Origin of the sequence: Brucella sp. 22210 (genome assembly GCF_052045675.1) — a bacterium.
Classification (GTDB): Bacteria; Pseudomonadota; Alphaproteobacteria; order Rhizobiales; family Rhizobiaceae; genus Brucella.
In genome coordinates, this window is the sequence record NZ_JBQEPD010000023.1 from 1 (window position 1) to 52,500 (window position 52,500).

The following is a 52,500-nucleotide window of genomic DNA, read 5'->3' on the forward strand; positions in this document are numbered from 1 at the left end:
TTGTCGCAGTAAAACGTGTCGTCGATTACAATGTTAAGATCCGCGTTAAGGGCGACGGATCAGGCGTTGAGCTTTCGAATGTGAAGATGTCGATGAACCCGTTCGACGAGATTGCGGTTGAAGAGGCGATCCGCCTGAAGGAAGCTGGCAAGGTCACGGAGATTGTGGCTGTATCGGTCGGCCCGGCACAGGCGCAGGAAACACTGCGCACGGCACTTGCCATGGGTGCGGATCGCGCCATTCTGGTGAAGACCGACGAGACGGTCGAGCCGCTCGGCGTCGCCAAGGTCTTGAAGGGCGTGGTCGATGCGGAAAAGCCAGACCTCGTCTTCCTCGGCAAGCAGGCCATTGACGACGATGCCAACCAGACCGGCCAGATGCTGTCGGCGCTTCTCAACTGGAGCCAGGCAACCTTTGCCTCGAAAGTGGAACTGGGCGACGGTTCGGCCAAGGTCACGCGCGAAGTGGATGGCGGTCTGCAGACCATCGATGTGAAGCTTCCGGCGATTGTCACGGTTGATCTTCGTTTGAACCAGCCGCGCTATGCATCGCTGCCAAATATCATGAAGGCAAAGAAGAAGCCGCTGGACGAGAAGTCGCCTGCCGATTTCGGTGCCGATATCACAGCGCGCCTGAAGGTCCTGAAGACCGAAGAACCGGGTGGCCGCAAGGCTGGCGTCAAGGTTGGCTCGGTTGGCGAGCTGGTCGAGAAGCTTAAAGCTGATGGCATCATCTAAGAAATCGGAAGGGACACGATAAATGGCTATTCTTCTTTTTGCCGAACATGACAATGCAACCCTTTCGGACCAGACGGCAAAGGCGCTGACGGCAGCCGCCCAGATCGGCGGCGATGTCGATATTCTGGTTGCAGGCAAGGGCGCAAAGGCGGCAGCCGATGCTGCTGCCAAGCTGAAAGGCGTGCGCAAGGTTCTGCTGGCTGAAAGCGATGCGCTGGAAAACCGTCTGGCTGAGCCAACGGCAGCGCTCATCGTGGCACTCGCCGCCAATTACGACACGATCATCGCTCCGGCGACGACCTCGGCCAAGAACATCCTGCCGCGCGTTGCAGCACTTCTCGATGTGATGCAGTTGTCGGAAATCATGGAAGTCGTATCGGCAGACACGTTCAAGCGTCCGATCTATGCAGGCAATGCGATCCAGACTGTCCAGTCCACCGACGCCAAGAAGGTGATCACGGTGCGCACGGCCTCTTTCCAGGCCACCGGCGATGGCGGTTCGGCTGCGGTTGAAAGTGCAACTGTGCCTGCCGATCCAGCATTGTCTAGCTTTGTTGGCAATGCGCTGTCGGCTTCGGACCGTCCGGAACTGACCTCGGCCAAGATCATCATCTCGGGCGGTCGTGCACTTGGTTCGGCTGAGAAGTTCCAGGAAGTGATCCTGCCGGTTGCTGACAAGCTCGGTGCGGCGGTTGGTGCCAGCCGTGCGGCAGTCGATGCGGGCTATGCGCCAAACGACTGGCAGGTTGGCCAGACGGGCAAGGTTGTTGCACCGGAGCTTTACATCGCTGTCGGCATTTCCGGCGCGATCCAGCATCTGGCAGGCATGAAGGACAGCCGCGTCATCGTCGCCATCAACAAGGACGAAGAAGCGCCGATCTTCCAGGTTGCCGATTACGGCCTCGTCGGCGATCTCTTCACCGTGCTGCCGGAAATGGAAAAGGTGGTCTGATCTTTCCGACGGCGCGACAAAATGAAAAACCCCGCATAAGCGGGGTTTTTGTTGCTTAGTCTGCAAGCACCAGCAGATCGTGCGCCGCGAAATGTACGGTCACCTTGTCACCGCGCTGTGGCGGCGGCTGTGTCGGATCGTTGAACGTGTCGAAGGACAGTCGGTTTTTGCCCAACGCCACGCGCGTGCGGATGACGGAGCCGAGGAAATGCACATCCTCGATGGTCGCATCCAGCGAAGTGTCGTGGCTCTTGCGCGCTTCGAGGCTGACGGCTTCAGGGCGTAGCGCCAGCGTCACCGGTTTGCCCTTTGGATGATGGCCGAGCGTGTCGCGCACGGTGATCATGCGGCCGTCGAGGTCGATGCCGTTTTTCTCCGGTTCGCTGACCGAAGCTTCCAGCATGTTGAGCGTGCCCACGAAGGACGCCACAAAACGCGAGGCCGGACGGTTGTAAATGTCGAAAGGCGAGCCGATCTGGTCGGCGCGGCCTTCATGCATGACCACAATGCGATCGGAGATCGACAGCGCTTCTTCCTGATCGTGCGTCACGAAAACCGTCGTAATGCCGAGCTTTTGCTGGATGGTGCGGATTTCTTCGCGCAGGCTGATGCGGATCTTGGCATCAAGCGCCGAGAGCGGTTCATCGAGCAGCAGCACCTGCGGCTTGGTGGCAAGCGCGCGGGCAAGCGCCACACGCTGCTGCTGGCCGCCGGACATCTGATAGGGATAGCGGTCCGCCAGATGGTCGAGGCGGATGAGGCCGAGCATTTCCTTCACCGTGGCGTCGATTTCCGCCTTCGGCTTGCCAGCAACGCGCAGGCCGAACGAAACGTTCTGCGCAACCGTCATGTTGGGAAACAGCGCATAGGCCTGAAACACCATGCCAATATTGCGCTGGTTCGGCTTGAGGTCGACCACGTCGGTGCCGTTAATCTCGATGGAGCCGTTATCCGGATCTTCGAAACCGGCGATCATCCGCAGCACGGTGGTCTTGCCGCAACCCGATGGCCCAAGGAAGGAGACGAATTCGCCCTTTTCCACGGCGAGGTTGAAATCGTGGACGACGGTATTGGCGCCGAAGCTCTTTTTCAGGTTCTTGATATTGAGAAAAGCCATGAACGTTACCCGGCGGTTGTCTTGAATTTATTGAGGCGCGAAACGAGCTGCAACATGATGATCGCCAGCCACGTAATGCCAAACGAAATGATCGCCAGCGCAGACGGTTCATAAGCGCGGTTGGCGCCGACCAGCTGGAGATAGGGTCCGAAAGCCGGACGGTTCAGCAACGAAGCCAGCGTGAACTCGCCGATGACGATGGCGAAAGTGATGAAGGCGCCGCTCATCACGCCCGAAATCACATTCGGGAAGATGACCTTGAACATGATGGTGGGCCAGCTTGCACCAAGGCTTTGGGCGGCTTCCGTCAGCGTATTCACGTCGATGGTGCGCATGGCGGTATCAACGGCGCGATACATGTAAGGCAGCGACAATGTCATATAGCCGAACATCAAAAGCACGTCGGTTGCGCGCGTCGATGCGGTGAACGGCAACCACGACGACGAGTTATAGATGCGCAGATAACCGAACACGATGACGATGGCCGGAATGACCAGCGGCATCAGCGTGATGAATTCCATCACCGGGCGCAATTGCGGCAGGCGCAGGCGCACCCAATAGGCGGTTGGCACAACCAACAGCACACCGAAAATGATGGTCAGAATGCCCAGCAGGATCGAGTAGCCGAAGGTTGCCTGGAAATTCGGGTCTGTGAAGACGACGCGATAGGCGTCGAAGGAATATTCGCCGCGCCGCATGCGCAACGAGAATTCGAACGTGCCGATGAGCGGCACGAGGAAGTAGACCGCGCCAATGAAAAAGGCGATCCACGCTCCGATTTTCTGAGCTGTCGAGCCTTTCATCGCTGCCACCTTTCGGCGCGGATACGCAGCCAGATATAGATCAGGTTGGATATGCCGGTGATGACGATCATGCCGAGCGCCAGCGCATAACCGAGATTCTGGTTATGCAGAACGTCGCCGCGGATCTGCGCATAAAGCAGGATCGGCACGATGTTGAGCGAAGAGCCGGTCAGCGCATAGGCGGTTGCAATAGCGCCGAAGGCATTGGCGAAAAGCAACAGCGTCGTGCCGAGCAGGCTAGGCCACAGGATCGGGAAGGCCACCATGCGCCAGTATTGCGCATTGGTTGCACCGAGGATCGAGGAAGCTTCGCGCCATTCCTTCTTCAGACCGTCGAGCGCGGGCGTCAGGATGAGCACCATCAGCGGAATCTGGAAGAAGAGATAGGTCAGCGTCAGGCCGAAGAAGCTGAGGAGGTTAAAGCCGGTCGAATAGAGATTGAAGCCGAACCACTCGCGCAACAGGATTGTCACGAAGCCAGTGCGCCCGAGCGTCGCCAGAAAGGCGAAGGCGAGCGGCACGCCCGCAAAGTTGGACGCCACGCCGGAGAAGGTCAGAACGGTCGGGCGCAGCCATGACGGCAGATTGCCCAACACCACAGCCCAGGCCAGAAAGAAGCCGATAATTGCGCCACCGATGGCCGATGCAAGGCTCACCTTGATCGAAATCCAGTAGGCGCTCATGATCTGCGGCTGGAACAGGTCGTTGATGTTCTGGAGCGTGAAATTGCCCGCCGGGTCCTGAAACGCGCCGATGATGAGATACATCGTCGGCCAGATCAGGAAGAGAATGGCGAAGAGGAAAAACGGCGCCACGCCAAGCCATGTCAACGGTAGTCGGCGTTTGCGAACGCTACCGACCGGACTGGCTGGGGCTGCTGTATCGGCTACTAAACTCATGCGCTCTTTCTTCGGCTGCCTGTTTTCGCACGCGCTGCATGCGAAAACAGGCAAGATACACGACATATCCGTCGAGTAGAGGCCAACAAAACGGGAAAATCGGAATTGGACCAACCGGGAAACGCCCGGCTGGTCCAACACCTTTTTCACAGGTCCATCGTCAGAAACGAACGAAGTCGCTTACTTGACGTTGGCGCCGACGACGCTGTCCCATTCCTTGGTGATCGTTGCCTGTGCGGCGTCAATCTGTTCCAGGGTCGGGAAGATTGCCTTTTCATAGGCGGTTGCGTCCGGCAGCTTGTCGAGCAGATCCTTCGGGATCTTGCCAGCTTTGCTCATCGCATTGAAGCGGATCGGGTGGCAGTAGCCCTTCAGATAGCCGATCTGGCCTTCATCCGAATAGATGTGTTCCATCCAGAGCTTGGCCGCGTTCGGATGCGGTGCGTAGGCGCTGATGGCCTGCACATAGACGCCGGCAATCACGCCCGACTTCGGGATGATGGTTTCAACTTCCGGGTTGCCCTTCAGCGTGTCGCGATCGGCAAGCGCGTTGTAGTCCCAACGGATGATGATCGGGGTCGAGCCCTGCGCCAGCGAAGCAGCCTTGCCGATAACCGGCACGAAGTTGCCCTTTGCGTTCAGGTCCTTGAAGAACTCGAGGCCCTTCTTGCCAGCGGCTTCGCCCGGCTCTGCGCCAGCAGCAATACCGGCAGCGTGAACGCCGAGAATGGCCTGTGCCGAAACGCGCGGATCGCCAGCCAGCGAAACGGCATTGGCATAATCGCTCTTCAGAAGGTCAGCCCAATCCTGCGGAGCGTCCTTGATGATGTCCTTGTTCACTTCGAAGGCCAGAACGCCGTAATAGTCGCCGTACCAGTAGCCTTCGGCATCCTTGGCGCTATCCGGAATTTCGTCCCAGGTCGAAACCTTGTAAGGCTGGATCAGGCCGTCTTTCTTGGCCGAGGTGCCGAAAGCAAAGCCGACGTCGATGACGTCCGGAGCCTGCGGGCCCTTATTGTCCTTGTTGGCCTTGATGGCTTCAATTTCATCGCCCGAACCGGCATCCGGGTTCAGCTCGTTGACCTTGAGGCCATACTTGTCCTTGAAGCTCTTGATGATTTCGCCATAGCCGCACCAGTCGTGCGGGAGTGCGATGGTGGTCAGTTCGCCTTCTGCCTTGGCTGCAGCGATCAGTTCGGCTGACGGCTCGGCAGCGGCGATGGAAACTCCGGCAACGGCGATAGCGGTCGAAAGCGACAGCAGACGCGCTGTATAGCTAAGCATTGTTTGACTCCCCTAATATAGGTCGACGAAAGCCCCCGGCCAATTCCGGAGCCCGCCTACCCGTTACCCGCCCGACATGACGGTTGGATGACAGTTTGCTGCTTGTCACAAATTGCCAACAGCAGAAAGTGAAACACGTTTTCAGTAGCTTAGCAATTCATCCCTGTGGGGAAGGGGCATTTTTATGACAAGAAATGTGACAGAAGTTTCGCGGTTGTCACATTTTGAACGGAAGCTGTTCCCGCTACGACAAGGATTTGCCTGCTCGCGGCGTGGTTGTGTTTTCGGGCCCTTCAAACGAAAAAACCCGAAAGGCTTATGAACCTTTCGGGTTTCGTATGAAAGCTTGGGAGGATGCTTTCAGGGTGTCTTTTCCGGCTCGCGGAGCTGGCTAGTGCCCGCCGCCACCACCGGCCACCTGCTTTGGCTTGCGCAACAGGATGGCGCAGACAGCCAGCGAACAGAACATCATCGTCAGGATGAAGAACACGTCGATGAAGGACAGGAGCGTCGCCTGCTGCCGGACCATGCCCGACAATTTGGAAATCGCGATGGTTGCGCCGTCGAGACCGGCGGCATTGTATTTAGCTGTCAGGTTGGCGAGCATCTGCTCGGCTTCCGCATTGCCCCAGCGCACATGTTCGGCAAGCCGGTCATAATGCATGTCGCCGCGGCGCGTCAGAATGGTGTTGATGACCGCAAGGCCGACAGCGCCGCCGAGGTTACGCGTCAGGTTGAAGAGGCCGGAGGCGTTCTTCAGTAAGGCGGGTGGCAGCGTGCCGAGCGCCAGATTGTTGATCGGCACCATGCAGAGCATCAGCGAACAGCCGCGCAGGATCTGCGGGATCAGCAGTTCATGGAAATCCCAGTCGGCGGTCAGGCCAGTGACGGTCCATGTACCGGCGGCAAAGCCGAGGAAGCCGATCATCATCATCAGGCGCGGGTCCATGCGATTGGACAGGAAGCCTGCAACCGGCGCGGTCATGAACATGGCAAGACCGCTGACGAACAGCGCTTCGCCGATCTGCAACGCATCATAGCCACGCACGCTGGCGAGATAGAGCGGATAGAGATAGGTCAGCCCGTAAAGTCCCACGCCCATGACGAAGGAAAACAGCGAGCCGAACGCGAAATTGACGTTCTTGAAGGCACGCAAATCCACGATGGGTTCTTCGGATGTGAAGGCGCGATAGAAGAAGAGAATGCCGCCGACGGTCATGACAATGGTCAGGATGAAAATCGCCTGATCCTGCAACCAGTCGTTACGCGGGCCTTCTTCCAGCACATATTCCATAGAGCCGAGGAAGGCTGCCATACCGATAAGACCCCACCAGTCGAACTTGCTGAGAAGCGAGCTGTCGCCTTCGTCGAAGTCGATCAGGTTCCAGGCGGCGATGGTGACCAGAATGCCAGGGCCGACATTGACCAGAAACAGCCAGTGCCAGGAAAAGGCGTGGCTGAGATAGCCGCCGACCGTCGGGCCGATGGTCGGTGCAAGCGTGGCCACAAGGCCGATCATCGGCGAGACGATGGAGCGCTTGGAGGGTGGGAAGATGGTGAAGGCTGCCGCGAACACGCTGGGGATCATGCCGCCGCCGATGAAGCCCTGAATGGCACGATAGACGATCATCTGATCGATATTCGTCGCAGTGGCGCAGAGCATGCTGGCCAGCGTGAAGCCCGCCGCCGAAAGCGTAAACAGCACGCGTGTCGACAAGAGCCGCCCGAGGAAGCCGGACAGCGGGATCATGATGACTTCCGCGATCAGATAGGACGTCTGCACCCACGAAATTTCGTCGGAGCTGGCGCTCAGGCCCGCCTGAATTTCGGACAGCGATGCCGAGACGATCTGGATGTCGAGAATCGCCATGAACATGCCGAAGACCATGGCCAGAAAGGCGATAGCCTTTTTGGGGTCGATGCGGTCATCTGCCGGGGCTATTGGCCCCATTGTCGTGTCTGCGGCCATGATGGCGCACTCTCCAGGACAAAGCATTTCCAGCAAAAGTGCGAAGCGGTTTTGCGTTGGACAATGCAGTGCGAAACAAGACTGCATTTCCAGCAAAAGTGCGTAGCGGTTTTGCGTTGGATAATGCGTAAAAATAACTAGAGCGGTTCCGGCGATTCCGTAAAGCCGGAACCACTCTGGAAGAAAAGACGGCGCGGAACACAAAAGCCGCGCCGCTGCTTATCCTTGCGACAATCGTATCGTCGAATTTTTAGTTCGACTTGTCTTCAGGGGCGGTACGCGTATCGATGTCCACGACAACGCTCAGACCGGCGCGGATTTTACCGGAATCCAGCGCATCCTGCGGAATGGCGATACGGACCGGTACGCGCTGCACCACCTTGGTGAAGTTGCCGGTGGCGTTTTCCGGCGGCAAAAGCGAGAACACCGCGCCCGAAGCAGGAGCGACCGAAACGACCTTGCCGTCAAACTTGGTGCCGTCGATGGCGTCGACATAGATATGCGCTGTCTCGCCGGTCTTGATGTTGGCGAGCTGCGTTTCCTTGTAATTGGCGTCGATATAGAGCTGACCGACCGGCACAAGTGCTGCGATCTTCTGACCGGCGGATACGAGGTCGCCCTTCTTGCCGGAGAGATTGCCGACCACGCCGTCGAACGGTGCGCGTAATGTAGTGAAGGCCAAATCACGAGCCGCTTTATCACGAGCAAGTTCTAGCGATTTTGTGCCGCTGTCAGTTTCTTTATACTGCGCATTGAGAACGTCGATATTCGCCTTGGCAGAAGCGATCTGCGCATCAGCGCTGGCAACATTGGCGCGTGCCTGATCGAGCGACGACTGGGCCGTATCGAGATCGGCCTGCGCGACAAAACGCGTGGCGTGCAGTTTCTGCATACGCGTCAAGGTGGCCTGCGCATTGGTCAGGACAGCGTTTGCTGCCTGTTTCTGTGCTTCGGCCTGCTGCTGGGTTGCCTTTGCTGCGGTCGTCTGCGCGACGATGCGGGCCAGCGTTTCCTTTTGCGTGGAAAGCTTGGCTTCCGTTTCGTCGAGAGCGATCTGGTAATCGCCGGAATCAAGCTGGAAGATCACATCGCCAGCCTTGACATGCTGGTTGGCAACGACCGGAATATTGTCGATATAGCCCGTAACTTTCGGCGCAATGGACGCGATATCGCCCTGTACATAGGCGTCGTCGGTCGAAACCATGAAACGGCCTACGGTCCAATAATCATAGCCATACCAGAGGCCTGCGGCCACAGCGACGATCAAAACACCCGGCAGCACAACGCGCTTGCCGAAGCCCTTTTTCTCGCCACCTTTCGCATTTTCCTTGTGCGGCGTCTCCTGTGGACGCGCATTGGGTACAGCGTGGGGCTGCGTTCTCTCGTTCTGCGGTGCATCATTTGTTGCCGGAGCTTCGTCCGGCGTAAAGGTTTTGGCCGTCGGAAACTGGCGAATATCGGCCTGATCTACAGACTTCTTGGCAGTCATAGGAGAAACTTTCTGCACATCCAGTGGATTGAACCGCTCGGTTCGATGTTGACATAATCCAATAAGATGCGCATATCAAGCGATATAGAACCGCTCGGTTCGAAAAAATATAAGAGTTTTGTGATATGAAGCCCGAACGGCATACCGAAGGAAGCCCAGAAACGCTCACCACGCCTGATCTCGATCGGCATGATGCGGGCGAAGTTGCGGCCAATTTCGTCAAGACGGGCTCAAAATCCGAAAAGCTTGCAAAGTCCGAAAAGTTCAAAGCCAGTTCGCTTGCATGCGCGCCTGAAACCGAATGCGGACGCACGCGGCTTGGCGCGGGTCAGGACCCGGCAAAGCGCAGCCAGATACTGGAAGGCGCGCAAAGCGTATTCCTGCGCATGGGCTTCGACGCCGCCAGCATGAACGATATCACCCGTGAAGCGGGCGTGTCGAAGGGCACGATTTACGTCTATTTCAACAGCAAGGAAGACCTGTTCGTCGCTTTGTGCGAACATTACCGTCATACCATGTTCAGCACGCTGATCGGCAAGCTGGACAATGGTTTTTCCAATCGTGAGGAACTGACGGAGTTCGGCATCGCGCTGGTGACGCTGATTACGTCTTCGACCGCCATTCGCGCGCAGCGCATCGTTCTGGGCGTCAGCGAGCGCAAGCCGGAACTTTCCGCCCGTTTCTATGACCGGGGTCCGAAGCGCAGTCTGGTCGCCATGGCCGAATATCTGGAAAAGATGATCGAGGACGGCGTTCTGGAACCGTTCGACGTCGATCGGGTCGCCTACCAGCTCTCCGATTTGTTTCTGGCCGGGCTTTATCGCCCGCGTCTGTTCGGTGTGATTGCCGACGAGCCATCAGACGAAGCCATTCGCAAAAACGTGGAAACGGCGGTGGATTTCTTCTTCCGAGCCTATGGCAAGACTAGTTAAGCGGCGTATTTGTTCCAATTGGGAACAAGCTTTTTGAAACTGTGCCTTATTTTCACTCTGTTCTTGTGTGTAACAACTTGCGGCACAATAATTGCGAGTTGCCATGAGGCGTATTTTTTTTGTCACTTATAAACAATTAAGCAGTTTGTCGGGCGCGATTCGAAACATAGTCGCCAGCAGGACATAAGGCGACGGACCGAAAGCTTAAGCGGCTTGATTCTTAAGGATATTTCGCATGACTCTTGACCTGATTCATTTTCCAAATTTCAAGAAGACCTTTTTTGGAGCAGCATTTCAAAGCGATACGCTCGCACTTTTGAGCCGCATCCGTGATGAAGTCGGCTGCCGGCACATCATGCACGCCTATCGTGGCCGCATGAATGAATGTGCCAAGCTCAATTCCAACGATCTGACGCTGGTGATGACCGTTCCGACCGCCTGGTCGGCGCGCTATTCGACGAAGAACTACTTCGCCATCGATCCGATCTTTCAGGAGGATGCACCCTATTTCTCCAATGACGGCAGCGGCATCGTGCGTGATCTGCAGGAAGACGCCAATATTTGTCCGTCAGTTGCGGAACTGTTGCAAGATGCTGAAAAGCACGGGCTTGGCAATATTTTCATTGCCGTTTCCGCGCGCAATCCGAAGGGCGCTTCCGGCTGCACGCTGTTCTCGTTCGAGATCGACAAGGACGAGGATCGCGAACAGTTCGTGACCAAGCTGCGTCCGCGTCTGCTCAGCGTGTCTGGCGTGATCCACAATGCGCTGTGTGGCCATAAGGACGCCAGCTCGGTGGCGAGCCTGCTCACACCGCGTGAGGTGGATTGTCTGCGTTGGGCGGCCAATGGCAAAACCGATGGCGAAATTGCGGATATTCTCAGCATCGCCCGCTGGACGGTGGTGACCTATCTGCAAAACGCGAAAATCAAGCTGAATTGCTCCAACCGCACGTCGGCTGTGGCGACAGCTTTGTCACTTGGCATTATTGAAATGCCGGGCACCGAACATCTTATGTAATTCAGCAATTGTCGGTTCGGTGACGGGCCGGTCACGACGCTTCCGGATAGACCGGAAGCGCGGACTGCTTTGATTTATTTTGTTTTATTGATTGCATTTCCGAACGTGGGGCGTTCAGCCCCGCTGGAAATAAACTAGCCGCTTAAACTGCTTGATGGCACCGGATGCGTTTGCTCGCGTCCGGTGTCATTTTTCAAGCCCGCATTGTCCCGCGCAAAACCGCTTCGCACTTTTGCTGGAAATGCTTTAAGCCCGCTTCTTCAGGGGCAGTCTGGCCTCACGGAAAGCGTTTCGCAGGCGCGCCGTGTTCTTTGCGGGATCCTGATCGGCATCTTCAAAGGTGATGTGGTTCAGCTCCACGCCAGCCGTTTTATCCGTCAGGATCAGCCGGAAATAGGCATAGACGCCCTGATTGCGGAATTCCATGTCCAGCACCACCGATGGCGGTGATTGCCAGTCGCAGCGATAATCGCCGCCATGGCCCAGTTCCAGCGTGCCGGGGAAGAAGTAAAGCTCTGTCGCTGAGCTGACGACATCGGCAATATTGGCAAAAAGCTCGCAGCGGATGAAGGCGATGTAGTCAGCCGGATCGACGAGACGCAGCTCAGTCACCACTTCATGCAGGTTCTCGGCGATGATCGCTTCACGTTCGTTGGAAAATTGCAGACTCTTCATCGTGTCACCATCGATCGTTGAGAACAGGCCAATAATATTTGGGAATAGGGCAAAGTCATAGCTATACCATTAGTGTAATGCATGCCGCGTATTGATGATGCGGATGAGTTCGGCAACGGCTTTATAGAATTCCGGTGCGATCATCTGGTCGACATTCACCTGTTTATAAAGTGCGCGTGCGAGAGGCACGTCCTCGAAGACTGGTATCGAGTGCTGGGCGGCCACTTCTCTTATCTTGAGCGCGATCAGATCCTGCCCCTTTGCAACGACGACCGGTGCGGCGTCTTCATTCGGCTTGTAGCGCAGTGCTACGGAGAAATGCGTCGGATTTGCGACAATCAGCGTGGCGGTCGGGACGGCGCTGATCATACGGCGGCGGGCGCGATCACGTCCGAGTGAACGCAGGCGCGATTTGACCAGCGGGTCGCCTTCCGACTGCTTCAGCTCGTCCTTGACTTCCTGCCGCGTCATGCGCAGTTCCTGACGCCAGTGGATGCGCGACCAGGCAAGGTCGAAGGCTGCGATCGCTGTAATCGCCAGCACATTGGCGACCAGAAGGCGCACCATGTTTTCGTGCAGGAATTCCGGCAGGGCGCTCGGTTCGGTCGCGATTGCGTCCGTGAACAGGCTGTTGCCCTGAAAGAAGACGATGAAAACGATGAGGCTGGCGGCGAGAAACTTCGCCACCGATTTCAGAAATTCCACCTGACCGCTGCGGCCGAAAATGCGCTGCCACCCCTTGAGTGGCGAAATGCGTGAAGCCTGCGGGCGAATACGCTCGCCGACGATGCGCGGCGCGTTTTGGAAGGCAGACGAGGCGATGCCTGCCAGCGGAATGATGATGAAGACCGGCACAAGCGCTGCGCCGACCGCCAGCGCCAGCACGCTGAACAGGCGGCTTGCATCTTCGGCGCTGTTGAGAACCCAGTCCTCGGGACGGTCGATCAGTTCGCGCAGAAACACGGCGAGCTTTGTCGTGGCGGGTGCGGCGACAAAGACGGCGATGATCAGAAGCGAGGCGACGCCAGCGAGGATCGGCGTTTCGCGGGAAAAGGGCATATTGCCCTTTTCCAAGGCGTCGCGGATCTTCTGCTCGGTCGCTTCTTCTGTTTTGCTTTCCTTATCGGTATCGTCCGCCATACGTCACACCGGTCCTCAGGCAGAAGCTTCGTTCGCGTCGAGGGTGATGATGCCGCGCTCGGAAAGATCAATGGCAATGCGCGAGATCGTACGGCGTGCGTCGGCGATATTCTGGGCGGTGATATTGCCCTGCTCGGCGCCAAGTTCTGTTTCCACCATGCGGCGACCGCGGGTGGAGAGCGAGGACAGGACGAGTTCCTGAAGCTTGGCATCTGCGCCACGCAGCGCGGTTGCGATCTGTTCGGTCTGCACTTCATCGAAGAGCAGCAGACGCGCACGCTGCGACAGGCGCTCGATGTCTTCGAAGGTGAAGAGCTTGGCCTTGATGCGATTGAGGTCGTCGCGGTTGAGGTCCTCAAGGCTTGCCATCAGTTCTTCCATCTCGTTCTTGTCGAGCTGGTTGAAGATATTGGCAATCTGGCCGTGATGGGCTTTGACCGGGCCGGAATCGCTGCGACCCAGAAGATCGCGGCGCAGCACATCTTCCAGCAGTTCGGCTGCGGCGGGCGCGACATTGCCGATATGCAGCGAGCGCTGCACGACGGCATTACGCAGCTGCGGCGGCAAGGCCACGAACAGGCGCGCGGCAAGGTCCGACGGCAGTTTGGAGACGATATAGGCGATGATCTGCGGATGCTGGTCGGCCAGATAGGCTTGCAGGCTGTCGACCGGCAGGCGACCGAGCTGCACCCAGACCGATTCCTGTACCAGCTGCGGCTGCACGCGTTCTTCGAACACGGCATCCACTTCTTCCTGCGGCAGCGTATCGCGCAACAGGCCTTCGAAGCGTTGCCCGGCTTCCGAAACTGGCGCGCCCTCGGCGAATGAATCCTCGAATTCCTTCACGAGCTGTTCGAAATCGAGCGGCGAGATCGGGTCCAGCGTGCGGGCATGACCGGCAAGCTTGCGCAGATCCTCGGCGCTGAAATGCTTGAGAAGGCGCGACGCAGCCGGGCGGCCGATAGCCACCAGAATGGCTGCCGCCTTTTGCGCGCCGCTCAGCGTATCGATGATGCCGCTGGCGCTTTCTTCAGCGAGGGTTTGCTGCTCTTTTTCGGTCATGGAGATGTCCGGGCCGTTCCGTTACTTGCCGATGATTTCGGTGAGGCTGACGCCGAAACGCGAAGAATCGTCTTCGAGTACGATGACTTCGCCGCGTGCGATCACGCGACCGTTCACGACGATATCGACAGGATCGCCGATCTGCTTGTCGAGGGTGATCACCGCGCCGCGACCGAGCTTCATCAGATTGGCGACCGGCATGGTTGTGCCGCCGAGAACCACCTGCACATCAACGGGAATACCCATGATGAGTTCGAGATTGGGCTTGGAAGCACCTTTCTGTGCGCTACGCGGCTTATCTTCGCGCAGTTCCTCGATGGCTTCGTCCAGTTCCTGCTGCATGTTCTTGTCCTTGTTGTCAGCGCTCATGCCTGCCCCGCAATTTCAACGGTCGCCTTGCGGACCGCGCGATGCACGAACACCGGCAGCGCATTCTTTTCTTTCTGTTCGATGGCTGGCTCGCGGTTGCGGCCAGCACTGTCAGCGACCGAGCGGGCCAGGGTATCGGCCTGGCGCATGTCGCGGGAGAGTGCCTTGCGCAGGCGGTTCAGTTCCTCGATGGCTTCTTCCATCTCGCGGCGCACGCGCTGGGTTTCGCCAAGGCGGGCCTCGAGCTTCACATTCTCATCGACAAGATCGGTGCGCTCGCTCTGGATCGCCTTCACGGCGCGTTCCAGACCATTGGAGGCGGCCGCGACGCGCAGCGCCAGCACCTTGCCGAGCTTGATCGTTTCGTTGGCCTTGCGACCGACCACGATCAGCGCGCCCAGCGAAGCAAGAGCCATCAGCGTGGAAAGAATATTAGCCAGCAACAAGCTCATCGATGAAATCCTCTTCCTGATTGACCGGGTCGCCGACCTTGACTGTGAAATGAATGCCCGATTTGCCGAGCGAGCATTTGAAAAGCTGCTGGTTGCCTGCGCGCAGACGCACCTGCTCCATGGCGTCGGCAGGCAGCTTCAACACCTGTCCGATCTCCAGTTTGGACAGCGCGTCCAGCGTCATCGAACCTTGCTGGATGAAGGCTTCCAGCTCAATGCGGGCGCGGCTGACTTCATTGCGCAGCTTCTTGGCCCAGGTCGGGTCGGCCTGATTCATGGGGCGACGCAGAAAGGCAGCGACGGCGTCCTGCATCGGCTTGTGGGTGCTGCGCGGCAGCAGAAGATGCACTTGCCCGGTCTTGCCCGCTGCCGTCACATCGATCCGGCAGGCGAACAGCCGCGACCGTTCGAAATTGGTGCGGTCGAATTCGGCGATGTCGAGGCATTCACCGGCGGCGAACATCGACTGCGCGCTACCCCAGGCGCCCGTGTTGAACACCTGATCCAGCGCACCGGCGAGATGACCGGCGAGAAGGGCGGAAATCTTGTGTTCGACCATGCCGAAAGGGCGCTCGACATCGACATTGCCGAGATTGCCCTGCGCGCCATACATGGCTTCGATGATCGAGAAGACCAGCGGCGCATCGACGGTCAGATAAAGCGTCGAGCCCCAGCGTTCCACCTTGAGCGGCGCAATGATGGCTGCGCTGTCGAGAATGGCGGAGAAAGCCGCGTCGTCGGCGCTTTCCACCGCACCGGCTTCAACTTCAAAAGCCGCTGCGCAACCATGCTTCAACCGCTCGCAGAAATGCGTGGAGGCATCCTTGAACACATGGGCAAGCGACTTCAGATCGTCGCCGGACAGTCCGGCTGCGCGCAGCAGATTGTCGGCCAGCACGTCATTCTTGCGGTGTTGTTCCGACATGGTCGCTTCAACAGTCGTTTCGGACGTTGTCATCTTATGCGGCCTGCTGTGTCGGCGCGCTCGCCATGGTTTCCTGCTCGACCACGTCGATGGTCGGGCGGTCGTAAGCGGAGATGGTCTTGCGTCCGTATTCAACCGCGATCTGCGGCAGCGAGCCGTTCATATAGGCAAGCAACGTCTGCTTCACGACGACATAGAGACGGTTCTTTTTCTCACGGGTCGATTTGATCTTGGTCGCGATGGGACCGACAACGCCATAGGAAAAGAAGATACCGGCGAAGGTGCCGACAAGGGCCGCACCAATCAGGTGGCCGAGCACTTCCGGCGACTGGTCCAGCGCGCCCATGGCCTTGATAACGCCGAGAACGGCGGCAACGATGCCGAGCGCTGGCAGGGCTTCCGAGATCGTGACCATGGCCTGATAGGGCTTCAGCTTGTCGCGGGCGATGGTGTGAATTTCCTCGTCCATCAGCGCTTCGATTTCGTGCGAGCGCACATTGCCGACAATGATGAGGCGGCAGTAATCGCAGATGAAGTGGGTGAGGTCTTCGTTTTTCAGAACGCTCGGATAGGCCAGAAAAATCGGCGATTCCTTGGGATTGTCGATATGGACTTCCACTTCATTGCGCGACTTGGCGCGCAATTCACGCATCAGGCTATAGAGCAGGCCCAGAACATCCAGATAATCGCGCTGCTTGGGCACGGCGTTGGTGAACGCTTCCATGCAGGCGCGACCGGTATCCTTCACGAGCGAAAACGGGTTGGCGACGAAGAACGTGCCGAGCGCCGCGCCCAGAATGATGACGAACTCCCATGGCTGGATGAGCACGCTGACATGTCCGCCCATGGCGATAAAGCCGCCCAGCATACAGCCCAGTGTGATGGCGAGACCAATGATAATGCCCAAAGCCCGAGACTCCCGCAGAATAGTTCTTTGAATCGAACATAGGCAGCGCGGCTTGCGCGAAACTTGCCGATGATCACCCGAGGGCCACGGAGTTTCATCAGCTTCGGACAAGCTTGATCTCGCATAAAGGACGGAACTATCAGCAGGGGGTCATGCACATGGTCGATACGATGACGAGCTATCGCCTGATCGCGTCGGATATGACGCGGTCTTTGCAGCGCGTTTCGAAAGAACCGGTAGTGTCTCGGGAAACGGCGTATTTCCAGGAAAACATCGGCAATGTGAAATCAATCGACGATTTCATGTCGGATACCCGCCTTTTCAATTATGCGATGAAGGCGTTCGGTCTGGAAGACATGGCCTATGCCAAGGCTTTCGTGCGCAAGATCCTGACGGAAGGCGTCACGGATGACGACGCCATGGCCAACAAGCTGACCGACAAGCGTTATAAGGAATTTGCGACCGTTTTCGACTTTGTGGGCAAGGGCGCCGAGGCAACCCAAAGCACCGATGCACAGCAGGGCGTAGTGGATAAATATCTACGCCAGACGCTGGAAACTGAAGCCGGTGACCAGAATGAAGGTGTGCGTCTGGCGCTCTATTTTCAGCGCAAGGCTTCGACCATCACCAATGCTTATGAAATCCTTGGCGACAAGGCTTTGCTGACCACCGTGCAGACCATGTTCGGCTGGCCGACCACCATGTCCAATGCCGATATCGACAAGCAGGCGAAGATGGTCGAAGGCAAGATCGATATCTCGCAATTGTCCGATCCCGACTATGTGTCGAAACTCATTTCGCGCTTCACGGCCATGTATGAAATGAACAATCCGAGCGCCAGCAGCCCCGCCTCCATCGCGTCGTTTCTGCTCGGTAGTACGTCGTCCATCGGCATTTCGACGGCCATTCTTACCACCTTGCAGAACTTCAAGCCGGGCGGTCGCTGATCCATGCAGAATAATTCGATCTATGTCGGGCTTTCCTCGCTCATTACGCTTGAACGGCGAATGGATTCGATTGCCCAGAATGTCGCCAACGTTTCCACCGTCGGTTTCCGGGGCGAGGGCACCAAGTTCGATTCGATTGTCTCCAAAAAGGCAAGCGACGATGTGAGCTTTGCCAGCGCGGGCAAGAGCTATATTCGCACCGAGCCCGGCCCGATGGTCAAGACGGACAATCCGCTCGACATTGCCGTCAAGGGCGATGCGTGGCTGTCGCTCAACACGCCGCAGGGCCAGATTTACACGCGCGACGGGCGCATGAAGATGCTGGCGACCGGCGAGCTGGTTTCGATGATGGGCTATTCGGTGCTCGATGTCGGCGGTGCGCCGATGATGCTCAATCCGGATGGCGGCGCGCCCAAGATTTCCGCCGATGGCGCGGTCTATCAGAATGGCGCGCAGATCGGTTCTCTTGGTCTTTATTCCATTCCTGCCGATGCCGAACTGAAATATGCGGGCAATTCCGGCGTGATCCCCAACAAGGCTGCAACGCCGGTATTCGACGATAACAGCGTCGGTGTGGTGCAGGGCATGATCGAAGGCTCGAATGTCGACGCCATGACGGAAATGACGCGTCTCATCAGCGTCAGCCGCGCCTTTGAACAGGTCAATAATCTGCTGTCCCAGCAGGAAGCGACCGTGTCTGAAGCCATCAAGACGCTGGGCTCCAAAAACGGATGACGCCAGATTTACCGCTCGCGCGGCTTGCCGCCTTTGCCCGTCAACAGGCCGTGGAACCGAAGCCCTTATCCGGCATCGGCGGCACGGTCAGCGACGTGTCACGCTCGGCGATAGCCGTGCGCGGGCTGTCGCGCGATGCGCGGCTTGGCGATGCGGTGGCGATAAGGGCTGCGGGCGGTACCAGTCTGGCGGAAATCATCCGTGTTGCGGATACGCAGGTTCTCGTAAAGCCCTTCGATGACCGGATCATTCCCTCATTGGGGGCAGCGGTTTTCGAGGAAGGTCAGCTCAGCATCCGTCCGGCGCTCGAATGGCGCGGGCGGGTGATCAACGCGCTGGGGCAGCCGATTGACGGCAGGGGCGCGCTTCTGCCCGGTCCGCGTCCGATGGCATCTGAAAATCTGGCGCCGGCTGCTCTGCGCCGGGGTCGTGTGGATCGCGGGCTTCGCACCGGCGTCGATGTGATCGACATTTTCACGCCGCTTTGCTTCGGCCAGCGTATCGGCATTTTTGCCGGTTCCGGCGTTGGCAAATCCACGCTGCTCGCCATGATGACGCGTGCTGCCGATTTCGACACGGTGGTGCTGGCGTTGACCGGCGAGCGCGGACGCGAAGTGCGCGAGATGCTGGAAGAAACCATGGCCGGCCATCTCGACAAGACCATCACCGTCGTCGCGACAGGTGATGAAAGCCCGATGATGCGCCGTCTCGCACCCAATACGGCGACGGCCATTGCGGAATATTTCCGCGATCTCGGCCAGAATGTCCTGCTGATTGTAGATTCCGTCACACGCTTTGCACATGCGGCGCGCGAGGTGGCAATTGCGGCGGAAGAGCCGCCGGTTTCGCGCGGTTATCCGCCGAGTGTGTTCAGCCAGCTGCCCCGCCTTCTGGAGCGTGCCGGGCCGGGTAGCGCCGATACAGGCGGTAGCATTACCGGCATCTATTCGGTGCTCGTCGATGGCGACGATCATAATGATCCGGTTTCCGACACCATTCGCGGCACGCTGGACGGCCATATTGTGCTCGACCGTACGATTGCAGCGCTGGGGCGCTTTCCGGCGGTCGATGTGCCGGGCTCGGTTTCGCGTCTCGCCAAGCACAACTGGACGGCCGAACAGCGCAAGCTCGTCAGCCAGCTTCGCAGCATGGTGGCCCGCTTCGAGGAAACGCGCGATCTGCGCGCCATTGGCGCGTATCAGAAGGGACATGACGGGATTCTCGATCAGGCGGTGGATCTCGTTCCGCGCATCTATGATGCCTTGCAGCAATCGCCCGAGACACCGCGTTCAGACGATCCCTATCAGAAACTCGCCGCCGCGTTGCGCGGGGAAAAACAGGCATCCAATCCATGATGACGGGCAACAAGAACCGACGCAAAAACGCCGAAGAAAGGATTTTGGCCGATCTGGAAGCGGAAGTAGAAACCGTCGCCGCGCAAGAGGGCGGCAAGAGACCGCATAGCAAGGTCGACCGCTATCTCAAGATTGCAGCGGTCACGCTGGCTGCCGGTTGCGCCATGCTGCCTTTCATCACCTATCTCCAGCGCATCGAGCTTGCGCCTGCCGAAAAGGCGGAACGCAAGATCATCGATCCGCTGGACCGTTCGGAACAGAAGACGGTGCGCCGCTTTCCGTCCTTTCGCCCCTCGGATCGTGTTGCCCCCAGTGCGGATATCGATAACACCATGACCGGCTCGGTCATGTCCAACGGCAAAGGTCTGCCGGGGACCGGGGCTGGCACTGGCGGCGAAGGCGGTGGTGACGGACAGGCTTTCCCGAAGCCGGTCTTTGCGCTGCGCGAAGTCGTGGGCGGCATGGCGATGATCGAGGATACATCCGGCTACTGGTTCGTGGAAAAGGGATCGCTGCTGCCGGATGGCAGCCGCCTTGTTTCCATCGGTCAGGGCTCTGGAACCTGGCAATTGACCACGTCGTCGGGCGACGTGATTGAAATGCGGAGGTAGGGGAGTAGGGCAGTAAGGGAATAGGGGAGTATGTTTTGGTTGCGGACGACCGCAGCGACCGTAATCTCCTACTGCCCTACTGCCCTACTGCCCTACTGCCCTACTGCCTTATTCCCCTACTCCCTTACCCCCCGCAAGCTTGACGCAAGTTCCGCCCCGTAAATTAACGAACGGTAAAGGCGGGAAACTCCATGAGCTCCATTCATCTTTTCGATCTGGCCGCAAGGCAAGTGCAGTGGCTGTCGGTTCGGCAGGCGACTGTCGCTGGCAATGTCGCCAATGCGAACACGCCGGATTTCAAGGCGCGCGACGTTCAGCCCTTCGCCGATGTGCTGCACAAGACGCAGCTCACCATGGCTGCGACCAGTCCGCAGCATCTTGAAGCCGAAGCAAACGGCATCGCGGGCGCACGCCTGCGCCCTGACGACATCACCGAGGAAACCCATTCGGGCAATACTGTCGATGTCGAGCAGGAAATGATGAAGGCAGGCGAGATTTCCCGCGAATATTCGCTCAACACAAGCATCGTCAAAGCGTTCCATCGCATGATGCTGTCGGTCGCGAAGGGATAATCCATGTCTTCCGACGCCTTGCAGAATTCACTGAAGATCGCAGCCTCGGGCCTTTCGGCCCAGTCGACACGTCTGCGCATCGTTTCGGAAAACATCGCCAATGCCCAGTCGACGGGCAAGACGGCGACCGACGATCCCTATCGCCGCAAGACGGTTTCTTTCCGCACCGAGCTGGAACATGGCACGGGCGCCGCAGAAGTGCGCGTTGCGGAAGTGGGCAAGGATACCTCGCCCTTCGTCGAACAATACGATCCGAGCCATCCCGCCGCCGACGAGCGCGGCTATGTCCGTTACCCGAACGTCAACATGGTCGTCGAAATGGCGGACATGCGTGAAGCCAACCGTTCTTATGAAGCCAATTTGCAGGTCGTCAAGCAGGCGCGTGAGCTGATCTCGATGACCATCGATCTCCTGAGGAGCACATAATGTACGACTCGATCATGAGCATTTCGGCGCGCAATGCCCTGTCGCGCCTTTCCGAAACCGTCGCCGAGAATGGCGTCGGTTCTGCCGCTTCCACGACTGCGCCGCAGGCTGTTCCGACAGCGCCTGGCGCGTCCTTCGGCGATGTGCTGTCGCAGATGACGGATTCGGTCGGCCAGAAATTGCAGGCGGCGGAAGCCACCTCCATTCAGGGCATCAAGGGCAATGCGCCGGTGAACGAGGTGGTCAGCTCGGTCATGGAAGCAGAGCAGTCGCTCCAGACGGCAATCGCGATCCGCGACAAGATTGTGCAGGCCTATCTCGAGATCAGCCGCATGTCGATTTAAAGCATTTCCAGCAAAAGTGCGAAGCGGTTTTGCGTCGGATAATGCGTAAAAACAAATGGTTAGAATGGCTTCGACGATACCGTTCTAACTGAGCCGCTCTCATCCCGCATACGCTCAGCAGATCAAGGACGCGCCATGAAAGCCCTGACGATTGCCGCAACCGGCATGAACGCCCAGCAGCTCAATCTGGAAGTGATCGCCAACAATATCGCCAATATCAATACAACGGGCTTCAAGCGCGCGCGTGCCGAATTTTCGGATCTGCTCTACCAGTCCGAGCGCACGGCGGGCATTCCCAATCAGGCCAATGAGAGCATTGTGCCCGAAGGCGCGCTGGTCGGCCTTGGCGTCCAGACGGCAGCCGTTCGCAACCTGCATATTCAGGGCAGCTTCAACCAGACCGGCAATCCGTTCGATCTGGCGCTGACCGGGCAGGGCTGGTTCCAGATCCAGAGCCCGACAGGCGAAACGCTCTATACTCGCGCTGGCGCATTCAACAAGAATGCCGACGGACAGATCGTGACGCTCGACGGCAATATCGTACAGCCGGGTATCGTGGTTCCGGAAAATGCGCTTGAAGTCACCGTCAGCGACACCGGACAGGTTTTCGCGAAGGTGCAGGAGCAAAACGGCATTCAGATCAACCAGATCGGCCAGCTTCAGCTAGCGAATTTCACCAATGAAGCTGGTCTCGAACCGTTGGGCGACAATCTCTATCGCGAAACGGAAGCCTCCGGCGGACCACTGGTGGGCGATCCGGGCGATCCGGGCTTCGGCTCTATCAAGCAGGGCTATCTGGAAGCATCGAATGTCGATCCGGTGAAGGAAATCACCGATCTGATTACGGCGCAGCGCGCCTATGAAATGAATTCCAAGGTCATTCAGGCCGCCGACGAAATGGCGGCGACCGTATCGAAGAACATGCGTTAACGGTGATCGCCATGAAACGCGCCAAAGGAAGTGACATCAAAGCCCGGGCCTGGTTCAGACGCGCCGCATTGGCGGCTGCCGGAGCGGCCGGTCTTGCAGCTGCTGCGATTTCGGGGGCTTCCGCCACCGACCGCATCGCTTTCGTCGTGCCTTCGGCGACCGTTTACCCCGGACAGGTCGTCAGCAATGTCGCGCTGGTCGAGAAGAAGTTCTACATCAGCGCCCCTGCTGCGCAGCAATATGTGCTGTCGGTGGATCAGGCAGACGGCAAGGTCGCGCGCAAGACGCTGATCGCCGGCAAGCCGATCCTCGTTGCCGCCCTTTCGGAGCCGTCGCTGGTCAAGCGCGGCGTGCCGGTGACGATGGTGTTCGATTCCGGCGTCATGACAATTACCGCGGTCGGCATTCCGCTGGAATCCGGCGCGGCAGGCGATTTCATCAAGGTACGCAACAGCGACAGCGGCGTCATCGTGCCCGGCACGGTGCTGGCTGATGGCCGTATTCAAGTGGGGATGCGGTGAGAAAAACCTGGGCTACGCTGATCGCCATTCTGGCTCTCGCGCTGCAACCCGTTGCAGTTCTGGCGGATGAGTCGGCCAAAAACGTGAAGGATTTCGGCAGCGCCGTAGAAGCGGATGCCGATTGGCTTGGCGCGGGCGGCGATCCGTCCAAGATGGCCTATGCGGAGCTTGGCCGTGGCAGCGCTGTCGCGCGCCTCAAGGACATCGCGACCATTCAGGGCGTGCGCGAAAACCAGCTTGTCGGTTACGGTCTGGTGATCGGTCTCAAGGGTACGGGCGACAGCCTGCGCAATTCGCCTTTCACCGAACAGTCCATGCGCGCCATGCTCGATAATCTTGGCATCAATGCGCCGCGCAATTCCACGCGTTCGAAGAATACCGCTGCGGTCATCGTTACCGCCAACCTGCCCGCCTTTGCCGGTTCCGGCTCGCGCATCGATGTGACGGTTTCGTCCATTGGCGATTCCACCTCACTGCAGGGCGGCACGCTGGTCATGACGCAGTTGATGGGCGCGGATAATCAGATCTACGCTGTTGCGCAGGGCAATATGATTGTCTCCGGCTTTACTGCCGAAGGCGATGCGGCCTCCGTCACGCAGGGCGTACCGACATCGGGCCGTATTCCGAACGGCGCGCTGGTCGAGCGCGAGGTTGCCGGAAACTTCGGCAAGGACAGCGAGATGATCGTCGAGCTGCGCGATCCCGATTTCACGACTGCCGTGCGGACTGCCGATACGATCAATATTTTTGCCAAGCGTCGCTATGGTCGCGGCGTGGCGCTGGCGCGCGATGCCAAGACGATCCGCCTGTCGCGTCCGAAAAATGTGCCAGCCGCCCGCTTCCTCGCAGAGCTGGAAGGCCTGCCGATCACCACAGATGAAGTGGCGCGTGTGGTGGTGGATGAACGGACCGGCACCGTGGTCATCGGTGCGAAGGTGCGCATTTCCAAAGTGGCGATCAGCCATGGCAGCCTGACGGTGCGCGTGACGGAAACGCCGATGGTCGTGCAGCCTGAACCGTTCAGCGACGGCGTGACGGCGATGGAGCCGAACACTGATATTGCCGTCAACCAGCCGAATGCCAAGATCGGGATTCTGACCGGCGCCAATCTGGAAAATCTGGTCAAGGGTCTCAACCAGATGGGCGTGAAGCCGACGGGCATCATCGCCATCCTTCAGGCGATCAAGTCGTCCGGCGCGCTTCACGCGGAACTGGTGGTGCAATGATGAAGCCGGGGATGAGAGCGGACATGATGGTGAAACAGGCAATCCGCTGCGGTTCGGCTCTGGCGCTCCTTTTTGCGAGCGCCTTGCCGGTATTGGCCCAGGAAACACCGGCTGCCGCATCGCAGCCGGCAGTGCAGGCAAGCGCGCAGCCCTCTGCGACGCCAGCCTCCATGCCGCCCGCAAATCTCGGCAATCTGGATGAAATCCGCAAATATTGCGGCAATATCGACAATCAGGCGGCCGATGCCCGCTATTCGTTGCAGGCCAAGCAGCTCACCGACCTCAAGGCCGAGGTCGACGAGCGGATGCAGGCGCTGGAAGAAAAGCGCAAGGAATACGAGATGTGGCTGAAGCGCCGTGACGACTTCGTCAGCAAGGCGCAGGATTCGCTGGTCGACATCATTTCCAAGATGAAACCCGACGCGGCGGCAGCCCAGATGGCGATGATCGGCGATGAGGCCGCAGCCGCCTTGATCCTCAAGCTCAATCCTCGTGTTTCGAGCATCATTTTGAATGAAATGCCGCCAGACAAGGCGGCGAAGCTTGCGCGCATCATCGTCGGCTCGCAGCGCACAACGACCCCGCCGCCAGCGGCGAAGGACCAGCGCGCCCAGGCGCAAACCGGGAATACGGTGCAATGACAGGAAGCATGAACAAGACTATTTTCGCTGCGACCGCTCTGGCGCTTCTGGCGGGTTGCGCCGTGAAGCCGGAAGAAATTGGTCGTGCGCCGGACCTGTCGCCGGTCGCTGCCAATCTCGGCATGCAGAACAATCCGCAATATAACGGCTATCCATCGCGTCCGGCCAAGCCGGATTATTCGTTGTGGAACCAGCGCTCGACCAATTTCTTCAAGGATCCGCGCGCTGCCGAGCCGGGCGATGTCTTGACCGTGATCATCTCCATCAATGATCGCGCCAATCTCGACAACAAGACCGACCGCGAACGTGTGTCGAAGGGCATTTATGGCGCTGGCGGTTCGTTCAAGACCAGCAGCAGCACCGGTGCCGGTGCTGGTGGCGACATGGATGGTTCCATCAACACCCATTCGGATACCTCGGCCAAGGGCAAGGGTACGATCAAGCGCAGTGAAGATATCAGCCTTCAGGTTGCGGCTATCGTCACCGACACCTTGCCCAATGGCAACATGATCATTCGCGGTTCGCAGGAAGTGCGCGTCAACAATGAGCTGCGTGTGCTGAATGTCACGGGTGTCGTGCGTCCGCGCGATATTTCCGGCTCCAACACCATTTCCTACGACAAGATCGCCGAGGCCCGCATTTCCTATGGCGGTCGCGGGCGATTGAGCGAGGTGCAGCAGCCGCCTTATGGCCAGCAGATCCTCGATCAGGTTTCACCTTTCTGACCTTTTGTTTTTATGCACATCCCAGTTTTCGGGATGTGCTTCAAAGTTGAGCATCGATGAGCGACACGGCACTGGACAAGAATGACGGCAAGGCAAAGGGCTCCATGATGGGGCTGCTGGCGGCTGTCGTTGCTCTCACCGCTATCGCTGCCGGCGGCGGCTGGTATCTGGGCGGGATGATTTCCGCCGACCAGCAGGCAACCGCCAAGACGACGGGCAAGGAAGACAAGCCAAAGCCGGGCGATTTCGAATCGCGCTCCATCGGCGCAGTCGTACCGTTGAAGCCTATTGTCACCAATCTGGGCATTCCGCAGAACACCTGGGTACGGCTGGAGGCGTCTCTGGTTGCCAAGCCAGGCCATGAAATACCGGCGGCCATGGCTGCCAATGTTGGCGATGATTTCCTGAGCTTTCTGCGCAGCGTCAATCTCATGCAATTGCAAGGCGCGGCAGGACTTGCCTATCTGCGCGCCGATCTCGAAGAACGCGCCCGCCTGCGCTCGGAAGGCGCGGTGGACCGGGTCTTTATTTCGGCACTGGTCGTAGAATGAAAAAACTCCTTGGTCTCAGCGTTCTCCTGACGCTTGCATTCACTGTTGCTGCCCATGCGCAGCAGGCCCAGCCCGCGCTGACGCTGGAAAATCTGCTGCCCGCAGGCAGCGGCGCGGCCAGCGGGCAGATCGTCCAGCTCTTCGGGCTGCTGACGGTGCTGTCCATCGCGCCGGGCATTTTGATCATGGTGACGAGCTTCACGCGCTTCGCCATCGCCTTCTCGCTTCTGCGTTCTGGCCTCGGTCTTCAGACCGCGCCTGCCAGCATGGTGATGATCTCGCTTGCCCTGTTCATGACGTTCTATGTCATGGCGCCCGCATTTGATCGCGCCTGGAACAATGGCGTGCAGCCCCTGATGCGTAACGAGATAACGCAACAGGCCGCCTTGACCGAGATTTCGCAGCCATTTCGCGAATTCATGATGGGTCAGGTGCGCGACAAGGATCTGCGCCTGTTTGAAGACCTTGCCGACCCATCTTTCCGCACTGGAGAGGACGGCATCGTGGATTTCCGCGTGCTGGTTCCGGCCTTCATGATTTCGGAATTGCGCCGCGGCTTTGAAATCGGCTTCCTGATCGTGCTGCCGTTTCTGGTGATCGATCTCGTCGTGGCGACGCTCACCATGTCCATGGGCATGATGATGCTGCCGCCAACGGTAATTTCGCTGCCGTTCAAGATTCTGTTCTTCGTGCTGATCGACGGCTGGAATATTCTGGTCGGAAGCCTGATTCGCTCGTTCTCCTGACCCGATTTGGTACAGTTGCGAAAGCGCCCGGCAAAATTCGGCATCAGAATCTGAGTGTTCGTTAAAATTCGACCGAATAAATTAGTATTTCTTTAATGTTTGGGTCTTAAGTCTCGGCACATGGTGGGTTTCCGCGTCTTAGCGGAGACAGGCATGATGCCGCTCCACTATGCCGGTATCCCTCAAGTCCGGCCTGTCCCTCAGTTTGATTTTTCCCAAGGGGCAAAACAATGGCTAGCATTCTTACAAATTCGTCGGCTCTGACCGCTCTCCAGACTCTGGCTTCGACCAACAAGGCTCTGGAAACCACGCAGAACCGCATTTCGACCGGTCTGCGCATCGGCGAAGCTTCGGACAATGCTTCGTACTGGTCCATCGCAACGTCGATGAAGTCCGACAACAAGGCCAACTCGGCTGTTCAGGACGCTCTCGGCCTCGGCGCTGGTAAGGTTGACACGGCTTACACCGCGATCAACGACATCAAGGACCAGGTCGACAAGATGAAGACCCTCCTGATCAGCGCGCAGGGCGCAAGCCTGGAAGATCAGCAGAAAATTTCGACTGAAATCATGGCTATTCAGGGCCAGATCAAGTCGTCTGCAACCAACGCTAACTACGCTGGTGCTAACCTGCTGGTAAACGACGGCGCTGCTACGGAAGACCTGAAGGTTGTCGCTTCGTACAACCGCGTTGGCACTGACGTAACCATCGACACTGTTGATGTTGCTGCTGCTGACGTTCAGGTTCTCGACACGGCTGGCACCGGCGGCATCGTCGGCGGTCTCCTTGCTTCGACCTTCTTCGACACGACCGGCACGACCGCTCTGGATTCGGCTGCGATCAAGACCGCTCTGGAATCCGTTGAAACCGCGCTGGGCAAGCTCACCACCGGTGCAGCGTCCCTCGGTGCTGCAAAGTCGCGCATCGAAACCCAGACGAGCTTCATTTCGAAGCTGTCGGACTCGGTTGAAAAGGGCGTTGGCCAGCTCGTCGACGCTGACATGAACGCTGAATCTGCTCGCCTTTCGGCTCTGCAGACCCAGCAGCAGCTCGGCATCCAGGCTCTCTCGATCGCTAACTCGTCGAGCCAGTCGATCCTGTCGCTGTTCCGCGGCTAATCGATAACTGAGTAGACAGCAAAGGAGCCGGTTCGCTGGCTCCTGCGAGTTCTCAGGCAAATCAGGGGTTCGCATCCGGACCGACCTGATCGGACCGGATGTCTTTGGGCGGAAAAGGAGCGCGGGATTTATTCCGCGCCCCATTTCGTTGTTGGGCCTTCTCGCTCTAGAAATCACCTGCTTTATCAGCCGCCACTTTCGCGCAAGCTTCGCGGTCTAGTTTGCATCCATCATGATGGCGGTGGTGTCGATGCAGCAGAATTTCCAGCAATTGATCGAACAACTCAGGGGAACGCTTGGCAAGCTTGGCGTGCGCAAGCTTGTTGCGCTCGGGCTTGTGGGTGCCGCCCTGATGGGTGCGATCCTCTACACGAGCTTCTATCTCAGCCGTCCATCCTATGAGACGCTCTATGTCGGTCTGTCGCGCGATGACGTGAACCGCATGGGCCTGGCGCTCGGCGAAGCCGGCATTCCCTTCGATGTGAAGTCGGATGGTTCATCCATTCTGGTGCCGATCGGCAAGGCCGAAACCGCGCGCATGTATCTGGCCGAAAAGGGCCTGCCCACCTCGAACAATGCCGGTTATGAGCTTTTCGACAATATGGGCTCGCTGGGCCTCACCTCCTTCATGCAGGAAATCACCCGTGTTCGCGCGCTGGAAGGCGAAATCGCCCGCACCATTCAGGCGATTCGCGGCGTGAAGGCCGCCCGCGTGCACATCGTTCTGGCTGAAAAGGGCTCGTTCCGTCGTGGCGACCAGAAGCCGTCTGCTTCGGTGGTCATCCGCGCGGAAGGCGGCTTTGCAGCCGAATCGGCGCAGTCGATTCGCCAGCTCGTTGCCGCCGCCGTGCCGTCGCTCGACGCATCGTCCGTCACCGTTCTTGATACCAATGGCCGTCTGCTGGCCTCTGCAGGCGAGGCCGCCAATGGTGCTGCCCTCCTGACCGCATCGCTGGAACAGCAGGTTGCCGGTAATGTTGATGACAGCATCCGCAAGGCGCTGGCACCTTACCTCGGTCTCGGCCATTTCCAGACCAGCGTGCAGGCAACGCTCAATACCGACCGTCGCCAGATCAACGAAACGACCTTCGATCCCGAATCGCGTGTCGAACGTTCGGTCCGCGTGGTGCGTGAAAGTGGCGATTCCCGCAACAATCGCGATAACAATGCGACCGGTGTGGAACAGAACATTCCGCAGGAAGAAATTCAGAACCGCAATGGTGAGACCTCGTCGGAAAAGACCGACCGCCGTGAGGAACTGACCAATTACGAAATGAACAGCAAGACGATTGCGACCGTCAGCGACGGCTATTCCGTCAAGCGCCTGTCGATTGCCGTTGTCATCGACCAGGCCCGCCTGCTGCAAACCGCCGGAACCACGCCGCCACCTGCCAATTTCGTCGATCAGCAGATCACCAAGATTCGCGATCTCGTTGCTACCGCTGCCGGTCTCAATGCAGACCGCGGCGATGTCATCAACGTAACAGCCGTCAACTTCCTTGACCCGGCAGGCGCCGATATGGAGCCGGTTTCGGCGCCATGGACCGATACGCTGCTGCGCCAGAGCGGAAGCTACGTCAACGCGCTGGCCATCCTCGCCGCCGTCGGTCTGCTGATCTGGTTTGGTCTGCGTCCGCTGTTGCGTGACCAGACGGCCAAGCCGGCGGGCACGGAAGTCGCCATCCGCGAAGCTAGTGAAATCGCAACGCCGAATTTCGTCGGGACACAGGCAGGCACCGAAGGCCATCAGGCTGTCATTGGCGGACCGGAAGCCTATGCCGATCAGATGAAGACCAGTCTCAGCGATCTGCGCCAGCGTATGCGTATGCCTGCCAAGCTTCGTCTGGAGCAGATGATCGAGATGGATGAAGAACGCGTTGCTGCCGTTCTCAAGCAGTGGATCGGCGGAAATGCTGCCAAGCAGCCTGTCCCTGCCGAACGGGTCAACGCACCGGAGCTTGAGGCTGCCTGATAATGAGCGCGCTCCCTCTCAGCCGTTATCTTCCTGATTTTTCGACCCATCGCATTGCCGATGAGGCGGTGGAGATCATTGCCGCCCCGGTGCAGCCGCAGCCATTGAAGCAGGAGCCGGTCCAGCGTGCGCGTTCAGCCGAACGGGCAAAGGAGACCAAGGCTCCCCATTTCGCCGACAAGCTGGATGCAGTCCAACAGGCGGAAGTGGCGGCGATTATCGCGGTCGAGGAAGAAAAACGCACGGCCTTCGAGACCGGTCACGTGCAGGGCCAAACGCTTGGCCGCGAGGAAGGGCACAGGCACGCCGAAGCGCTTTACGAAGCCGAGAAAGCCCGGTTGCTTCGCGAGCATGAGACCGAAATCGAAAATCTTCGCGCCGCTTTCTCGCGTGAACAGGCGTTGTTGCTGGCGCGCAGCCTGACGGAAGCGCTGACCGCGCTGGAACAGAACTGTTCCGCCCAGATTGCCGAGATTCTGGCACCGCTTCTCGTCGGAAAGCTTGAGCACGACGCAGTTTTGGAATTTGCCCATCGTATTGCCGCGCTGGCGCTGGAAGGTGAAGCACCGGAAATCTCCGGTCCGGCAAGGCTGCTGGCCCCGCTGCGTGATCATGCGGCCCTGCTGCCATCCGGCTGCCGGTTTTCTGAAAACGCATCGGATGAACTGTCCTTTTCCTTTGGCGAACGGGTGCTGGAAACGCGCATCGCGCCGCTTCTTGAAGAATTGAAGGCTGCGGTCCAATGAGCATCGATCCCGAAACCAAGCGCGAAATCATCATTGTTCGCCGTGGCGGGCATGACGACCATGACGGCCACCATGGCGGCGTGTGGAAAATCGCCTATGCTGACTTTATGACCGCCATGATGGCGTTCTTCCTCGTCATGTGGCTGATCAATGCCGCCAATGAGGAAACCAAGGCGGCTGTCGCCAGCTATTTCAATCCCGTCAAGTTGATGGACCGGCAGTCCAGCCCGAAAGGCGTGCAGGACATTGACGAGAAAGACGGCAAGGTTCGCTTTGACAGTGACCAGAAGGTCGATGATAGCACCAAGGTCATCAACGACACCAAGGTGCAGCCACCAAGCGAGCAGGAGGAGCGTCAGCTTTTCCGCGAGCCTTATGCGGTTTTGTCGGAACTGGCGCATGAAACCGGCGTGTTGCAGAATCAGTCTGCCAAGGGTGACGGCGGCACATCGCAATCCGGCCCGGCCACCGGTGCCGATGGCGGCGATGCCTATCGCGATCCGTTCAGCCCGGATTACTGGTCGAGCAAGGCTGCCGACGAGCTGACGCCTCCAAATGCCGCTCCCTCTACGCCGCCCAAGCCGGAAACGGCGGAGGCAAAGCCGGAAGAGGCTGCAAAGCCTGCCGAAGCGCCTGCAAAAGATCAGGATCAGCTCATCGCGGAACTGAAAAAGGCTGCGGAAGGCGAAAAGTCCACTGCGGCCAAGCAGGGCAGCAAGGCTGAACCCATGCCGGATGTGACGGTTGTGCCGGTCGATGGCGGTGTGATGATCCAGCTCACCGACAAGATCGATTATGGCATGTTCACCATCGGCTCTGCAAAGCCCGATGCGCGCGTGGTCCAGATGCTGGAACGCATAGCGCAGGTGATTTCCCGTCAGCCGGGAGAAGTCATCATCAGTGGTCACACCGATTCGCGCCCGTTCAAGAGCGCAAGCTATGACAACTGGCGTCTGTCTTCGGCGCGTGCGCAGATGGCCTATTACATGCTGGTTCGCGGCGGGCTGGATGAAAAACGCGTGCTGCGCGTCGAAGGCTATGCTGATCGCCAGCCAAAAATCGCCAATGATCCGAATGCGGCAGAGAACCGCCGCATCGATATTTTCCTCAAGTCTGCCCCATGAAGCGGCTCGTTCAGCGCTCCCTGATGTTTGCTTTGACTGTGAGCCTGCCTCTGGCGGGAACGTCGATGCATGTCTATGCGCAGGCGCAACAGGGCGGCAGCACGGGCGCTACCTTGCCGGTGCTGGAGCCTTACAAGCTCGTGCGTTCGCTGCGCATGTTGCAGGATCAGGTGGTAGCCGGAAAGCCGGAAGCCGTGGTCATGCTGAACAAGCTTCTGGCTTTTATCAGCGCTGACATGGCCCGCGCGCCGAAGGAAGCCTGGGACAATCCCGAAAACATCTATGCGGCGATTATCTACCTCTTCAATGGCGGTAATCCCGACGCGGTGCGCAAGGTTCTGGCCGATCTCAACACAGATGTGGTGCCGCAGGAACTGATCAAAGGCGCTTTGGCCTATGCCTCCGGGCAGATGATCGAAGTCGTGAAGCTGTTCTCCGTTCCGCTGTCACCGGATGTGCCTTCCGAGCTGAAGGCTTCTATCGTGCTCGTGACTGCCAGCCAGATGACCGCCTTCGATCCGGCCACGGCGCTGCTGCGGCTGGATCAAGTGCGGCTCGAAGCGCCGGGCACGCTGTTCGAGGAAGCGGCGATCCGTCGTTCAATGCCGATTGCTGCCAAGCTTGGCGATGCCGAAAAGATCAGAATGCTGGCGCGCAACTATCTTCAGCGCTTTCCCCGCTCACCCTATATGCGTGATTTCATGGGACAATTTGTCAGCGCGGCGCTCAAGCTCAATGACCGTATCGGCAATGCCGAACTGGTGAAGCTGATCGCTGCCGCCGATCCGGTGATGCAATATTCGCTCTATCTCCAGATCGCGCGCGGCGCTCTGGTGGACGGCCAGACCGAGCGCGCGCGTTTCATGTCTGCCGAGGCGCGCAAGCTCGCCGACCGGCTGAAGGCCGATCCGACACGCGCCAATCTTTATGCGGCGGCGAGCGGTGTCGCTTCCGATTCGGCGGGAAGTGCCTTGCGTGAACTGTCGCAGATTTCGCCTGATCGTTTGCAGGAGCCTGACCGCAAGCTGTTGAAGGCTGCCGAGACCGTTGGTTCGGTCGTGACCCGCGCGCCGGACGCCCTGCCGCCTGCAAAAGCAGCGCCCGAACCCGCTGTGGATGACCGTAAGATACCAGCCATGGCGGTAGCGGATGCGCCCGTCACAGCCCCTGTCGCGACGCCCGTTGCTACACCTGTGGCGGCACAGGTTTCGTCGCCGGTTGCGGGTTGGAAGCCGACACCGGCGCAGCCCACAGACGATTTGCAGAAGACCATGGACGATGCCCGGCGCAAGCTTGCCGAGATCGACGCTTTGCTAGGGGAGACCATTCGATGAGCGTGGATATTTTGCTCGGTCAGGCCGGGCGGATCGCTTCGCCGACCCGCAGTCTGGCGCCACAGCAGGCCAACGGACAAGGCAAGGCGGCAGTGGATGGGCAGGAAAATTCCGACCCGTCGCAGCTGTTCGGCGCGCTTCTGGAAAAGCCGCATGGCAAGCCGGTCGCCAAGGGTGAAGATGCGGAAACCGTGCAGGCCGATGAGAAGGACGAGCAGAAATCGGACGCGTCAACGCAAGCTTCATCCTGGGTTGTGTCACAGAATGTCCTTTCTTTGGCTGCAAATTTGCCTAATTTGAGCAGCGAAAGCCACATTTCCGCCACAGAAAATCTGGCGAAAAAGACCGGAAAGGCTGCGCTTGCACAAGCTGAAGGCGAGGATGCAGACGCCATCGAAGGCAAGGAAGCGCAGGTCGGTGCAGACACCGCCATCAACGTGAAGCGAAAGAGTGAAGCAACCCAAAATCTCGCGCCTGCTGCAAACACAAAGCCGTCTTCCAAATCCGCTCAGGCCGCATCCAGCGAGGCAACTGCCACGCAACAGGACACAGCCGCGGAGAAGCCCGAAGCGGATCTTGCCGATCTCCTGAAAGGCGACAAGCCAGCCGGTAGTCAGCCGGCTAATTCCGGTGCCGCTGATCGCGGTGTCTTCCAGCCGCAGCAGACCGCCAGCAAGTCCGCCGTGCCAGTGGAAGGGAAGGCGGCGGCGGCCACCCAGCAGGCTGTGCGGGTGGCAGATGTGCAGGTGGTTTCAGAGCGTAGTTTTGGCTCGGTGAAGACCCTGCAAATCCGGCTCGATCCGGTCGATCTGGGGCAGGTGACGGCGCGCATCCGCGTGGTGCCGGATGGTGTGGAAGTGCATCTTGTAGCGGACAAGGCGCAAGCCGCCGAGGCGCTTTCCGCTGACCGCTCGGTGATCGAAAAGGCGCTGAAAAGTGCAGGTATTGGCGACGATGCCCGCATTACTGTAACCGTTGCCGATCGCAGCGCGCCAAGCGCTGTACAGCACGTCGCTGCAAGCCAGAATGCTGGCCAGCAACAGGCGGGCGCCCAGCAGCAATCATCCGGCCAGCAACAGGCTTTCAACATGCAGGGCGGCTTCGATGGCCGCAATGGCGCGCAATCTCAGGCACAGGCACAGTTTGCAAGCGGCGAGGGCAGGCAGAATGGCGATTCCAGCCAAACGGGACAAGACCGGTCCGGCAAGCAGACAGGTTCCGAAACTGCGGCGCGTGACACTGTTGCAGGCACTGCTGGCCGCAGTCGCGGTCTGGTTGTGTAGCACCAGCATCGCTGCAGCCGAAAATGTCTGCGAGCGCGAAATGCATCGTGCTTCCGCGCGTTATGATGTGCCGCTCGGCATCCTCTACGCTGTCGGGCTGACCGAAACCGGACGCAAGAATTCATTGCAACCTTATGCGATGAATATCGAGGGCCGGGCAGAATTTCTCCCGTCGCAAGGGGCGGCCCTGAAGCGCTTTACCGAGGTGCGTGCCGGGGGCGCAAAGCTGATTGACCTTGGTTGCATGCAGATCAACTACTACTATCACGGGCAGGAATTTCCGTCGGTCGCGTCCATGCTGATACCGAGCCTTAATGTCGATTACGCGGCCCGCTTTCTAAAGCAGCTTCGCACCCGCGAAGGCAACTGGACGATGGCCGTCGCACGCTACCATGCAGGCCCGAACAACAACCCGGCACAGAAGCGATATGTCTGCCGGGTGATGGCCAATATGGTCGCGACCGGCTTCGGAAACTGGACGCCAGACGCAAAAATATTTTGCGGCGTCTGAAACCTGTCCTCGCAATATCACTAAAATTTTAACGGTTGTAGAGCGGCGCTCCATACACGCCGTTCGAGGCTGCACAATCAGTGATTGTCTTTCGGATTGCAGACTAATTTAGGTTAGCAATAATTAAGCCCTTGTAATGAATCGTAAAACATCGTGAGCCGTTAACGTCTCGTTAAGGGTCGGCCCGCTATTCTTCCCATGTGCAATGCAATCTGCACGATTCCCCTTAAATTAGATAATGCTAAAATGCCTCACAATTTATTGCGGGCAATTTCTTGCCATTGTCGCCGAGTCACTCCGCCAGTTACCTCTGTCTTGCTTGGGCTAACATATTGATTCGGAAGGCGGGCCGATGATTGTCGTCGTGGATGACAGAGATATTGTCACTGAAGGCTATGCCTCATGGTTTGGCCGTGAAGGCATCACGACGACGGGCTTCACACCGGCAGATTTCGACGAATGGGTAGAGACCGTTCCGCGGCAGGATATTATGGCCGTCGAAGCGTTCCTCATTGGCGAATGCGCAACCCAGCATCGTCTTCCCGCCCGAATTCGTGAACGCTGCAAGGCCCCCGTCATTGCGCTCAACGACCGTCCCTCGCTCGAGCATACGCTGGAGCTTTTTCAATCCGGGGTTGACGATGTTGTGCGCAAGCCCATCCACGTTCGCGAGATCCTCGCCCGCATCAATGCGATCCGCCGCCGCGCGGCTGGTTCGCAGAGCGTTGCAGAGGCCGGCACCGATCTCGGCCCCATCCGCGTTTTCTCCGATGGGCGTGATCCGCAGATCAACGGCGTTGATTTTCCGCTGCCGCGCCGTGAGCGCCGCATTCTGGAATATCTAATTGCCAATCGCGGTCGCCGTATCAACAAGGCGCAGATTTTCGGCGCGATCTACGGCATTTTCGATAGCGAAGTCGAAGAGAACGTCGTGGAAAGCCACATCAGCAAGCTGCGCAAGAAGTTGCGCGAGCAGCTTGGCTTCGACCCCATCGATTCCAAGCGCTTCCTCGGCTACTGCATCAGCATCGAGTAGTGCCCCATTCGTTCTTTGAATGGTTTGCTTGTTTCAGGTTCTGAGTTCCCAGTTCCCAGTCAGTGTCTCAGCGCAGTTCAGAGCCGGATTCCGGTCTTTCAAAAGCTGCGCCCGTGCCCCGGTAAAAAGGCAAAATCTCGCGACGCTACAGCTTCACGCAAGCATGGCACGTTAGAATCGTAACAAGTTCTAAAATTCTCGGCTAGAAATGTCAGGAGCTGGCAATGAGTCTCTACGGTATGATGCGGACGGGTGTTTCGGGCATGAATGCTCAGGCAAACCGTCTCTCGGCTGTCGCGGACAATATCGCGAATGCGAGCACGATCGGGTACAAGCGCGCTGAAACGCAGTTTTCGTCGCTTGTTCTGCCGAGCAGTGGCGGCCAGTACAATTCCGGCAGCGTGCTGACCTCGGTGCGTTACGGTATTTCGGATCAGGGCGGCATCCGCTCCACATCGTCGACGACCGACCTTGCCATTGACGGCAACGGCTATTTCCTCGTGCAGGGCGCGGATGGCGCGACCTATCTGACGCGCGCGGGATCGTTCGTGCCCGACAAGGATGGCAATCTGGTCAATACGGCTGGCTATTACCTGCTTGGTTCGGCTGACGGCAGCGTTGCGCCGGACCTGAACGGCCTTTCGATCGTCAATGTCAATGCGCCTGATCTGACGGCTATCGGCAGCACGGCGGGCACGTTCACGGTCAATCTGCCGACAACCGATACGCCGCCTGCGACTGCGGGTGACTATAACCACAAGACCTCGCTGATCTCCTACAACAATGCGGGTGAGGCGGTTAAGCTCGACGTCTATTTCACCAAGAATGCGGATGATACCTGGTCGGTTTCGGTCAAGAACGCTGCCGACAATGTCGAAATCGGCACCGGCACGCTGACCTTCGATCCGGTAACGGGTGCGGTGGTTTCCGGCGGTAACGTTTCTGTCGACCTGACCGGCTACAATGGCGGCACGCTGGACCTCAATCTCGGCGCATCGACGGCGCGTACAGGCAGCTACACGATTTCGCAGGCCACCATCAACGGCCAGGCGCCGTCGTCGCTGCAAAGTGTCGATGTGGGCGCGGATGGTTCGGTTGTCGCGATTTACGAAAACGGTTCGCAGCAGGTGCTCTACCGTTTGCCGCTGGCAACCGTGGCCAGCCCTGACCGCATGACGGTGGTAAGCGGCAACGTGTTTTCGCCAAGCGCTGCATCGGGCGCGGTCACCGTCGGTTATCCGCAGAGCGATGGCATGGGCAAGATCATGTCCGGCTCGCTTGAGGAATCAAACGCCGATATCGCGCAGGAGCTGACCGATATGATCGAAGCCCAGCGCAGCTATACGGCCAATTCGAAAGTCTTCCAGACCGGCTCAGAACTGATGGACGTTCTGGTCAATCTGAAGAGATAAGTTAAGCGTTTGCGGGAAGCCTAACCTTCCCGCAAACGCTCTGTTTTGTTTATGAGGGGAAAAGGATGTCACTCAGTTCTGCTCTATCGACGGCCAAAAGCTCGCTTGCGGCGACGTCCAAGCAGACCTCGGTCGTTTCGCGCAATATTGCAGGCGTGAACGATCCCGACTATTCGCGGCGCACTGCCTCCCTCGTTTCTGGGCCTTATGGCTCGCTTTATGTGAATGTCACCCGCTCGGCCGATGAGGCGCTGTTCAATCGCTACATCCAGTCCAACAGCACGGCGGCCTCCTCTTCGGCTCTCGCAAGCGGTCTCGACCGCCTTTCGTCGATTTATTCCGCAGACAATTACTCTGGTTCGCCATCGGCTTTGATGGGCGATCTGCGCGATGCTCTCCAGACCTATTCGGCCTCGCCGGCCAATTCGTCGCTCGGCGACAGCGTCGTGTCCACGGCGCAGGCGCTTGCCAATGCGCTGAACGACGGCACCAAGCAGGTGCAGGCGCTACGCGAGGATGCCGATAGCGAAATCGCTGTCTCGGTCGCCAATATCAACGATCTTCTGTCCAAGTTCGAACAGGTCAACAAGGACGTCGTCAGCGGCACGCGCGCCTGTCGCGACGTGTCGGACGCGCTGGATCAGCGCGACGCGCTTCTGAAGCAGATTTCGAGTGAACTCGGCATCACCACCATGACGCGCGGCGACAACAACATGGTGATCTTCGCCGATAATGGCGTGACGCTGTTTGAAACCACCGCACGCGCCGTGACCTTTGCGCCATCGGGCAGCCTGACTGCCGGTACTGCTGGCAATGCCGTGCTGGTGGATGGCGTGCCGCTCAGCCACGATACGTTCGACCAGCCTTATGGCACGGGCCGTCTCAGCGGGCTTCTGCAGTTGCGCGACCAGATTGCGCCGCAATATCAGATGCAGCTCGATGAGATTGCGCGCGGCCTCGTTTCGATGTTTTCCGAATCGGATCAGTCCGGTAATGGCGGCGCGGACAAGACGGGTCTCTTCAGCTGGTCGGGTTCGCCAGCCGTGCCGGGCGCAAGCCTGACGTCGGGGATTGCAGGGACGATCAAGGTATCGTCGGCCTTCGTGTCATCGGAAGGCGGCAGCCCGAGCTATCTGCGTGACGGCGGCGCAAATGGCGCCGACTATGTCTATAATTCGGACAATGCCGCCGGTTTCAACGACCGTCTGCTCGCGCTCAACGAAGCGTTTTCGACGCCGTTCAGCTTCGACGCTTCGGCCGGGCTCAAGGCCAATTCGAGCCTGATCGACTATGGTTCATCCTCGGTCAGCTGGCTTGAAGGCAAGCGCAAGACGGCCAATAGCGATTATACCTACAACCAGACGGTAGCAACCCAGGCCGATCAGGCCATGTCCAACGCCAACGGTGTCAATATCGATACCGAAATGGCGCTGCTTCTCGATCTGGAACATTCCTATCAGGCATCGAGCCGCGTGCTGACGACGGTCAATTCGATGCTCGACGATTTGCTCGCGGCGGTGTGAGGCTCATGAAAGCGCAATCAGTTTCCAACTATGGTACAGCTTCCGCCCTTCGGGCGCTTGTCAGCAAGAGCAAGGCCGATCTGGTCAAGGCCCAGCAGGAAGCGACGACGGGAACCGTCTTCGATGTCGGGCTGGCACTTGGCACGAAGTCCGGCCAGAGCGTTTCCTTGCGCAAGGAATATGACCGGCTGAGCGTTTTGCTGGACATGAACAATCTTGTGCAGCAGCGGATGACGACGACGCAGACCGCGACCAGTTCCGTCATTGAAACGACGCAGGATTTTCTCGCCAGTCTGACTGGCGTGAGCAATTCCAGTGAAAGCGGCCAGACGATTGCCGAAACTGCACGCGCCGCGCTGAACAGCGTTACGGGCCTGCTCAACACCAGCTATAACGGCGAATATATCTTCTCCGGCGTCAATACGGATGTGAAGCCGGTTGCCGACTATACCGACGGCGGCACCGTGCAGACGGCGATCCGCGATGCTTTTGCAGCACATTTCGGCTTCACCGTGGACGATCCTCAGGTCGCCAATATCACCGCTGACGAAATGACTACATTTCTCCAGGGCGATTATGCCGACCAGTTCAACGATGCAAATTGGGACGCCAACTGGTCCGACGCATCGGATACGGCCATCAAGAGCCGTATTTCACCGACCGAAACGGCTGATACCTCGATCAGCGCCAATGCCAATGGTTTCCGCAAGGCGATCATGTCTTTTGCGATGATCGCGGAGTTCGCCAATATCGGACTGAACAATTCGGCGTTTCAGGCGCTGACCTCCGAGGCGATGCAGACGACCACGCAGGCCGTGACCGAGGTGACGGCGTCGCAGACGACGCTTGGCCTTGCGCAGTCGCGCACCTCGCAGGCAGTGACGCGCATCACCGCGCAGCAGAAAATCCTGAACGACTCGGTTCTCAATCTTGAGGAAGTCGATCCTTATGAGGCGGCGACCCGCGTCAACGATCTGAAGACGCAGATTGAAACCTCCTATCAGCTGACGGTTCAGCTCCAGAGCATGAGCCTGCTCAACTATTTGAAATAAAGCGGGCAACATCATAACGGCGGTAGCATGAGGCGACCCGCACCGATGATGCCCAAAAGCGGAGACGACATGTATCAGTTGCGCTACGAAGATGTCATGAATGACGATATGGCGAGCGCCAAGGACCGCGAACGGATGCTTTTCGACCGTTCGATAGACATGCTCGCGGCTGCCAAGGTCAATGGCGCCGGTTCGCGTGAAGGCATTGATGCCGGCTATTTCACGATGCGGCTCTGGACCACGATCATCGACGATCTGGGTTCGGAGGAGAATGCGCTGCCAAAAGAGCTGAAAGCGGCAATCATCTCCATCGGCATTTTCGTGCTCAAGGAGCTGGAACGCATTCGCCAGGGCGAGAGCAATGATTACGATACGCTGATCGATATTACGCGGTCGATCCGGGACGGTCTTTGAAATGGCGGTCAACGGTAAATCGGCAATCCGCCTGTCGCTTCGGGCGGGCGAGAAAATTTACATCAACGGCGCAGTGCTGAAGGCTGACCGCAAGGTATCGCTGGAACTGCTCAACGATGCGACGTTCCTTCTGGAAAACCATGTGCTCCAGCCGGACCAGACGACGTCACCGCTGCGCCAGCTTTATTTCGCGGCGCAGATGATGCTCATCGAGCCTTCCTTGCGCGAGCAGGCGCGCCAGACCTTTGGGCAAATGCTGAAAGGCATGTTCAAGGCATTTTCCGATCCGGAAATCCTGAATGCGCTGAAGATCGTCGACGAGCTGGTGCATAACGGGCGCGTTTTCGAGGCATTGAAAACGATCCGCGCGCAATATCCGCGCGAGGCGGAGCTGATGCCGGAACAGAGCGTCATGCCGCGAGCCAAGAATCCGGATCAGGTCAGGGAGACAGGTCTATGACCACGACAACAGCGGTTACCAATACGACGACCACCACCAATAATTCGTCAAGCTCCAGCTCGGCAGCGAAGGCGGACGTCGATTACAACTCGTTTTTGAAACTGCTGGTCGCCCAGATGAAGAATCAGGATCCGACGCAGCCGATGGACGCGACGCAATATGTTTCGCAGCTCGCGACCTTTTCCGGCGTCGAGCAGTCCGTGCAGATGAACACCAAGCTGGAAACGCTGATCGCCAACTCGTCGTTGTCGCAGGCGGAAGGCTGGATCGGTCGCACGGTGACCAGTGCCGATGGCACGATTTCCGGCGTGGTGAAATCGGTCACGATCCAGCAGTCCGGCATGCTCGCCGAGCTGGAAGACGGGCAGACCGTCACCATCGGTCAAGGCGTCAAGGTCAGCTAAGGGCGATCCCGGTGAACGAAGCTGATGCGCTGGATATCGTCAACTCGGCGGTTTGGACCGTGCTGATGGCCAGCGGCCCGGCGGTCCTTGCCGCCATGCTTATCGGCATCGGCATCGCGCTGTTTCAGGCACTGACGCAGGTGCAGGAAATGACCCTGACGTTCGTTCCGAAGATCGTCGTCATCTTCATCGTACTGGCCGTAACCGCACCTTTTGTTGGCGCGCAGATCAATTCCTTCACGCTGCTCGTTTATTCGCGCATCGAAAAGGGCTTCTAAAGCATTTCCAGCAAACGCGCGAAGCGCCTATGCGGAGAAATCAGTCCACTGGACTGATTTCTGATCCCGTTCCGATGCGTAGGACAATGCGACAAAGCCAAAGAGATCACAAAATCCTCGCGCAAGCTTCGCAAGCTAAGGTCCGCTTCGTAACAGGAGACGGACGTGCAGCAGGCAGCGGCTAAACCCTTCATAAAAAGCGGATTTCTGACCGGCAGCGATATGGGCCTGGCGGCAGGCATCATCATCATCCTGACGGTGCTTTTCCTGCCCGTTCCGGCCATGGTGCTGGATATCGGTCTGGCTTTTTCCATCGCTTTCTCGGTGCTTATCCTGATGGTGGCGCTGTGGATTCAGCGGCCGCTTGATTTCTCGGCCTTTCCAACCGTCCTGCTGATCGCGACCATGATGCGCCTCTCGCTCAATATTGCGACGACGCGTGTGATTCTCACCCACGGCAATGAAGGCTATCTCGCTGCGGGTCACGTGATTCACGGCTTCTCGCAATTCGTGATGGGCGGCGATTTTGTCATCGGTCTCGTCGTTTTCTGTATCCTGATCATCGTCAACTTCCTCGTCATCACCAAGGGTGCGACGCGTATCGCAGAAGTGGGCGCACGCTTTACCCTCGACGCCATTCCCGGCAAGCAGATGGCCATCGATGCCGATCTTTCGTCGGGCCTGATCGATGAGAAGGAAGCGCAACGCCGCCGCCGCGAACTGGAAGAAGAAAGCTCCTTCTTCGGTTCGATGGACGGTGCCTCGAAATTCGTGCGTGGCGACGCCATTGCCGGTCTGATCATCACCGCCGTCAACATCTTCGGCGGTATCATCATCGGCGTTACCCGCCATGACATGAACATTTCCCATGCAGCCGACGTCTTCACCAAACTGTCGGTCGGTGACGGTCTCGTCACGCAGATTCCTGCCCTTATCGTTTCGCTCGCCGCCGGTCTTCTGGTGTCGAAGGGTGGAACGCGCGGCTCTGCCGATCAGGCGATTTTCGGCCAGCTTGGCGCTTATCCAAAGGCGCTTCTGGTAGCGTCCATGCTGCTGTTCGTTCTCGGTATCATGCCGGGCCTTCCAGCATTTCCATTCTTCATGTTGGGCGGCGCAATGGCGTTTGTCGGTATTGCCGTGCCCCGCCGTCAGGCGCGCCAGCGCGAGGCCGAAGCCGCCGAAGCAGGCAAGAAGCAGCGCGAGGCCGAGGATCAGGAGCGCAATTCCGTCAAGGCATCGCTGGAAACCAGCCAGATTGAACTGTGCCTCGGCAAGCAGCTTTCCGCACGCCTGATGGCGTCGCAGCAGGAGCTGGCGCATCGCGTCAACAAGATGCGTCGCAAATTCGCGCAGGAATATGGCTTCGTCATTCCCGAGATCAAGGTGACCGACGATCTCGCCCTGCAGCCGAAAAGCTACCGCATCAAGATTCACGGCACGTCGGTGGCAAGCCATGAACTGCGCGTTGGTGAAATTCTGGTGGTGCTGGGCGAGCGTCCGATTCCGTCGATCCCCGGCGAGGAAACGCGCGAGCCGGCCTTCGGCATGCGCGCCTATTCGGTGCCGGAAACCTTCGCTTCGGATTTGCGCCGCGACGGCTATATGACGGTCGATAACCTGTCCGTCCTGCTCACCCATCTCAGCGAAATCGTGCGCAACAATCTGGCTCAGCTCCTGTCCTACAAGGATATGCGCATTCTGCTGGATCGTCTGGGGCCGGAATATCGCAAGCTGGTTGAGGATATCAGCCCGGCGCATATTTCCTATTCCGGTTTGCAGGCTGTGCTGAAGCTTCTGCTGGCCGAGCGGGTATCGATCCGCAACCTGCATCTCATTCTCGAAGCCATTGCGGAAATCGCGCCGCTGGTGCGCCGTCCGGAAATGATTGTCGAACATGTGCGCATGCGCATGGCGCAGCAGATTTGCGGCGACCTTTCCGACAATGGCGTGCTCAATGTGCTGCGTCTTGGCAATCGCTGGGATCTGGTGTTCCACCAGAGCCTCAAGCGCGACGCCAAGGGCGAAATCGTCGAGTTCGATATCGACCCGCGCCTGCTGGAACAGTTCGGCACGGAAGCATCGACAGTCATTCGCAAGCATTTCGACAATGGCGAGCGATTCGTCCTCGTATCGTCGCCAGAAGCGCGGCCCTATATCCGGATGATCATCGAGCGCCTGTTCGCAACCTTGCCGGTGCTGTCACATGTCGAGATAGCGCGCGGCGTGGAGGTGAAATCGCTCGGCGCGATTTCATAGGTCCAGGTTCTTCGATTCTTACGCGGAAAGGGGCCTGAGTGCCGATCGCGCAACTGCCGCTCAACGATATCATTCTGGCAGCCGTTCTGGCGTTCTGCCGGGTCGGCGCATGCCTGATGCTGATGCCGGGGATTTCGAGCGCGCGTATTCCCTTGCAGGTACGGCTCTTCATCGCGCTGGCTTGCTCCTTCGCAGTGTTGCCGCTGGTGTTGTCACGCATTGTCACAGCCGTCGATGGCGGTGCGCCGTGGACGCTGTTTCGTCTGATGGCGAGCGAGATGTTTGTCGGCGCGGTGATCGGCATTCTGGCGCATATCTATTTCTGGGCGCTGCAATTCATGGCCAACACCATGGCGATGGCCATAGGCTTTAGCGGCTCACCCGCCGATGCGATTACCGAATCGGAACCGCAGGCAACGCTGGCGACCATCGTGACATTCAGTGCGCTGTTGTTGTTCTTCGTCACCGACATGCATCTGGAAATTCTGCGCGCACTGCTGAATTCCTATACGGCCATTCCGGTGGACGGACGATTCCGGCCCGATGCGGCGATGATCGATTTTACCGATGCGCTGTCATCGGCATTCATGGCGACATTGCGAATCGCAGCGCCATTCATCGTCTTTGCGATTCTCGTCAATTTCGCGATCGGTCTGGTCAACAAGCTGACGCCGTCGATCCCGATCTACTTCGTGTCGATGCCTTTCGTGCTGGGGGGCGGGCTGCTGGTGATCTATTTCATCCTGCCGGAACTCCTGCGCTTCTTTACGAACGAAACGGCTACGCAAATGCGCGCTTTGTTTTGAGGTGGCCATGGCCCAGACCAACACACGCAATCTCAAGAAGCTGATCGATTTGCAGAAGCTCGGCAGCGCCCGGCTCGAATCGGCGCTTGCCGTTTCCAATGCGCGCAAGCTTGCGCTGGAAGAGGAGCGTCTGGCGCTCATCGCCATGCAGGACCGGCGCTATGACGGCGCCGTCTTCGATATCGATCCGTCACTGCTCATCAAGCGTCTTGGCGCAAACGTAGTCGAATCGATGGCGCTCGAATCAAAGCTCGAATCGGAGCGCAGCGCGCTTTTGAAGGAACAACGGCGGGTTGAATTGCTGGAAGATCGGCTGGAAGAGGCCAAAAGCGAGCTGGACCGGCACGAACTGGCCAGTCTGATCGAGGAATTTGTTAGCCGGAAAACCACGAAAACGCCGTCTGGGCCGCGCTGAACTCGCCCACAAGTTTCAGTCAAGTTTGACCCATTATGGTGCACTCATAGGATGAAGAAGGAAACCTTGCATGGCGATCAACCCGCCGTCAGATCTGGTGATGGATGTAGCCCGCGCGGCCGATCCGCAGGCCTATCGCATGGCGGCGGAACGGTTGAAGTCGGTATCCGGCACCATGCAGGCGACGGCGTCTTCCGTGACGGGACTGACGCGGGATAATTTCGCGAGCTTTTCCGACAGTCTTTCGGCGGGCGTGACGATGCGGCCCGACGCGCAGAATACGATCAATCCGGCCTATCGGAAATTCGAGGCCTTCATGCTGCAATCCTTTGTCCAGTCGATGTTTACCAGTGACACGACAGCGACCTTCGGCAAGGGCATAGCAGGCGATTACTGGAAGTCGATGATGGCGGAAGCCATGGCAAACAAGATGGCGGATGTCGGCGGTGTCGGCATTGCCAAACTGCTTGAGGAGCAGGCGGCGCGCAAAGGGCGGGCAGATGCGCCGACCACTGCAGCATTAGGAGATGTGATCAACAATCTGGGAGAGACTATGAGCAACAATGCGGTTTCGAACGATCTGATACACGGGTTCGAACGCACGCTCATCCAAAAGCAGCTTGAGAAAAACGACGACGCGGATAGCGCGCGCGGCTGAACGATAAATACCGCAGAGCGCAACGCGACGTCCCCCGAAATTGAGGAACCTTGAAATGACCGAGACAAGCTCTGAAACCAGCCTGCCGCCGGAAGAATCGCTGGTTCTCGCCCAGGCGAGCGAACAGGTGCATGATCTGGTGAAGTCGGAACTGACGATGGAACCGGCGCAGAACCCGACTTTGAAGCCGGTGGTTCGTGCCATCCAGCGTCTTGAGGACGTCATCGAGACCGAAACGCGCCTTCTCATGGAAGGTGGCAATCCCGATCTCGCTGAAATCAATTCCCGCAAAAGCCGTGGTCTCTATGATTTCAACAAGGCCATCAAGAAGGCTGCCGGTCTGGCCGAGCCTGCATCGCTGAAAGGCTTGCAGCCGCTGCTCGACAGTCTGAAGCAGAAGCTTGAGAAGAACTGTGAAGCGTTGCAGCTGCATCTGCGTGCAGTCGGCGAGCTTGCCGACGTGATCCGCGGCGCATTGGAAACACAGGAAGCCGACGGCACCTATTCCATGCAGAGCGCGAGGCTCGGTCACGCGCGATGATCCGCATTTTCGTCATTGGCCTGTGGATTTGCGCTGTCGCCTTCGGGTCGCTGTTTATGGCGACCCGTCAGAACTCGGCATCGTCCGGTGAGGCGCAGGCTGCTGTTGGCGGCTTCGGCGGCGTGGATTACGTCAAGACGGACGTGATGAGCGTGCCGATCATCTCCAATGGCGGTGTCGCGGGCTATGTCGTGGCTCAGCTCGTCTACACGGTCGATTCGAATATCCGCAAGAAGCTGAGCGTGCCGCTGGAGCTGTTCATCAGCGACGAGATTTTCCGCAAGTTCTACGGCAGCTATTCGGATACGAAAGAGGTCGAGAAAGTGCAGTTCGAGGATGTCCGTGTCTCGATCATCTCAGACCTGAATGCGCGGTTCCCGGAACCGGTGATCAAGGACCTGCTGGTCGAGCAGTTCAACTATATTTCTGCTGAAGAAATCCGCGCCATGAACATGCGCGGCGAGCCGACATCGACAGCCCCGGCCAACCAGACGCCCGCAAAGCAGGCCAATGCCAATATCAACAATGGGCAGGCGGCTCACAGCGAATAGTATTTTCCGCCAAGCTGGGCCAGCCGTTCGCTGTCCAGCGGTGTGACGGTCGGATCGGTGATCAATTCGACGCCGATTTCCCGGCCGTTGCGCCAGGCGATGCGGGCCAGAAGGGCGCGCTTGTAATAGTCATCGAACAGCCAGAACCTGTCGGGCAAGGTCGGGGTTTCCATGGTTCTCAGCTTGGCGCCATGGGGGGACAAGTCGCTGAACTGGCACTCAACGATAAACTGTCCGTCCAGGTCTATCAGTTTCCCCGAACGTAACCTTGTCCTCTGTCTTTCTTCCCTGCGCCGCTCCTGCGGCGACTTCATGCGCGCCATATGAAAATCTTACCCACTAATCCCCTGAACTAGGTATTTTTAGCAGATTTCGATTTCCGAAGCGTTACTTTTAAAGTTTCACTTCCAAAATTAGGTACTTCCAATGGGTTAGGCTCTTGTTAGGCTTGGGGGCCCTAGTGATCACCACAGGCCTGGCACAAGCCGCGCAGTTCGAGCGTCGTCTTGCGCGACTTGAAACCGTTTTGCAGGCTCCAGGCGCTGACGAGATTTTCAATCGCCGCATCGGAAAATTCCGTCACCTGACCGCATTTCTCGCAGATCGCAAAGGCGACGAGACCCTGCTGATGGCATTGAGGATGCGCGCAGGCCACGAAAGCATTGAGGCTTTCGAGGCGATGGATAAGCCCGTAATCGAGCAGCTTTTCCAGCGCACGATAGACCTGAAGCGGCGCGCGAAAGCCGTCATCCCGCAGCTGGTCGAGTATCGTATAGGCGCTGAGCGGCCCTTCCGCCTTGGACAGAACATCGAAAACGAGTGTCTGGTTGCGGGTCAGATCCTGTTGCGTGTGATGATGGTGGTGATGCGTGCTCATTGTTCAGCAGTCCGTTCCGGTGTGGCCTCAGCTCTCTTATGTAAGGGCAGAAGGCTGAAAATGAAAATGGCAAGCGCCGCGACCACGATCGAAGGGCCCGACGGCGTGTCGAAATGGATGGAGCCATAAAGCCCGCCGACAACGCCTGCCGCGCCGATCAGCGATGAAAGCACCGCCATTTGCTCAGGCGTTGAGGCGAAACGGCGGGATGTCGCAGCCGGTATGATCAGCAGCGACGTGATCAGCAGAATGCCGACGATCTTCATCGCAATGGCAATGACGATTGCCAGAAGCAGCATGAAGATGACACGCGAGACGGCGGGGTTCATGCCTTCGGCCCGTGCGATATCTTCGCTAACAGTCGCGGCCAGCATGGGCCGCCACAACCAGGCCAGCACAGCGAGCACGAAAGCACCGCCACCGTAGATATAGACGATATCTATGCGCGAAACGGCTAGAAGATCGCCGAACAGGAAGGAAAGAAGATCGACGCGAACCCATGTCATGAAGGCGACGATCACCAGACCGAGCGACAGGGTGGCATGGGACAGGATGCCGAGCAGCGAATCCGCCGACAATGTGTGGCGGCGTTGCAAAAGCAGCAGGATCGCGGAAATCGCAACCGACACAGCGAAGACGCCGATCATCAGATTGATGTCGAAGATGAGCGCCAGTGCCACGCCGAGCAAGGCGGAATGGGCCATGGTGTCGCCGAAATAGGCCATGCGTCGCCAGACGATGAAGCAGCCGAGAGGCCCGGTCGTCAGCGCCAGCCCGATACCGGCAATCAAAGCGCGGGTGAAAAAGTCGTCAAGCACGGTGTACACCTTCCCCATGATGATGTTGGTGATGCTCGTGCTCGTGCTCGTGCTCGTGCTCGTTATGATGGCCGTCATCGGCATGGCAATGATCGGTCACCGAACCGTCGCTGTGCAGCACGCGCCCGTCCGGCAGATGCGTGTGATCATGGTGATGCTCATAAACGGCGAGCGGCCCAACGGCGCGACTGCCGAACAGGCGCATATATTCCGGGCTTGCGGTCACGTCACGCGGGGTTCCGCTGCAACAGACATGACCGTTGAGGCAGATGACCCGGTCGGTCGCCGCCATGACGAGATGCAGATCGTGCGAGATCAGCAATACTCCACAACCGGTCTCGTCACGGAGCCGCGCAATCAGTTCATAAAGAGCGGCCTCGCCGGAAAAATCCACGCCCTGCACAGGTTCGTCCAGCACCATGATATCCGGCTTTCGCGCCAGCGCACGCGCCATCAAGGCGCGCTGGAATTCGCCGCCTGAAAGATGAGCCGTCTCGGCTTTCAGGAGATGCGGGATGCCGACCGCTTCAAGCGCCGCGGTGATTTCCTGTTTGCTCAAGGGGCCGGTCAGCGTCAGCAGACGTTCCACGGAAAGCGGCAGGGTGCGGTCGATATTGATCTTTTGCGGAACGTAGCCAATGCGCAGGCCGGGCTTGTGGATGATTTCGCCTTCGTCGGGCTTGAGAATGCGCAGCGCCATCTTGGCTGCGGTGCTTTTGCCCGCGCCATTCGGCCCGATAAGCGTGACGATCTCGCCGCGCTCGACCTTTAGATCGACATTGCGCACAAGCCAGCGCCCGTCGCGATAAACACCGGCGTTCTTCAGTTCAATCAGCGTATCCCGCGCCTGACTGGTGGCCTGACTGGCGGGGATTGTATTCTTTCTGACCATTGCAATCGGGGCTTTCGCTGCCTGTATCTTCGTATCGATCTCATTCAGTCAGACCGATACGCGTTCTAACGGATCATCTGCCGATTCGGACTTTTTCCCAGCGTCTTTTTCGGGCGGCGTGACACGCCATATCCCGATTATGAAATCCACCCGCCCATGCTGTCACACAGGACAGCAATTTCAGGATGAATGCGATATCGCCAAAAAAAGCCGGGGTGAATTTCTCCAAAAAAGGGTTGCTTAACCTTATGGCAGACGTTATAGCATAACGCAACTGACGTAATAAAATAACATATCATCAGATATGATGCTCATCCCCGCTCATTCAAGAGAGATAACATGAAACATTTGCGTTCCCTGCTGCTCGCCTCCGCATTCCTCACCGGTCTGGGCGGCAGCGCCTTTGCCGCAGAACGAGACGGCGTTGTCGTTTCGATCAAGCCGCTTCATTCGCTTGTTTCTGCCGTCATGCAGGGCGTTGGCGAGCCGAAACTGATCGTGCAGGGTGCGGGTTCGGAGCATGTCTATAGCCTCAAGCCTTCGGATGCCGAGGCCATCGAACATGCCAAGGTGATCTTCTGGGCTGGCCCGTCGATGGAAACCTTCCTCGACAAGCCGTTTGATACGTTGGGCGAAGGCGCCAAGGTTGTCGCGCTTGGTGAATCGGAAGGGCTGACCCGGCTGAAATTCCGCGAAGGCGGTCCGTTCGAGGCGCATGATCATGGCCATGAGGGCGAAGGTCATTCGGAAGCGGGCGAGGGGCACTCCCATGAAGGCCACGACCATGCCCATGGGCATGATGACGGCGACAAGAAGGAAGCGGAAGCCGGTCACGATCACGCTGCCGAAGCGGGCGAAGGTGCGCATGAGCACCACCATCACCACGGCGAATATGATCTGCATTTCTGGCTCGATCCGGAAAACGGCAAGGTGCTGGTCACCAACATTGCCAAGGTGCTGAGCGAGAACGATCCGGCCCATGCCGTACAATATGAGCAGAACGCAAAGAACTATGCCGAAAAGCTGGACGCGCTGACCAAGGACATTGCGACGGAATTGCAGCCGGTGAAGGACAAGCCGTTTGTCGTGTTCCACGATGCCTATCAGTATTTTGAAAATCGCTTCGGCGTGAAGGCTGCCGGTTCCATCACGGTCAGCCCGGAAAAGGCGCCTGGCGCCGCCCGCATCCAGCAGATCCACGACAAGATCAAGTCGCTCAAGGTTGCTTGCGTGTTCTCCGAACCGCAGTTCGAACCGAAGCTCGTCAATACGGTTATCGATGGAACGGATGCCAAGACCGGCGTTCTGGATCCGCTCGGTGCAGAATTGAAGGACGGCCCCGATCTCTATCCGCAGCTGATCCACAATCTGGCGGATTCGCTGAAAACTTGCCTGTCCTCGTAATAGCTGCGGTTGCTGTCCCTTCCTAAAGCGTTTGCAACCGCAACGGCGCCGGGTCATCCCTCGGGTGGCCCGGCGCAAGATAATCCGTCAATGGCGGCGCTGCCGCCTGTTTTTTACACTTCATATGTAATGATATAACATTAAAAGGACGATGTTATGAGAAAACGGCTCCCGGTCACAGTCCTCTCCGGCTTCCTCGGTGCTGGCAAGACGACGCTTCTCAATCACGTGCTCAACAATCGCGAGAACCGCCGCGTTGCGGTTATCGTCAACGATATGAGCGAGATCAATATCGATGCCTCGCTGGTGCGCGAAGGGGGTGCCAATCTTTCACGCACCGAAGAGCAGCTGGTGGAAATGACCAATGGCTGCATCTGCTGCACGCTGCGCGACGATCTTCTGAAGGAAGTCTCGCAACTGGCCGAGCAGGGGCGCTTCGATTATCTACTGATCGAATCGACAGGCATTTCGGAGCCGCTGCCCGTGGCGGCGACCTTCGAGTTTCGTGACGAGCAGGACAAGAGCCTGGCCGATGTGGCGCGGCTCGATACGATGGTGACGGTCGTGGATGCGGCCAATCTGCTGAAAGACTATGCGTCGAACGATTTTCTCCGCGACCGGGGAGAGTCGCTGGGCGATGAAGATGAGCGAACCCTTGTCGATCTTCTGGTCGAGCAGATCGAGTTTGCCGATGTGGTGGTGCTGAACAAGGTTTCGACGGCGTCGCCCGAAGAACGCGATCTGGCTCGCAAGGTCATTCATTCGCTCAACCCCGATGCGCGTATCGAAGAGGTTGATTTCGGGCAGGTGCCGCTCGATGCCATATTGGATACGCGCCTGTTCGACTTCAACAAGGCGCATGAACATCCGCTTTGGTACAAGGAGCTTTACGGCTTCAACGACCATGTGCCGGAAAGCGAGGAATATGGCGTTCGCTCCTTCGTCTATCGCGCGCGTCGGCCTTTCGACCCCGCAAAGTTCCAGTCTTTTCTCGATAAAAGCTGGCCGGGCGTGGTGCGGGCCAAGGGGTTTTTCTGGCTGGCGACCCAGCCGGACTTTGTCGGCGAGATCAGTCAGGCTGGCGCTTTGGTGCGTACAACCAAGCGCGGGCGCTGGTGGTCGGCGGTGCCGAAAAACTATTGGCCGACCGAGCCGGGCTGGACGAGCGCGATGGAGCCTTACTTCCACAAGGTCTGGGGTGATCGCCGTCAGGAGATCGTCTTCATCGGTGTCGATCCGATGCGCGAGGAATCGTTGACCGCCGAGCTGGACACATGTCTGGTGGAAGATGAGACCTTTGCGCCGGAACGCTGGTCGGCGCTGGCCGATCCGTTCCCGAACTGGTCGGTCGCGGCCTGAACTAAAATGCTATTCCGACAGCGAGGCGAGCGCCTTGCTGTCGGCAAGCGTGCGGTGATCCAGCACATTGGCAATGGCTTCACGCACATCCAGCATCATCAGGCGCACTTCGCATTCTTCTTCATCGCAGTCGTCGCAAGGGTGATAGTCGGTCTTGCTTGCACAGGCGATGGGAGCCAGCGCGCCATCCAGCGCA

At 58.4% G+C, this 52,500-nt stretch carries 59 protein-coding genes (1 of these 59 only partly in view); 41 read left to right on the plus strand and 18 right to left on the minus strand.

Going from position 1 to position 52,500, the window contains the following annotated elements:
* Both ACTJKP_RS20595 and ACTJKP_RS20600 read left to right on the plus strand, forming a co-directional pair.
* On the plus strand, positions 1-737 hold a 737-nt coding region (locus tag ACTJKP_RS20595), incomplete at its 5' end, for an electron transfer flavoprotein subunit beta/FixA family protein (protein ID WP_440631982.1).
* Positions 738-759: 22 nt separating this feature from the next.
* The gene (locus tag ACTJKP_RS20600; RefSeq protein ID WP_440631983.1) at positions 760-1,689 is read left to right on the plus strand and encodes an electron transfer flavoprotein subunit alpha/FixB family protein; all 930 of its coding nucleotides are present in this window, start codon (positions 760-762) and stop codon (positions 1,687-1,689) included.
* Positions 1,690-1,744: 55 nt separating this feature from the next.
* Here ACTJKP_RS20600 and ACTJKP_RS20605 read toward each other — a convergent pair whose 3' ends face one another.
* The 6 genes from ACTJKP_RS20605 to ACTJKP_RS20630 all read right to left on the minus strand — a co-directional run bounded on the left by ACTJKP_RS20605 (position 1,745) and on the right by ACTJKP_RS20630 (position 9,250).
* Positions 1,745-2,806, minus strand: coding sequence for an ABC transporter ATP-binding protein (locus tag ACTJKP_RS20605; protein ID WP_440631984.1), 1,062 nt, complete (start codon positions 2,804-2,806; stop codon positions 1,745-1,747).
* A 5-nt stretch (positions 2,807-2,811) separates the two neighbouring features.
* Entirely contained in the window at positions 2,812-3,609 is a 798-nt protein-coding gene (locus tag ACTJKP_RS20610; protein WP_078340844.1) for an ABC transporter permease, read from the minus strand.
* On the minus strand, positions 3,606-4,508 hold the full coding sequence (locus ACTJKP_RS20615) for an ABC transporter permease (protein ID WP_440631985.1): 903 nt from the start codon (positions 4,506-4,508) through the stop codon (positions 3,606-3,608). The genes ACTJKP_RS20610 and ACTJKP_RS20615 overlap by 4 nt, the downstream gene beginning before the upstream one ends.
* Positions 4,509-4,688: 180 nt before the next feature.
* The gene (locus ACTJKP_RS20620) at positions 4,689-5,792 is read right to left on the minus strand and encodes an ABC transporter substrate-binding protein (protein ID WP_440631986.1); all 1,104 of its coding nucleotides are present in this window, start codon (positions 5,790-5,792) and stop codon (positions 4,689-4,691) included.
* Between the two features lie 391 nt (positions 5,793-6,183).
* Positions 6,184-7,761 carry a DHA2 family efflux MFS transporter permease subunit gene (locus ACTJKP_RS20625; RefSeq protein WP_440631987.1) on the minus strand — a complete coding sequence of 526 codons (1,578 nt, stop codon included), beginning with the start codon at positions 7,759-7,761 and terminating at the stop codon, positions 6,184-6,186.
* 250 nt (positions 7,762-8,011) lie between these two features.
* Positions 8,012-9,250: an HlyD family secretion protein gene (locus tag ACTJKP_RS20630; RefSeq protein ID WP_151592199.1), complete on the minus strand. Its 1,239-nt coding sequence runs from the start codon at positions 9,248-9,250 to the stop codon at positions 8,012-8,014.
* 125 nt (positions 9,251-9,375) lie between these two features.
* Between ACTJKP_RS20630 and ACTJKP_RS20635 the strand changes: the two genes are divergently transcribed.
* On the plus strand, positions 9,376-10,182 hold the full coding sequence (locus ACTJKP_RS20635) for a TetR/AcrR family transcriptional regulator (protein ID WP_138787284.1): 807 nt from the start codon (positions 9,376-9,378) through the stop codon (positions 10,180-10,182).
* 235 nt (positions 10,183-10,417) lie between these two features.
* Positions 10,418-11,200 (plus strand): helix-turn-helix transcriptional regulator, encoded by a 783-nt coding sequence (locus tag ACTJKP_RS20640; protein ID WP_440631988.1) that lies wholly within the window; start codon positions 10,418-10,420, stop codon positions 11,198-11,200.
* Positions 11,201-11,446: 246 nt separating this feature from the next.
* On the opposite strand, the gene ACTJKP_RS20645 is transcribed toward ACTJKP_RS20640, so the two are convergent.
* The 7 genes from ACTJKP_RS20645 to motA form a co-directional block, all read right to left on the minus strand.
* Positions 11,447-11,875 carry a hypothetical protein gene (locus tag ACTJKP_RS20645; RefSeq protein WP_113534931.1) on the minus strand — a complete coding sequence of 143 codons (429 nt, stop codon included), beginning with the start codon at positions 11,873-11,875 and terminating at the stop codon, positions 11,447-11,449.
* Positions 11,876-11,944: 69 nt separating this feature from the next.
* Entirely contained in the window at positions 11,945-13,015 is a 1,071-nt protein-coding gene (gene flhB / locus ACTJKP_RS20650; protein ID WP_440631989.1) for a flagellar biosynthesis protein FlhB, read from the minus strand.
* Between the two features lie 15 nt (positions 13,016-13,030).
* Positions 13,031-14,077, minus strand: a complete 1,047-nt coding sequence (locus tag ACTJKP_RS20655) for a flagellar motor switch protein FliG (protein ID WP_440631990.1) — start codon at positions 14,075-14,077, stop codon at positions 13,031-13,033.
* Between the two features lie 21 nt (positions 14,078-14,098).
* Positions 14,099-14,446, minus strand: a complete 348-nt coding sequence (fliN, locus tag ACTJKP_RS20660) for a flagellar motor switch protein FliN (RefSeq protein WP_078340853.1) — start codon at positions 14,444-14,446, stop codon at positions 14,099-14,101.
* Complete coding sequence (locus ACTJKP_RS20665) at positions 14,443-14,898, minus strand: BAB2_0123 family type IV secretion system effector (RefSeq protein ID WP_440631991.1); 456 nt, start codon at positions 14,896-14,898, stop codon at positions 14,443-14,445. Before ACTJKP_RS20665 ends, fliN begins: the two co-directional genes overlap by 4 nt.
* A complete protein-coding gene (locus ACTJKP_RS20670; protein ID WP_440631992.1) occupies positions 14,879-15,856 on the minus strand; it encodes a FliM/FliN family flagellar motor switch protein in 978 nt (325 codons plus the stop codon). Before ACTJKP_RS20670 ends, ACTJKP_RS20665 begins: the two co-directional genes overlap by 20 nt.
* A gap of 1 nt (position 15,857) precedes the next feature.
* Positions 15,858-16,730 carry a flagellar motor stator protein MotA gene (gene motA, locus ACTJKP_RS20675; protein ID WP_078340856.1) on the minus strand — a complete coding sequence of 291 codons (873 nt, stop codon included), beginning with the start codon at positions 16,728-16,730 and terminating at the stop codon, positions 15,858-15,860.
* A 158-nt stretch (positions 16,731-16,888) separates the two neighbouring features.
* Here motA and ACTJKP_RS20680 point away from each other — a divergent pair, with 158 nt between their 5' ends.
* The 35 genes from ACTJKP_RS20680 to ACTJKP_RS20850 all read left to right on the plus strand — a co-directional run bounded on the left by ACTJKP_RS20680 (position 16,889) and on the right by ACTJKP_RS20850 (position 46,954).
* On the plus strand, positions 16,889-17,677 hold the full coding sequence (locus ACTJKP_RS20680; RefSeq protein WP_440631993.1) for a DUF1217 domain-containing protein: 789 nt from the start codon (positions 16,889-16,891) through the stop codon (positions 17,675-17,677).
* Positions 17,678-17,680: 3 nt separating this feature from the next.
* Positions 17,681-18,412 carry a flagellar basal-body rod protein FlgF gene (flgF, locus tag ACTJKP_RS20685; protein WP_113534932.1) on the plus strand — a complete coding sequence of 244 codons (732 nt, stop codon included), beginning with the start codon at positions 17,681-17,683 and terminating at the stop codon, positions 18,410-18,412.
* Entirely contained in the window at positions 18,409-19,767 is a 1,359-nt protein-coding gene (gene fliI, locus ACTJKP_RS20690; protein WP_138787290.1) for a flagellar protein export ATPase FliI, read from the plus strand. Before flgF ends, fliI begins: the two co-directional genes overlap by 4 nt.
* Entirely contained in the window at positions 19,764-20,378 is a 615-nt protein-coding gene (locus ACTJKP_RS20695; protein WP_440631994.1) for a hypothetical protein, read from the plus strand. The genes fliI and ACTJKP_RS20695 overlap by 4 nt, the downstream gene beginning before the upstream one ends.
* A gap of 191 nt (positions 20,379-20,569) precedes the next feature.
* Positions 20,570-20,950, plus strand: a complete 381-nt coding sequence (gene flgB / locus ACTJKP_RS20700; protein ID WP_440631995.1) for a flagellar basal body rod protein FlgB — start codon at positions 20,570-20,572, stop codon at positions 20,948-20,950.
* 3 nt (positions 20,951-20,953) lie between these two features.
* On the plus strand, positions 20,954-21,376 hold the full coding sequence (flgC, locus tag ACTJKP_RS20705) for a flagellar basal body rod protein FlgC (protein WP_078340860.1): 423 nt from the start codon (positions 20,954-20,956) through the stop codon (positions 21,374-21,376).
* Positions 21,376-21,720 carry a flagellar hook-basal body complex protein FliE gene (locus ACTJKP_RS20710; protein WP_078340861.1) on the plus strand — a complete coding sequence of 115 codons (345 nt, stop codon included), beginning with the start codon at positions 21,376-21,378 and terminating at the stop codon, positions 21,718-21,720. Before flgC ends, ACTJKP_RS20710 begins: the two co-directional genes overlap by 1 nt.
* Before the next feature lie 135 nt (positions 21,721-21,855).
* Entirely contained in the window at positions 21,856-22,650 is a 795-nt protein-coding gene (gene flgG / locus ACTJKP_RS20715; RefSeq protein ID WP_078340862.1) for a flagellar basal-body rod protein FlgG, read from the plus strand.
* Positions 22,651-22,661: 11 nt separating this feature from the next.
* Positions 22,662-23,171 (plus strand): flagellar basal body P-ring formation chaperone FlgA, encoded by a 510-nt coding sequence (gene flgA / locus ACTJKP_RS20720; RefSeq protein ID WP_440631996.1) that lies wholly within the window; start codon positions 22,662-22,664, stop codon positions 23,169-23,171.
* Positions 23,168-24,397, plus strand: coding sequence for a flagellar basal body P-ring protein FlgI (locus tag ACTJKP_RS20725; RefSeq protein WP_078340863.1), 1,230 nt, complete (start codon positions 23,168-23,170; stop codon positions 24,395-24,397). The genes flgA and ACTJKP_RS20725 overlap by 4 nt, the downstream gene beginning before the upstream one ends.
* A 170-nt stretch (positions 24,398-24,567) precedes the next feature.
* The gene (locus tag ACTJKP_RS20730; RefSeq protein WP_280993566.1) at positions 24,568-25,038 is read left to right on the plus strand and encodes a MotE family protein; all 471 of its coding nucleotides are present in this window, start codon (positions 24,568-24,570) and stop codon (positions 25,036-25,038) included.
* Positions 25,035-25,763, plus strand: a complete 729-nt coding sequence (gene flgH, locus ACTJKP_RS20735; RefSeq protein WP_078340864.1) for a flagellar basal body L-ring protein FlgH — start codon at positions 25,035-25,037, stop codon at positions 25,761-25,763. Before ACTJKP_RS20730 ends, flgH begins: the two co-directional genes overlap by 4 nt.
* Positions 25,764-25,819: 56 nt before the next feature.
* A complete protein-coding gene (locus ACTJKP_RS20740) occupies positions 25,820-26,314 on the plus strand; it encodes a flagellar basal body-associated FliL family protein (protein WP_078340865.1) in 495 nt (164 codons plus the stop codon).
* On the plus strand, positions 26,311-27,060 hold the full coding sequence (fliP, locus tag ACTJKP_RS20745) for a flagellar type III secretion system pore protein FliP (RefSeq protein WP_440631997.1): 750 nt from the start codon (positions 26,311-26,313) through the stop codon (positions 27,058-27,060). Before ACTJKP_RS20740 ends, fliP begins: the two co-directional genes overlap by 4 nt.
* Before the next feature lie 230 nt (positions 27,061-27,290).
* Positions 27,291-28,178 (plus strand): flagellin N-terminal helical domain-containing protein, encoded by an 888-nt coding sequence (locus ACTJKP_RS20750; RefSeq protein WP_440631998.1) that lies wholly within the window; start codon positions 27,291-27,293, stop codon positions 28,176-28,178.
* A 235-nt stretch (positions 28,179-28,413) separates the two neighbouring features.
* Positions 28,414-30,150 carry a flagellar basal-body MS-ring/collar protein FliF gene (gene fliF / locus ACTJKP_RS20755; RefSeq protein ID WP_440632012.1) on the plus strand — a complete coding sequence of 579 codons (1,737 nt, stop codon included), beginning with the start codon at positions 28,414-28,416 and terminating at the stop codon, positions 30,148-30,150.
* Positions 30,151-30,152: 2 nt separating this feature from the next.
* Positions 30,153-30,896 carry a hypothetical protein gene (locus ACTJKP_RS20760; RefSeq protein ID WP_440631999.1) on the plus strand — a complete coding sequence of 248 codons (744 nt, stop codon included), beginning with the start codon at positions 30,153-30,155 and terminating at the stop codon, positions 30,894-30,896.
* Complete coding sequence (locus tag ACTJKP_RS20765) at positions 30,893-32,020, plus strand: flagellar motor protein MotB (protein WP_440632000.1); 1,128 nt, start codon at positions 30,893-30,895, stop codon at positions 32,018-32,020. Before ACTJKP_RS20760 ends, ACTJKP_RS20765 begins: the two co-directional genes overlap by 4 nt.
* Positions 32,017-33,354 carry a chemotaxis protein gene (locus ACTJKP_RS20770; RefSeq protein ID WP_440632001.1) on the plus strand — a complete coding sequence of 446 codons (1,338 nt, stop codon included), beginning with the start codon at positions 32,017-32,019 and terminating at the stop codon, positions 33,352-33,354. The genes ACTJKP_RS20765 and ACTJKP_RS20770 overlap by 4 nt, the downstream gene beginning before the upstream one ends.
* Complete coding sequence (gene fliK / locus ACTJKP_RS20775; RefSeq protein WP_440632002.1) at positions 33,351-34,637, plus strand: flagellar hook-length control protein FliK; 1,287 nt, start codon at positions 33,351-33,353, stop codon at positions 34,635-34,637. The genes ACTJKP_RS20770 and fliK overlap by 4 nt, the downstream gene beginning before the upstream one ends.
* Positions 34,522-35,148, plus strand: coding sequence for a transglycosylase SLT domain-containing protein (locus ACTJKP_RS20780; protein WP_151592234.1), 627 nt, complete (start codon positions 34,522-34,524; stop codon positions 35,146-35,148). The genes fliK and ACTJKP_RS20780 overlap by 116 nt, the downstream gene beginning before the upstream one ends.
* 352 nt (positions 35,149-35,500) lie before the next feature.
* Positions 35,501-36,184: a flagellar transcriptional regulator FtcR gene (ftcR, locus tag ACTJKP_RS20785; protein ID WP_078340871.1), complete on the plus strand. Its 684-nt coding sequence runs from the start codon at positions 35,501-35,503 to the stop codon at positions 36,182-36,184.
* Between the two features lie 224 nt (positions 36,185-36,408).
* The gene (locus tag ACTJKP_RS20790; RefSeq protein WP_078340872.1) at positions 36,409-37,596 is read left to right on the plus strand and encodes a flagellar hook protein FlgE; all 1,188 of its coding nucleotides are present in this window, start codon (positions 36,409-36,411) and stop codon (positions 37,594-37,596) included.
* Positions 37,597-37,661: 65 nt separating this feature from the next.
* Entirely contained in the window at positions 37,662-39,119 is a 1,458-nt protein-coding gene (gene flgK / locus ACTJKP_RS20795) for a flagellar hook-associated protein FlgK (protein WP_440632003.1), read from the plus strand.
* A 5-nt stretch (positions 39,120-39,124) separates the two neighbouring features.
* Entirely contained in the window at positions 39,125-40,171 is a 1,047-nt protein-coding gene (locus ACTJKP_RS20800; RefSeq protein WP_440632004.1) for a flagellar hook-associated family protein, read from the plus strand.
* A 69-nt stretch (positions 40,172-40,240) separates the two neighbouring features.
* Entirely contained in the window at positions 40,241-40,585 is a 345-nt protein-coding gene (flaF, locus tag ACTJKP_RS20805) for a flagellar biosynthesis regulator FlaF (protein WP_078340875.1), read from the plus strand.
* A 1-nt stretch (position 40,586) separates the two neighbouring features.
* Positions 40,587-41,045, plus strand: coding sequence for a flagellar biosynthesis repressor FlbT (gene flbT / locus ACTJKP_RS20810; RefSeq protein ID WP_138787303.1), 459 nt, complete (start codon positions 40,587-40,589; stop codon positions 41,043-41,045).
* Positions 41,042-41,449 (plus strand): flagellar hook assembly protein FlgD, encoded by a 408-nt coding sequence (gene flgD, locus ACTJKP_RS20815; protein WP_138787304.1) that lies wholly within the window; start codon positions 41,042-41,044, stop codon positions 41,447-41,449. The genes flbT and flgD overlap by 4 nt, the downstream gene beginning before the upstream one ends.
* A gap of 11 nt (positions 41,450-41,460) precedes the next feature.
* Entirely contained in the window at positions 41,461-41,727 is a 267-nt protein-coding gene (gene fliQ / locus ACTJKP_RS20820) for a flagellar biosynthesis protein FliQ (protein WP_078340878.1), read from the plus strand.
* A 165-nt stretch (positions 41,728-41,892) separates the two neighbouring features.
* Entirely contained in the window at positions 41,893-43,983 is a 2,091-nt protein-coding gene (gene flhA / locus ACTJKP_RS20825) for a flagellar biosynthesis protein FlhA (RefSeq protein WP_078340880.1), read from the plus strand.
* A 38-nt stretch (positions 43,984-44,021) separates the two neighbouring features.
* Positions 44,022-44,789, plus strand: a complete 768-nt coding sequence (gene fliR / locus ACTJKP_RS20830; RefSeq protein WP_078340881.1) for a flagellar biosynthetic protein FliR — start codon at positions 44,022-44,024, stop codon at positions 44,787-44,789.
* 7 nt (positions 44,790-44,796) lie between these two features.
* Positions 44,797-45,204: a hypothetical protein gene (locus ACTJKP_RS20835; protein WP_440632005.1), complete on the plus strand. Its 408-nt coding sequence runs from the start codon at positions 44,797-44,799 to the stop codon at positions 45,202-45,204.
* A gap of 70 nt (positions 45,205-45,274) precedes the next feature.
* Entirely contained in the window at positions 45,275-45,862 is a 588-nt protein-coding gene (locus tag ACTJKP_RS20840) for a rod-binding protein (RefSeq protein ID WP_078340883.1), read from the plus strand.
* A 157-nt stretch (positions 45,863-46,019) separates the two neighbouring features.
* Positions 46,020-46,403, plus strand: a complete 384-nt coding sequence (locus ACTJKP_RS20845; protein WP_440632013.1) for a flagellar protein FlgN — start codon at positions 46,020-46,022, stop codon at positions 46,401-46,403.
* Positions 46,400-46,954 (plus strand): hypothetical protein, encoded by a 555-nt coding sequence (locus tag ACTJKP_RS20850; protein ID WP_440632006.1) that lies wholly within the window; start codon positions 46,400-46,402, stop codon positions 46,952-46,954. The genes ACTJKP_RS20845 and ACTJKP_RS20850 overlap by 4 nt, the downstream gene beginning before the upstream one ends.
* Here the strand turns inward: ACTJKP_RS20850 and ACTJKP_RS20855 are convergent.
* The 4 genes from ACTJKP_RS20855 to ACTJKP_RS20870 form a co-directional block, all read right to left on the minus strand.
* Positions 46,942-47,277, minus strand: a complete 336-nt coding sequence (locus ACTJKP_RS20855; protein WP_078340886.1) for a PilZ domain-containing protein — start codon at positions 47,275-47,277, stop codon at positions 46,942-46,944. The two genes, ACTJKP_RS20850 and ACTJKP_RS20855, sit on opposite strands and share 13 nt — an antisense overlap.
* A gap of 134 nt (positions 47,278-47,411) precedes the next feature.
* The gene (locus ACTJKP_RS20860; RefSeq protein ID WP_078340887.1) at positions 47,412-47,831 is read right to left on the minus strand and encodes a Fur family transcriptional regulator; all 420 of its coding nucleotides are present in this window, start codon (positions 47,829-47,831) and stop codon (positions 47,412-47,414) included.
* Entirely contained in the window at positions 47,828-48,667 is an 840-nt protein-coding gene (gene znuB, locus ACTJKP_RS20865; RefSeq protein WP_078340888.1) for a zinc ABC transporter permease subunit ZnuB, read from the minus strand. The genes ACTJKP_RS20860 and znuB overlap by 4 nt, the downstream gene beginning before the upstream one ends.
* Positions 48,642-49,541 (minus strand): ATP-binding cassette domain-containing protein, encoded by a 900-nt coding sequence (locus ACTJKP_RS20870; RefSeq protein WP_440632007.1) that lies wholly within the window; start codon positions 49,539-49,541, stop codon positions 48,642-48,644. Before ACTJKP_RS20870 ends, znuB begins: the two co-directional genes overlap by 26 nt.
* A gap of 339 nt (positions 49,542-49,880) precedes the next feature.
* On the opposite strand from ACTJKP_RS20870, the gene znuA reads away from it, so the two are divergent.
* Both znuA and zigA read left to right on the plus strand, forming a co-directional pair.
* Complete coding sequence (gene znuA / locus ACTJKP_RS20875) at positions 49,881-50,945, plus strand: zinc ABC transporter substrate-binding protein ZnuA (RefSeq protein ID WP_440632008.1); 1,065 nt, start codon at positions 49,881-49,883, stop codon at positions 50,943-50,945.
* A 156-nt stretch (positions 50,946-51,101) separates the two neighbouring features.
* The gene (gene zigA, locus ACTJKP_RS20880; protein WP_440632009.1) at positions 51,102-52,304 is read left to right on the plus strand and encodes a zinc metallochaperone GTPase ZigA; all 1,203 of its coding nucleotides are present in this window, start codon (positions 51,102-51,104) and stop codon (positions 52,302-52,304) included.
* A gap of 9 nt (positions 52,305-52,313) precedes the next feature.
* Here the strand turns inward: zigA and ACTJKP_RS20885 are convergent, their stop codons facing one another.
* Positions 52,314-52,500, minus strand: the end of a protein-coding gene (locus ACTJKP_RS20885; RefSeq protein ID WP_440632010.1) for an RrF2 family transcriptional regulator. 239 nt of this gene lie beyond the right edge of the window; 187 of the gene's 426 nt are visible here — the last part of the coding sequence; its start codon lies beyond the right edge, outside the window; the stop codon is at positions 52,314-52,316.

Coding starts and splice junctions, on each gene's coding strand:
- ACTJKP_RS20600 (WP_440631983.1), top strand. CDS start 760: ATGGCTATTCTTCTTTTTGCCGAACATGACAATGCAACCCTTTCGGAC.
- ACTJKP_RS20605 (WP_440631984.1), bottom strand. CDS start 2,806: ATGGCTTTTCTCAATATCAAGAACCTGAAAAAGAGCTTCGGCGCCAAT.
- ACTJKP_RS20610 (WP_078340844.1), bottom strand. CDS start 3,609: ATGAAAGGCTCGACAGCTCAGAAAATCGGAGCGTGGATCGCCTTTTTC.
- ACTJKP_RS20615 (WP_440631985.1), bottom strand. CDS start 4,508: ATGAGTTTAGTAGCCGATACAGCAGCCCCAGCCAGTCCGGTCGGTAGC.
- ACTJKP_RS20620 (WP_440631986.1), bottom strand. CDS start 5,792: ATGCTTAGCTATACAGCGCGTCTGCTGTCGCTTTCGACCGCTATCGCC.
- ACTJKP_RS20625 (WP_440631987.1), bottom strand. CDS start 7,761: ATGGCCGCAGACACGACAATGGGGCCAATAGCCCCGGCAGATGACCGC.
- ACTJKP_RS20630 (WP_151592199.1), bottom strand. CDS start 9,250: ATGACTGCCAAGAAGTCTGTAGATCAGGCCGATATTCGCCAGTTTCCG.
- ACTJKP_RS20635 (WP_138787284.1), top strand. CDS start 9,376: ATGAAGCCCGAACGGCATACCGAAGGAAGCCCAGAAACGCTCACCACG.
- ACTJKP_RS20640 (WP_440631988.1), top strand. CDS start 10,418: ATGACTCTTGACCTGATTCATTTTCCAAATTTCAAGAAGACCTTTTTT.
- ACTJKP_RS20645 (WP_113534931.1), bottom strand. CDS start 11,875: ATGAAGAGTCTGCAATTTTCCAACGAACGTGAAGCGATCATCGCCGAG.
- flhB (WP_440631989.1), bottom strand. CDS start 13,015: ATGGCGGACGATACCGATAAGGAAAGCAAAACAGAAGAAGCGACCGAG.
- ACTJKP_RS20655 (WP_440631990.1), bottom strand. CDS start 14,077: ATGACCGAAAAAGAGCAGCAAACCCTCGCTGAAGAAAGCGCCAGCGGC.
- fliN (WP_078340853.1), bottom strand. CDS start 14,446: ATGAGCGCTGACAACAAGGACAAGAACATGCAGCAGGAACTGGACGAA.
- ACTJKP_RS20665 (WP_440631991.1), bottom strand. CDS start 14,898: ATGAGCTTGTTGCTGGCTAATATTCTTTCCACGCTGATGGCTCTTGCT.
- ACTJKP_RS20670 (WP_440631992.1), bottom strand. CDS start 15,856: ATGACAACGTCCGAAACGACTGTTGAAGCGACCATGTCGGAACAACAC.
- ACTJKP_RS20680 (WP_440631993.1), top strand. CDS start 16,889: ATGGTCGATACGATGACGAGCTATCGCCTGATCGCGTCGGATATGACG.
- flgF (WP_113534932.1), top strand. CDS start 17,681: ATGCAGAATAATTCGATCTATGTCGGGCTTTCCTCGCTCATTACGCTT.
- fliI (WP_138787290.1), top strand. CDS start 18,409: ATGACGCCAGATTTACCGCTCGCGCGGCTTGCCGCCTTTGCCCGTCAA.
- ACTJKP_RS20695 (WP_440631994.1), top strand. CDS start 19,764: ATGATGACGGGCAACAAGAACCGACGCAAAAACGCCGAAGAAAGGATT.
- flgB (WP_440631995.1), top strand. CDS start 20,570: ATGAGCTCCATTCATCTTTTCGATCTGGCCGCAAGGCAAGTGCAGTGG.
- flgC (WP_078340860.1), top strand. CDS start 20,954: ATGTCTTCCGACGCCTTGCAGAATTCACTGAAGATCGCAGCCTCGGGC.
- ACTJKP_RS20710 (WP_078340861.1), top strand. CDS start 21,376: ATGTACGACTCGATCATGAGCATTTCGGCGCGCAATGCCCTGTCGCGC.
- flgG (WP_078340862.1), top strand. CDS start 21,856: ATGAAAGCCCTGACGATTGCCGCAACCGGCATGAACGCCCAGCAGCTC.
- flgA (WP_440631996.1), top strand. CDS start 22,662: ATGAAACGCGCCAAAGGAAGTGACATCAAAGCCCGGGCCTGGTTCAGA.
- ACTJKP_RS20730 (WP_280993566.1), top strand. CDS start 24,568: ATGCCGCCCGCAAATCTCGGCAATCTGGATGAAATCCGCAAATATTGC.
- flgH (WP_078340864.1), top strand. CDS start 25,035: ATGACAGGAAGCATGAACAAGACTATTTTCGCTGCGACCGCTCTGGCG.
- ACTJKP_RS20740 (WP_078340865.1), top strand. CDS start 25,820: ATGAGCGACACGGCACTGGACAAGAATGACGGCAAGGCAAAGGGCTCC.
- fliP (WP_440631997.1), top strand. CDS start 26,311: ATGAAAAAACTCCTTGGTCTCAGCGTTCTCCTGACGCTTGCATTCACT.
- ACTJKP_RS20750 (WP_440631998.1), top strand. CDS start 27,291: ATGGCTAGCATTCTTACAAATTCGTCGGCTCTGACCGCTCTCCAGACT.
- fliF (WP_440632012.1), top strand. CDS start 28,414: ATGGCGGTGGTGTCGATGCAGCAGAATTTCCAGCAATTGATCGAACAA.
- ACTJKP_RS20760 (WP_440631999.1), top strand. CDS start 30,153: ATGAGCGCGCTCCCTCTCAGCCGTTATCTTCCTGATTTTTCGACCCAT.
- ACTJKP_RS20765 (WP_440632000.1), top strand. CDS start 30,893: ATGAGCATCGATCCCGAAACCAAGCGCGAAATCATCATTGTTCGCCGT.
- ACTJKP_RS20770 (WP_440632001.1), top strand. CDS start 32,017: ATGAAGCGGCTCGTTCAGCGCTCCCTGATGTTTGCTTTGACTGTGAGC.
- fliK (WP_440632002.1), top strand. CDS start 33,351: ATGAGCGTGGATATTTTGCTCGGTCAGGCCGGGCGGATCGCTTCGCCG.
- ACTJKP_RS20780 (WP_151592234.1), top strand. CDS start 34,522: ATGGCGATTCCAGCCAAACGGGACAAGACCGGTCCGGCAAGCAGACAG.
- ftcR (WP_078340871.1), top strand. CDS start 35,501: ATGATTGTCGTCGTGGATGACAGAGATATTGTCACTGAAGGCTATGCC.
- ACTJKP_RS20790 (WP_078340872.1), top strand. CDS start 36,409: ATGAGTCTCTACGGTATGATGCGGACGGGTGTTTCGGGCATGAATGCT.
- flgK (WP_440632003.1), top strand. CDS start 37,662: ATGTCACTCAGTTCTGCTCTATCGACGGCCAAAAGCTCGCTTGCGGCG.
- ACTJKP_RS20800 (WP_440632004.1), top strand. CDS start 39,125: ATGAAAGCGCAATCAGTTTCCAACTATGGTACAGCTTCCGCCCTTCGG.
- flaF (WP_078340875.1), top strand. CDS start 40,241: ATGTATCAGTTGCGCTACGAAGATGTCATGAATGACGATATGGCGAGC.
- flbT (WP_138787303.1), top strand. CDS start 40,587: ATGGCGGTCAACGGTAAATCGGCAATCCGCCTGTCGCTTCGGGCGGGC.
- flgD (WP_138787304.1), top strand. CDS start 41,042: ATGACCACGACAACAGCGGTTACCAATACGACGACCACCACCAATAAT.
- ACTJKP_RS20835 (WP_440632005.1), top strand. CDS start 44,797: ATGGCCCAGACCAACACACGCAATCTCAAGAAGCTGATCGATTTGCAG.
- ACTJKP_RS20840 (WP_078340883.1), top strand. CDS start 45,275: ATGGCGATCAACCCGCCGTCAGATCTGGTGATGGATGTAGCCCGCGCG.
- ACTJKP_RS20845 (WP_440632013.1), top strand. CDS start 46,020: ATGGAACCGGCGCAGAACCCGACTTTGAAGCCGGTGGTTCGTGCCATC.
- ACTJKP_RS20850 (WP_440632006.1), top strand. CDS start 46,400: ATGATCCGCATTTTCGTCATTGGCCTGTGGATTTGCGCTGTCGCCTTC.
- ACTJKP_RS20855 (WP_078340886.1), bottom strand. CDS start 47,277: ATGGCGCGCATGAAGTCGCCGCAGGAGCGGCGCAGGGAAGAAAGACAG.
- ACTJKP_RS20860 (WP_078340887.1), bottom strand. CDS start 47,831: ATGAGCACGCATCACCACCATCATCACACGCAACAGGATCTGACCCGC.
- znuB (WP_078340888.1), bottom strand. CDS start 48,667: ATGGGGAAGGTGTACACCGTGCTTGACGACTTTTTCACCCGCGCTTTG.
- ACTJKP_RS20870 (WP_440632007.1), bottom strand. CDS start 49,541: ATGGTCAGAAAGAATACAATCCCCGCCAGTCAGGCCACCAGTCAGGCG.
- znuA (WP_440632008.1), top strand. CDS start 49,881: ATGAAACATTTGCGTTCCCTGCTGCTCGCCTCCGCATTCCTCACCGGT.
- zigA (WP_440632009.1), top strand. CDS start 51,102: ATGAGAAAACGGCTCCCGGTCACAGTCCTCTCCGGCTTCCTCGGTGCT.